Annotated in this window: 50 protein-coding genes (1 of these 50 only partly in view); 27 read left to right on the top strand and 23 right to left on the bottom strand. The window is 72.2% G+C overall.

Features of this window, described 5'->3' with window-relative positions; all coding sequences use genetic code 11:
* Positions 1-219 precede the first annotated feature (219 nt).
* The 4 genes from ACZ4V1_RS13420 to ACZ4V1_RS13435 form a co-directional block, all read right to left on the bottom strand.
* Positions 220-843, bottom strand: a complete 624-nt coding sequence (locus ACZ4V1_RS13420) for a Tat pathway signal sequence domain protein (RefSeq protein ID WP_468334825.1) — start codon at positions 841-843, stop codon at positions 220-222.
* Entirely contained in the window at positions 840-1,394 is a 555-nt protein-coding gene (locus ACZ4V1_RS13425) for a hypothetical protein (RefSeq protein WP_468333976.1), read from the bottom strand. The genes ACZ4V1_RS13420 and ACZ4V1_RS13425 overlap by 4 nt, the downstream gene beginning before the upstream one ends.
* Before the next feature lie 237 nt (positions 1,395-1,631).
* Positions 1,632-2,120: a PaaI family thioesterase gene (locus tag ACZ4V1_RS13430; protein WP_468333979.1), complete on the bottom strand. Its 489-nt coding sequence runs from the start codon at positions 2,118-2,120 to the stop codon at positions 1,632-1,634.
* A 79-nt stretch (positions 2,121-2,199) separates the two neighbouring features.
* Positions 2,200-4,479: an FdhF/YdeP family oxidoreductase gene (locus ACZ4V1_RS13435; protein ID WP_468333982.1), complete on the bottom strand. Its 2,280-nt coding sequence runs from the start codon at positions 4,477-4,479 to the stop codon at positions 2,200-2,202.
* 283 nt (positions 4,480-4,762) lie between these two features.
* Between ACZ4V1_RS13435 and polA the strand changes: the two genes are divergently transcribed.
* Together polA and ACZ4V1_RS13445 are read left to right on the top strand one after the other, a co-directional pair.
* Positions 4,763-7,489 (top strand): DNA polymerase I, encoded by a 2,727-nt coding sequence (polA, locus tag ACZ4V1_RS13440; protein ID WP_468333985.1) that lies wholly within the window; start codon positions 4,763-4,765, stop codon positions 7,487-7,489.
* Between the two features lie 584 nt (positions 7,490-8,073).
* Complete coding sequence (locus tag ACZ4V1_RS13445) at positions 8,074-8,418, top strand: hypothetical protein (RefSeq protein ID WP_468333988.1); 345 nt, start codon at positions 8,074-8,076, stop codon at positions 8,416-8,418.
* Here the strand turns inward: ACZ4V1_RS13445 and ACZ4V1_RS13450 are convergent.
* On the bottom strand, positions 8,342-9,193 hold the full coding sequence (locus ACZ4V1_RS13450; RefSeq protein WP_468333991.1) for a DUF4184 family protein: 852 nt from the start codon (positions 9,191-9,193) through the stop codon (positions 8,342-8,344). The two genes, ACZ4V1_RS13445 and ACZ4V1_RS13450, sit on opposite strands and share 77 nt — an antisense overlap.
* A 257-nt stretch (positions 9,194-9,450) precedes the next feature.
* On the opposite strand from ACZ4V1_RS13450, the gene ACZ4V1_RS13455 reads away from it, so the two are divergent.
* Positions 9,451-11,283 (top strand): lytic transglycosylase domain-containing protein, encoded by a 1,833-nt coding sequence (locus ACZ4V1_RS13455; protein ID WP_468333994.1) that lies wholly within the window; start codon positions 9,451-9,453, stop codon positions 11,281-11,283.
* Positions 11,284-11,425: 142 nt separating this feature from the next.
* Here the strand turns inward: ACZ4V1_RS13455 and hrpB are convergent, their stop codons facing one another.
* A complete protein-coding gene (gene hrpB / locus ACZ4V1_RS13460; protein WP_468333997.1) occupies positions 11,426-13,987 on the bottom strand; it encodes an ATP-dependent helicase HrpB in 2,562 nt (853 codons plus the stop codon).
* 103 nt (positions 13,988-14,090) lie between these two features.
* The gene (locus tag ACZ4V1_RS13465) at positions 14,091-14,972 is read right to left on the bottom strand and encodes a class I SAM-dependent methyltransferase (protein ID WP_468334000.1); all 882 of its coding nucleotides are present in this window, start codon (positions 14,970-14,972) and stop codon (positions 14,091-14,093) included.
* Between the two features lie 315 nt (positions 14,973-15,287).
* Between ACZ4V1_RS13465 and rpsA the strand changes: the two genes are divergently transcribed.
* The 4 genes from rpsA to ACZ4V1_RS13485 all read left to right on the top strand — a co-directional run bounded on the left by rpsA (position 15,288) and on the right by ACZ4V1_RS13485 (position 19,160).
* Positions 15,288-16,811, top strand: coding sequence for a 30S ribosomal protein S1 (rpsA, locus tag ACZ4V1_RS13470; protein ID WP_468334002.1), 1,524 nt, complete (start codon positions 15,288-15,290; stop codon positions 16,809-16,811).
* Positions 16,812-16,985: 174 nt separating this feature from the next.
* On the top strand, positions 16,986-17,924 hold the full coding sequence (locus tag ACZ4V1_RS13475; RefSeq protein WP_468334005.1) for a PAC2 family protein: 939 nt from the start codon (positions 16,986-16,988) through the stop codon (positions 17,922-17,924).
* Between the two features lie 136 nt (positions 17,925-18,060).
* Complete coding sequence (gene coaE, locus ACZ4V1_RS13480) at positions 18,061-18,666, top strand: dephospho-CoA kinase (RefSeq protein ID WP_468334008.1); 606 nt, start codon at positions 18,061-18,063, stop codon at positions 18,664-18,666.
* A 113-nt stretch (positions 18,667-18,779) separates the two neighbouring features.
* Positions 18,780-19,160 (top strand): tetratricopeptide repeat protein, encoded by a 381-nt coding sequence (locus tag ACZ4V1_RS13485; RefSeq protein ID WP_468334011.1) that lies wholly within the window; start codon positions 18,780-18,782, stop codon positions 19,158-19,160.
* A gap of 92 nt (positions 19,161-19,252) precedes the next feature.
* Here the strand turns inward: ACZ4V1_RS13485 and ACZ4V1_RS13490 are convergent, their stop codons facing one another.
* On the bottom strand, positions 19,253-19,510 hold the full coding sequence (locus tag ACZ4V1_RS13490) for a DUF6343 family protein (RefSeq protein WP_468334014.1): 258 nt from the start codon (positions 19,508-19,510) through the stop codon (positions 19,253-19,255).
* 56 nt (positions 19,511-19,566) lie between these two features.
* Between ACZ4V1_RS13490 and ACZ4V1_RS13495 the strand changes: the two genes are divergently transcribed.
* The 3 genes from ACZ4V1_RS13495 (at position 19,567) to ACZ4V1_RS13505 (ending at position 21,904) form a co-directional block, all read left to right on the top strand.
* Positions 19,567-20,499, top strand: coding sequence for an acyltransferase domain-containing protein (locus tag ACZ4V1_RS13495; protein WP_468334017.1), 933 nt, complete (start codon positions 19,567-19,569; stop codon positions 20,497-20,499).
* A 163-nt stretch (positions 20,500-20,662) separates the two neighbouring features.
* Entirely contained in the window at positions 20,663-21,364 is a 702-nt protein-coding gene (locus ACZ4V1_RS13500) for a class I SAM-dependent methyltransferase (RefSeq protein ID WP_468334020.1), read from the top strand.
* 66 nt (positions 21,365-21,430) lie between these two features.
* Positions 21,431-21,904 (top strand): DoxX family protein, encoded by a 474-nt coding sequence (locus ACZ4V1_RS13505; protein WP_468334023.1) that lies wholly within the window; start codon positions 21,431-21,433, stop codon positions 21,902-21,904.
* Between the two features lie 21 nt (positions 21,905-21,925).
* Here the strand turns inward: ACZ4V1_RS13505 and ACZ4V1_RS13510 are convergent, their stop codons facing one another.
* Positions 21,926-22,582, bottom strand: coding sequence for an RNA-binding S4 domain-containing protein (locus ACZ4V1_RS13510; protein WP_468334026.1), 657 nt, complete (start codon positions 22,580-22,582; stop codon positions 21,926-21,928).
* A gap of 187 nt (positions 22,583-22,769) precedes the next feature.
* On the opposite strand from ACZ4V1_RS13510, the gene ACZ4V1_RS13515 reads away from it, so the two are divergent.
* Together ACZ4V1_RS13515 and pip are read left to right on the top strand one after the other, a co-directional pair.
* Positions 22,770-23,483, top strand: coding sequence for a uracil-DNA glycosylase (locus ACZ4V1_RS13515; protein ID WP_468334029.1), 714 nt, complete (start codon positions 22,770-22,772; stop codon positions 23,481-23,483).
* A 65-nt stretch (positions 23,484-23,548) separates the two neighbouring features.
* Entirely contained in the window at positions 23,549-24,514 is a 966-nt protein-coding gene (pip, locus tag ACZ4V1_RS13520; RefSeq protein ID WP_468334031.1) for a prolyl aminopeptidase, read from the top strand.
* 60 nt (positions 24,515-24,574) lie between these two features.
* On the opposite strand, the gene ACZ4V1_RS13525 is transcribed toward pip, so the two are convergent.
* Positions 24,575-24,988, bottom strand: a complete 414-nt coding sequence (locus ACZ4V1_RS13525) for a RidA family protein (RefSeq protein ID WP_468334034.1) — start codon at positions 24,986-24,988, stop codon at positions 24,575-24,577.
* 149 nt (positions 24,989-25,137) lie between these two features.
* Between ACZ4V1_RS13525 and ACZ4V1_RS13530 the strand changes: the two genes are divergently transcribed.
* The 5 genes from ACZ4V1_RS13530 (at position 25,138) to ACZ4V1_RS13550 (ending at position 30,778) form a co-directional block, all read left to right on the top strand.
* The gene (locus tag ACZ4V1_RS13530) at positions 25,138-25,956 is read left to right on the top strand and encodes a nucleotidyltransferase domain-containing protein (protein ID WP_468334037.1); all 819 of its coding nucleotides are present in this window, start codon (positions 25,138-25,140) and stop codon (positions 25,954-25,956) included.
* A gap of 239 nt (positions 25,957-26,195) precedes the next feature.
* Positions 26,196-28,091: an FUSC family protein gene (locus ACZ4V1_RS13535; RefSeq protein WP_468334039.1), complete on the top strand. Its 1,896-nt coding sequence runs from the start codon at positions 26,196-26,198 to the stop codon at positions 28,089-28,091.
* Positions 28,088-29,536, top strand: a complete 1,449-nt coding sequence (locus tag ACZ4V1_RS13540) for an amidohydrolase (RefSeq protein ID WP_468334042.1) — start codon at positions 28,088-28,090, stop codon at positions 29,534-29,536. The genes ACZ4V1_RS13535 and ACZ4V1_RS13540 overlap by 4 nt, the downstream gene beginning before the upstream one ends.
* Positions 29,537-29,747: 211 nt before the next feature.
* Positions 29,748-30,437, top strand: a complete 690-nt coding sequence (locus ACZ4V1_RS13545) for a DUF899 domain-containing protein (RefSeq protein ID WP_468334045.1) — start codon at positions 29,748-29,750, stop codon at positions 30,435-30,437.
* Between the two features lie 155 nt (positions 30,438-30,592).
* The gene (locus ACZ4V1_RS13550; RefSeq protein ID WP_468334048.1) at positions 30,593-30,778 is read left to right on the top strand and encodes a hypothetical protein; all 186 of its coding nucleotides are present in this window, start codon (positions 30,593-30,595) and stop codon (positions 30,776-30,778) included.
* Positions 30,779-30,799: 21 nt separating this feature from the next.
* On the opposite strand, the gene ACZ4V1_RS13555 is transcribed toward ACZ4V1_RS13550, so the two are convergent.
* The 3 genes from ACZ4V1_RS13555 to ACZ4V1_RS13565 form a co-directional block, all read right to left on the bottom strand.
* Positions 30,800-32,761, bottom strand: a complete 1,962-nt coding sequence (locus ACZ4V1_RS13555; RefSeq protein WP_468334051.1) for an ABC transporter ATP-binding protein — start codon at positions 32,759-32,761, stop codon at positions 30,800-30,802.
* 161 nt (positions 32,762-32,922) lie between these two features.
* The gene (locus ACZ4V1_RS13560; protein ID WP_468334054.1) at positions 32,923-33,369 is read right to left on the bottom strand and encodes a hypothetical protein; all 447 of its coding nucleotides are present in this window, start codon (positions 33,367-33,369) and stop codon (positions 32,923-32,925) included.
* Positions 33,366-34,007, bottom strand: coding sequence for an ATP-binding protein (locus tag ACZ4V1_RS13565; RefSeq protein WP_468334057.1), 642 nt, complete (start codon positions 34,005-34,007; stop codon positions 33,366-33,368). Before ACZ4V1_RS13565 ends, ACZ4V1_RS13560 begins: the two co-directional genes overlap by 4 nt.
* A 223-nt stretch (positions 34,008-34,230) precedes the next feature.
* Between ACZ4V1_RS13565 and ACZ4V1_RS13570 the strand changes: the two genes are divergently transcribed.
* Both ACZ4V1_RS13570 and ACZ4V1_RS13575 read left to right on the top strand, forming a co-directional pair.
* A complete protein-coding gene (locus tag ACZ4V1_RS13570) occupies positions 34,231-35,091 on the top strand; it encodes a helix-turn-helix domain-containing protein (RefSeq protein WP_468334060.1) in 861 nt (286 codons plus the stop codon).
* Complete coding sequence (locus tag ACZ4V1_RS13575; protein ID WP_468334063.1) at positions 35,092-35,382, top strand: DUF397 domain-containing protein; 291 nt, start codon at positions 35,092-35,094, stop codon at positions 35,380-35,382.
* A 147-nt stretch (positions 35,383-35,529) separates the two neighbouring features.
* Here the strand turns inward: ACZ4V1_RS13575 and ACZ4V1_RS13580 are convergent, their stop codons facing one another.
* Together ACZ4V1_RS13580 and ACZ4V1_RS13585 are read right to left on the bottom strand one after the other, a co-directional pair.
* Positions 35,530-37,020 (bottom strand): glutamate synthase subunit beta, encoded by a 1,491-nt coding sequence (locus ACZ4V1_RS13580; RefSeq protein ID WP_468334066.1) that lies wholly within the window; start codon positions 37,018-37,020, stop codon positions 35,530-35,532.
* Positions 37,021-37,187: 167 nt separating this feature from the next.
* Complete coding sequence (locus tag ACZ4V1_RS13585; protein ID WP_468334067.1) at positions 37,188-37,667, bottom strand: anthrone oxygenase family protein; 480 nt, start codon at positions 37,665-37,667, stop codon at positions 37,188-37,190.
* A 163-nt stretch (positions 37,668-37,830) separates the two neighbouring features.
* On the opposite strand from ACZ4V1_RS13585, the gene ACZ4V1_RS13590 reads away from it, so the two are divergent.
* Positions 37,831-38,463 (top strand): nucleoside/nucleotide kinase family protein, encoded by a 633-nt coding sequence (locus tag ACZ4V1_RS13590; protein ID WP_468334070.1) that lies wholly within the window; start codon positions 37,831-37,833, stop codon positions 38,461-38,463.
* Between the two features lie 24 nt (positions 38,464-38,487).
* Here ACZ4V1_RS13590 and ACZ4V1_RS13595 read toward each other — a convergent pair whose 3' ends face one another.
* Complete coding sequence (locus tag ACZ4V1_RS13595; RefSeq protein ID WP_468334073.1) at positions 38,488-39,615, bottom strand: magnesium and cobalt transport protein CorA; 1,128 nt, start codon at positions 39,613-39,615, stop codon at positions 38,488-38,490.
* 244 nt (positions 39,616-39,859) lie between these two features.
* Here ACZ4V1_RS13595 and ACZ4V1_RS13600 point away from each other — a divergent pair, with 244 nt between their 5' ends.
* Complete coding sequence (locus ACZ4V1_RS13600) at positions 39,860-40,654, top strand: methyltransferase (RefSeq protein WP_468334076.1); 795 nt, start codon at positions 39,860-39,862, stop codon at positions 40,652-40,654.
* 545 nt (positions 40,655-41,199) lie between these two features.
* Here the strand turns inward: ACZ4V1_RS13600 and ACZ4V1_RS13605 are convergent.
* Positions 41,200-42,117 carry a carbohydrate kinase family protein gene (locus tag ACZ4V1_RS13605; RefSeq protein ID WP_468334079.1) on the bottom strand — a complete coding sequence of 306 codons (918 nt, stop codon included), beginning with the start codon at positions 42,115-42,117 and terminating at the stop codon, positions 41,200-41,202.
* A complete protein-coding gene (locus tag ACZ4V1_RS13610; protein WP_468334082.1) occupies positions 42,114-43,022 on the bottom strand; it encodes a pseudouridine-5'-phosphate glycosidase in 909 nt (302 codons plus the stop codon). Before ACZ4V1_RS13610 ends, ACZ4V1_RS13605 begins: the two co-directional genes overlap by 4 nt.
* Before the next feature lie 120 nt (positions 43,023-43,142).
* On the opposite strand from ACZ4V1_RS13610, the gene ACZ4V1_RS13615 reads away from it, so the two are divergent.
* Entirely contained in the window at positions 43,143-43,571 is a 429-nt protein-coding gene (locus ACZ4V1_RS13615; RefSeq protein ID WP_468334085.1) for a VOC family protein, read from the top strand.
* A 26-nt stretch (positions 43,572-43,597) separates the two neighbouring features.
* Here ACZ4V1_RS13615 and ACZ4V1_RS13620 read toward each other — a convergent pair whose 3' ends face one another.
* Together ACZ4V1_RS13620 and ACZ4V1_RS13625 are read right to left on the bottom strand one after the other, a co-directional pair.
* Positions 43,598-44,152, bottom strand: coding sequence for a methylated-DNA--[protein]-cysteine S-methyltransferase (locus ACZ4V1_RS13620; RefSeq protein WP_468334088.1), 555 nt, complete (start codon positions 44,150-44,152; stop codon positions 43,598-43,600).
* An 86-nt stretch (positions 44,153-44,238) separates the two neighbouring features.
* A complete protein-coding gene (locus ACZ4V1_RS13625) occupies positions 44,239-45,129 on the bottom strand; it encodes a glycerophosphodiester phosphodiesterase (protein ID WP_468334091.1) in 891 nt (296 codons plus the stop codon).
* A 289-nt stretch (positions 45,130-45,418) separates the two neighbouring features.
* Here ACZ4V1_RS13625 and ACZ4V1_RS13630 point away from each other — a divergent pair, with 289 nt between their 5' ends.
* The 5 genes from ACZ4V1_RS13630 to ACZ4V1_RS13650 all read left to right on the top strand — a co-directional run bounded on the left by ACZ4V1_RS13630 (position 45,419) and on the right by ACZ4V1_RS13650 (position 52,583).
* Positions 45,419-46,297: an MHYT domain-containing protein gene (locus tag ACZ4V1_RS13630; protein WP_468334094.1), complete on the top strand. Its 879-nt coding sequence runs from the start codon at positions 45,419-45,421 to the stop codon at positions 46,295-46,297.
* A 40-nt stretch (positions 46,298-46,337) separates the two neighbouring features.
* Positions 46,338-48,476, top strand: coding sequence for an excinuclease ABC subunit UvrB (gene uvrB, locus ACZ4V1_RS13635; protein ID WP_468334097.1), 2,139 nt, complete (start codon positions 46,338-46,340; stop codon positions 48,474-48,476).
* A gap of 141 nt (positions 48,477-48,617) precedes the next feature.
* Entirely contained in the window at positions 48,618-49,196 is a 579-nt protein-coding gene (locus ACZ4V1_RS13640) for a TerD family protein (RefSeq protein ID WP_121746441.1), read from the top strand.
* 91 nt (positions 49,197-49,287) lie between these two features.
* Positions 49,288-51,330 carry a TerD family protein gene (locus ACZ4V1_RS13645; protein ID WP_468334101.1) on the top strand — a complete coding sequence of 681 codons (2,043 nt, stop codon included), beginning with the start codon at positions 49,288-49,290 and terminating at the stop codon, positions 51,328-51,330.
* 251 nt (positions 51,331-51,581) lie between these two features.
* Positions 51,582-52,583: a TerC family protein gene (locus ACZ4V1_RS13650; RefSeq protein ID WP_468334104.1), complete on the top strand. Its 1,002-nt coding sequence runs from the start codon at positions 51,582-51,584 to the stop codon at positions 52,581-52,583.
* A 329-nt stretch (positions 52,584-52,912) separates the two neighbouring features.
* On the opposite strand, the gene ACZ4V1_RS13655 is transcribed toward ACZ4V1_RS13650, so the two are convergent.
* From ACZ4V1_RS13655 to frc, 3 genes are all read right to left on the bottom strand, one after another.
* A complete protein-coding gene (locus ACZ4V1_RS13655) occupies positions 52,913-54,301 on the bottom strand; it encodes an OFA family MFS transporter (protein WP_468334107.1) in 1,389 nt (462 codons plus the stop codon).
* 123 nt (positions 54,302-54,424) lie between these two features.
* Positions 54,425-56,569 (bottom strand): acetate--CoA ligase family protein, encoded by a 2,145-nt coding sequence (locus tag ACZ4V1_RS13660; protein WP_468334110.1) that lies wholly within the window; start codon positions 56,567-56,569, stop codon positions 54,425-54,427.
* A gap of 4 nt (positions 56,570-56,573) precedes the next feature.
* Positions 56,574-57,459: the 3' portion of a formyl-CoA transferase gene (gene frc / locus ACZ4V1_RS13665; protein ID WP_468334113.1), read on the bottom strand. The gene runs 356 nt beyond the window's last position; the window shows 886 of its 1,242 coding nt (coding positions 357-1,242); its start codon lies off the right edge, out of view — the gene reads right to left on this strand; the stop codon is at positions 56,574-56,576.

Consider the following 57,459-nt stretch of genomic DNA (forward strand, 5'->3'; position numbering starts at 1 on the left):
ACAATCGGACGGCGCGGTGACTGGCCGTGACTCTAAGCGTGTGTGGGGAACGTGGAGGAGGGTCTGACTCAGGCTGTGACGCTCTTGTTATGACACGGGGTAATGCAGAGCGGTACTGGCTGGGAAGAAGGGCGGAATTCAGGCCGATTCGCCCTGTCCGCATGCTGAGAACCCGCAGGACCGGCCGTTCGTGTTCAGGTGTCTGGGCCGTTTTGGTGATTACCTGGATTCCTTGCCGCAGGCGACCTCGAGGGCCTGTGAGAGGTCCTGTGCATAGCGCGTCCCCAGGATGAAACTGTGGGCTTGCATTGCGCGAGTATTACGCAGTGTTACGTGCAGGAAAGGGAGGGAGAGGTTCCGCGGCGCTTTTTCGCATTCCGTCACCCGCAGCGTGACGATGATCTTGCGGGCGGAATGCGCCTTTGTCTGGAAAGGCGCCGCGGGTGACGAAGTCATCGAGATGCCGTCGTAGGGCTGGTCGAGCCGGGTCACGGTGACGGGCGGTCCGGACCGTACGCTCAGTCGCACCGCGAAGCTCAGGTCGCCGGCCTCGTCGCCGCCCGGGCCGGGTACCGCGTACAGGTAGCCGAGGTCGACCGCCTGGGAAGGGTGCGGCGCCAGGGGAGGGGGCGGCGGCTGCGGACGGCCGGCGTACAGATAGCCGCCGCCCGCCAGGACGGCGACGGTCGCGCCGGTCGCGAGGACGGTCCGGCGGTGGCGCGCGCAACGCCGCACGAGGCGCCCGCGCGGCCGGACGGCGGGCCGGGGGGCGGGCCGGGGGGCGTCCGGCACGTCCCTGGCGCGGGTGCCCTCGCCCGGCTCGACGGGCCCGGTGCCGCTCACTGCCACGGGCCGGCGCTCGGACCGCCGTCGCGGTACCCCTCGGCGCACGCCTCACGCGCCTGGCGGGCGATCGACTCCTCGGCGGCCTCGGTGCCTTGGCCGCGTTTGGCGACCCGCGCCGTGTCCAGGACCTCCCGCAGGATGTCGTACTGCCGGTTGGACAGCCCCATCGACTGATAGTCGCCGTAGGGGGTGGCGCCGTCCAGCATCTCGCGCGCCCAGTACTCGACGGCGCCCGCACACGACTCCGCGCCGGACGGGCCCGGTCGGGTCGCCGCTGAAGCGGTCGCCGCGGTCGTGCCGGCAGACCCGGCGTCGCCGGTGGCGGAGTTGCCGCAGCCGGTCGCCAGGGCGGCGGCTGACAGGGGCAGGATCAGCGCCCGTGTGAGCGCGGCGCGGCCGGCGGTGGGTTGTCGGCGCGCTCTCCGCTCGGGACCGTGCTGTGCGGGCGCGGCCCGTGAGGGCGTGGTCAGTACGGGTGCGATCGCTCCGGGCGCGAACCGGAATCGCCGAGCTGCCGCCCCCGGCCAGGGGTCCTCTCCCCGTCCCATGTCCCGAAGCTAGAGCGCCGGGTGGCAGGGGGCAATGCCCGTGAACCGGGGGCGGCGCCGTGGCCCCGTGGGCGGGGCGGCGCCGTGGCCGCCCGTGCGTGGCGCCGTGGGCCGTTCGTGCGTGCCGCCGTGGGCCGTTCGTGCGTGCCGCCGTGGGCCGTTCGTGCGTGCCGCCGTGGGCCGGCCGGGGCGGGCGTGGGCAGGCCGGGGCGGGCACCGCGCCCGACGGTGCGTCGCTCAGCCCGTCGCGTCCGCCCGCACCCCGTCGCCGGGGTTCACGTCCCGCAGCAGGCAGGTCAGCCGGGCGGTGCACACGCGGCGGTCCTGCTCGTCGCTGATCACGATCTCGTACGTCGCGGTCGACCGGCCCCGGTGCACCGGCGTGGCCACGCCGGTGACGAGACCGGAGCGGGCCCCGCGGTGGTGGGTGCAGTTCAGGTCGACGCCGACGGCGATCTTGGAGCTGCCGCCGTGCAGCATCGAGCCGACCGACCCCAGCGTCTCGGCCAGCACCGCCGAGGCCCCGCCGTGCAGCAGCCCGTACGGCTGGGTGTTCCCCTCCACCGGCATGGTGCCGACGACCCGGTCGGCGGACGCCTCGAGGATCTGGACGCCCATGCGCGTCCCGAGGTGCCCCGCGGAGAACAGCGCGGGCAGGTCGACGCCGAGAGCCGCGTACTCGTCGAGGACTTCCTGCGGAAACTGCACCTGCTGCTGCTCGCCCATGGGCCGGCTCCGTTCGTCGCTCCGTCTGCCTGACTCGCCGGCCGGCCCGGTGCGGCCGGCGGCTCGACTGAGCAAACGCTCAGTCGGTCGCCGATTGTTCCAGACGGACCACAACGGACTTGCTGGCCGGGGTGTTGCTGGTGTCCGCGGTGGCGTCCAGCGGCACCAGGACGTTGGTCTCCGGGTAGTACGCCGCCGCGCAGCCCCGGGCCGTCGGATAGTGCACGACGCGGAAGCCCGGCGCCCGCCGCTCCACCCCGTCCTTCCACTCGCTGACCAGGTCGACGTACGAACCGTCGCGGACGTCCAGCTTCCGGGCGTCCTCCGGGTTGACCAGGACGACCCGGCGGCCGTTCCTGATGCCCCGGTAGCGGTCGTCCAGACCGTAGATCGTGGTGTTGTACTGGTCGTGCGAGCGCAGCGTCTGGAGCAGCAGCCGGCCCTCGGGCAGCTCGGGGTACTCGACCGGCGCGGCGGTGAAGTTGGCCTTGCCGGTGGCCGTCGGGAAGCGGCGCTCGTCGCGCGGGGCGTGGGGAAGGGCGAAGCCCCCGGGGTGCGCCACGCGCGCGTTGAAGTCCTCGAAGCCCGGGATCACGCGCCCGATGCGGTCCCGGATCGTGGCGTAGTCCTTCTCGAACTCCTCCCACGGCGTGGCGCTGCTCTCGCCCAGCACGCGGCGTGCCAGCCGGCACACGATCGCCGGCTCGGACAGCAGCCGCGCGCTCGCGGGCTCCAGCCGGCCGCGGGAGGCGTGCACCATGCCCATGGAGTCCTCCACGGTCACGAACTGCTCGCCACCGCCCTGGAGGTCGCGTTCGGTGCGGCCCAGCGTCGGCAGGATGAGCGCCCGCGCGCCCGTGACCGCGTGCGAGCGGTTCAGTTTCGTCGACACGTGCACGGTGAGGCGGGCGCGGCGCATGGCCGCCTCGGTGACCTCCGTGTCGGGGGAGGCGGAGACGAAGTTGCCGCCCATGGCGAAGAAGACCTTCGCCTCGCCGTCGCGCAGCGCGCGGATGGCCCGTACGACGTCGTAGCCGTGCTCGCGCGGCGGGGCGAAGCCGAACTCCTTCTCCAGCGCGTCCAGGAAGGCGGGCGCGGGGCGCTCGAAGATGCCCATCGTGCGGTCGCCCTGCACGTTGGAGTGGCCGCGCACCGGGCAGACGCCCGCGCCCGGACGGCCGATGTTGCCGCGCAGCAGGAGGAAGTTCACGACCTCGCGGATGGTCGGCACGGAGTGCTTGTGCTGGGTCAGGCCCATCGCCCAGCACACGATGGTGCGTTTCGAGTCGAGCACCATGCGCAGCGCCTCCTCGATCTCCGCGCGGGTGAGACCGGTCGCCGCGAGCGTCTCGTCCCAGTCGGCGGCGCGGGCGGCCTCGGCGAACTCCTCGTAGCCGTGCGTGTGTTCCTCGACGAAGGCCTCGTCGACCGCGCCCTCGGTGTCGAGGACCAGCTTGTTGAGGAGGCGGAACAGGGCCTGGTCGCCGCCCAGGCGGATCTGCAGGAACAGGTCGGTGAGCGCGGCGCCCGCGGTGAGCCCCTTGGGGGTCTGCGGGTTCTTGAAGCGCTCCAGACCGGCCTCGGGCAGCGGATTGACGCTGATGATCTTGGCACCGTTGGCCTTGGCCCGCTCCAGGGCGGAGAGCATGCGCGGGTGGTTGGTGCCCGGGTTCTGGCCGGCCACGATGATCAGGTCGGACTTGTAGAGGTCCTCCAGGAGGACGCTGCCCTTGCCGACGCCGATGGTCTCGCCGAGGGCCGAGCCGGACGACTCGTGGCACATGTTGGAGCAGTCCGGCAGGTTGTTGGTGCCGAGCTCGCGCGCGAAGAGCTGGTAGAGGAACGCCGCCTCGTTGCTGGTGCGCCCCGAGGTGTAGAAGACCGCCTCGTCCGGCGAGTCCAGGGCGCCGATCTCCTCCGCCACGATGTCGAAGGCGCGCTCCCACGTCACCGGCTCGTAGTGCTCGCCGCCCTCCGGCAGGTACACCGGGTGCGTCAGCCGGCCCTGCTGGCCCAGCCAGTAGCCGCTGCGGGTCGCGAGGTCGGCCACGGGGTGCGCGGCGAAGAACTCCGGGGTGACCCGGCGCAGGGTGGCCTCCTCGGCCACGGCCTTCGCGCCGTTCTCGCAGAACTCCGCCTTGTGCCGGTGGTCCGGCTCCGGCCAGGCGCAGCCCGGGCAGTCGAAGCCGTCCTTCTGATTGACGCTCAGCAGCGTCAGCGCGGTCCGCTTCACCCCCATCTGCCGCTGCGCCATACGCAGGGTGTGGCCGATGGCCGGGACGCCCGCCGCCGCGTGCTGCGGTTCCGTGACCCGCGGCGCGTCCTGAACCGGGTCACCCTTGGGCGGCTTGGTGGCCATCGCGCGCTCCCTTCGCTTACACGTGTGAGGTACGTCTCCGATCCTCGCACGTCCCGGCGACAGGGACGGAGGCCGGTCGGACGGCGCCCGGAGGCAGTGGCCGCGGCGACGGAAGGGGGCCGGTCCCGTGCCGCCGGGCCGCAGCGGCGCCCTGAAGCGGCGCCCCGGGCGGCGCGCGGAACCGTGCGACCGGACACGGCGTACCCGCGGCGCGGGACGGCCGGGTCCGTGCCACCGGCGAGCGCGGGACCGAGTGTCAGTGGTCCGTGGCAGGATCGGGGACGTGGCAGAGACAGCAGCGAAGAAGACCGACAGCACCCCCGGCGGCGGCCGTCCGCGCCTGATGCTCATGGACGGGCACTCCCTGGCGTACCGCGCGTTCTTCGCGCTGCCCGCGGAGAACTTCACGACCGCGACGGGCCAGCCGACCAACGCGATCTACGGCTTCGCGTCGATGCTGGCCAACACGCTGCGTGACGAGTCGCCCACGCACTTCGCGGTGGCGTTCGACGTCTCCCGCAAGACCTGGCGGTCCGAGGAGTTCACCGAGTACAAGGCGAACCGCTCCAAGACCCCGGACGAGTTCAAGGGGCAGGTCGAGCTGATCGGCGAGCTGCTCGACGCCATGCACGTGCAGCGTTTCGCCGTCGAGGGCTTCGAGGCCGACGACGTCATCGCCACACTGGCCACGCAGGCCGAGGCCGCCGGCTTCGACGTGCTGATCGTCACCGGTGACCGGGACTCCTTCCAGCTGGTGAGTGAGCACACCACGGTCCTGTATCCGACCAAGGGCGTCTCCGAGCTGACCCGCTTCACACCGGAGAAGGTCTTCGAGAAGTACGGGCTGACCCCCGCCCAGTACCCCGACTTCGCGGCCCTGCGCGGCGACCCGTCCGACAACCTGCCGGGCATCCCGGGCGTCGGCGAGAAGACCGCCGCGAAGTGGATCAATCAGTTCGGGTCCTTCGCCGACCTGGTCGAGCGCGTCGACGAGGTCAAGGGCAAGGCCGGGCAGAATCTCCGCGACCATCTGGAGTCCGTCAAGCTCAACCGCCGGCTCACCGAGCTGGAGCGGCGGGTCGAGCTGCCGAAGACCGTCACCGACCTGGAGCGCACGGCGTACGACCGCAAGGGCGTCGCGGTGATCCTGGACACCCTGGAGATCCGCAACCCGTCGCTGCGTGAGCGGCTCTACGCCGTCGACCCGGGCGCCGAGGAGGCCGAGGCCGCGCCGGTGGCGGCGGACGGCGTCGAGCTGGACGGCACGGTGCTGGGCACCGGCGAGCTGGCCGGCTGGCTCGCCGAGCACGGCACGCAGCCGCTCGGCGTCGCCACGGTCGACACCTGGGGGCTGGGCACCGGCTCGGTCGCCGAGGTCGCGCTCGCCGCGTCCGACGGGAAGGCCGCCTGGTTCGACCCGACGGAAATCGACGAGGCCGGCGAGGCGGCGTTCACGGCCTGGCTGTCCGACGCGGACCGGCCGAAGGTCTTCCACAACGCCAAGGGCGCGATGCGCGTCTTCGCCGAGCACGGCTGGAGCGTCGCCGGCGTCGGCATGGACACCGCGCTCGCCGCCTACCTGGTCAAGCCGGGCCGCCGCTCCTTCGACCTGGACGCGCTGTCCCTGGAGTACCTGCACCGCGAGCTGGCCCCCGCCGCCGCGGCCGACGGGCAGCTGGCCTTCGGCGCGGACGAGGGCGCCGAGGCCGAGGCACTGATGGTGCAGGCCCGTGCCATCCTCGACCTGGGCGAGGCCTTCGAGGGCCGCCTGGCGGACGTCGGCGCCGCGGACCTCCTGCGTGACATGGAGCTGCCCACCTCCGCGCTGCTGGCCCGTATGGAGCGGCACGGCATCGCGGCCGACCGGGAGCACCTCCAGGCCATGGAGCAGATGTTCGCGGGTGCCGTGCAGCAGGCGGTGAAGGAGGCGCACGCCGCGGCCGGACGCGAGTTCAACCTCGGCTCGCCCAAGCAGCTCCAGGAAGTCCTCTTCGGCGAGCTGAATCTGCCGAAGACCAAGAAGACCAAGACCGGCTACACCACCGACGCCGACGCCCTGGCCTGGCTCGCGGCCCAGACCGAGAACGAGCTGCCGGTCATCATGCTCCGCCACCGTGAGCAGGCCAAGCTGCGCGTCACGGTGGAAGGCCTGATCAAGACGATCGCTGCGGACGGCCGCATCCACACCACGTTCAACCAGACGGTCGCCGCGACCGGCCGCCTCTCCTCCACGGACCCGAACCTGCAGAACATCCCGGTCCGCACCGACGAGGGCCGCGCGATCCGCCGCGGCTTCGTCGTCGGCGAGGGCTTCGAGTCGCTGATGACGGCCGACTACAGCCAGATCGAGCTGCGGGTGATGGCCCACCTGTCCGAGGACGAGGGTCTGACCGAGGCGTTCACCTCCGGCGAGGACCTGCACACCACCGCCGCCGCGCAGGTCTTCTCCGTCGAGCAGTCCGCGGTCGACGCCGAGATGCGCCGCAAGATCAAGGCCATGTCCTACGGCCTGGCGTACGGACTGTCGGCCTTCGGCCTCTCCCAGCAGCTGAACATCGAGGCGGCCGAGGCCCGCGGCCTGATGGACGCCTACTTCGAGCGGTTCGGCGGCGTACGGGACTATCTGCGCCGGGTCGTCGACGAGGCGCGGGCGACGGGCTACACGGCCACCCTCTTCGGCCGCCGCCGCTATCTGCCCGACCTCAACAGCGACAACCGCCAGCGCCGCGAGGCGGCCGAGCGCATGGCCCTGAACGCGCCGATCCAGGGCACGGCGGCCGACATCGTCAAGATCGCCATGCTCAACGTGGACAAGGCGCTGCGCGAGGCCGGCCTCACGTCCCGCATGCTGCTCCAGGTCCACGACGAGATCGTCCTGGAGATCGCCCCCGGCGAGCGCGCGGTGGCGGAGGAACTCGTCCGCCGCGAAATGGCGAACGCGGTGCGGCTCAGCGTCCCGCTGGGCGTCTCAGTGGGCTCGGGCCCGGACTGGGAGTCGGCGGCGCACTAGCCTCCGCCGGTCGCCGGTCGCCGGTCGCCGGTCGCCGGTCGCCGGTCGCCGGTCGCGGGTCGCCGGTCGCGGGTCGCGGGTCGCCGGTCGCGGTCCACGGTGGCCGTTCGCGGTCACCGGTGGCCGGTCGCTGTCGGCGGTCAGGGGGGTGGGTAGGGGAGCGGCACGAGTGTCGGCGCCGCGCCGCTCTCACCGCCCCGCCCCGCCCCGCCCGCCCCGCCCGGCCCGGCGTGCCGGGCTCGCCGGGCCTGGGGTGCGGCCGATGGGCGAGCTTCGCCGGGCCGGGGCTCCGTACCGCCCAGTCTCCGCCTCGCGCTTCTCTTCCACCCTGGGGAACCGGCTCAGGCGACGCCCCACCCGGCCGGCGTCCCCCCCCGATCTCCGCCCTCCACTCCCGCCCGCCCCGCTTCCGCCCGCCTCACCTCCGCCCGCCTCACCTCCACCCACCCCTCAGGGCCCGTCACTCAGGTGGCCCTCGCGAAAACGCCCCCGCTCCCGTCTCCCGTGAGGATGCGGGCATGGGTATACGCATGCTCCACCACCGGACGACACCGGCACGGGCAAGCACAGACGGACCCGCCCGCGTGCCACTCCCACCGGTCCCGGTCGTCGCGCCGCACGCAAGCACCGGCCGCATCCCCACCACCCTCGCGACGGCGCTGCGGCGCACCACGGCCGACCTCCGCCGCAGACTCGTCCACCGGGATCCGGCCGCCGCGCCCCCGCGCGAGACGCCCGCCTGGCGCCTGTGGGCCGACCTGACCCGCGGATACCTGGCGCTGGCCCTCACCCTCCTGCCGCGAACACGCCCCGCACACACCTTCACCGTGTTCGTCGCGCGCGCCGACACCCTCAGCGCGCGACCCGAGGGCTCGGCTCCGTACCGACGCCCGGGCTTGTGGGGACCGGAGCCGGGCGCCACGCCCTGACCCCCACGGCGTACAGCAGCAGCCCCGGGGCGAGCCCCGCGCCCGCCCCGAAGCACACTGTCGGGATCAGCTCCCAGGGCTTCGCGACGTCTCCCCAGTACTCCCACCACCGGGTCGCCCGCTGCACCGCCCCGGCCACCGCACAGCCGCCCAGCACCGCCCCGGCCCACCACCGGTCCCGTACCGAGAGGACCGGAACGCCGAGCGGTTCGGCCCGGGGCGCCCGGCGCAGGGCACGCGCCAGGAACACGGCGATCACGACCGCCGCCACCGCGGAACCGCCGTACTGGAGGTACCAGTAGAGCGGCGAGCCCGCGATCTCCCGGCCCAGCGCCGGGAACACCCGCGTTCCCCAGCGGTCGAGATGGGTGAACGCGTCCCACACCACGTGCGTCAGCGCACCCAGCACCGCCGACACGTACCACCGCGCCACGAGGGACGGCCTTACGCGCGCGCGTGGCGTCCCACAGCGCAGCAGGCCGGCGACGCGGCCCTGTCCGGCCCGCGGCAGCAGCGCCACCAGCGGCTCGCGGACCAGCAGCCACAGCCCCACCAGCAACCAGGCGATGACCACATCGACGCTGAAGACGCCCGGGAAGGAGTGCGTGACGTCCCCGAACTCCATCGCCCCGGACAGGAAGCTCGCCGCGTAGTAGGTCAGGTCGGGCGAGAAGGAACCCGCCACCAGCACGGCGGGCACCAGCGGCCCCCGGCCGGTACCGTCGCCCCGCAGCGCCGGCAGTACGACGGCGGCATGACTGAGGGTGAACGGCAAGAGGACTCCTCATATGGCCAACCGGTGAATATGGGGCACGAACGGGTGCCCGCGCGAAGCAAGTTGTCGTAGGGTCGCTGCGGCACCGTACTGGTCGAACAGACGAACACCGCGCGGGGAAGGTTGCGGTGCAACCGTCGACGCGGACAGGACGTCACAACAGGGCGGGCACGGGCACCACGGGCGAGCACGACAACCGAAGACCGGCGAAGACAGACGGACACGGACGCGCGAGCGTCCACGGGAGGGGTCACTCAATGGCGGCGCATTTCGACAGGAGGCTCCGCAAGGCGGCGGTCACCACCACCGTGGCGGCGGTCGCGGTCGCGGCCCTGTCCGCGTCCCAGGCCCCCGACGTGACGGCCGACGCCAACGGCAGACAGACCACCGCCGACAACGTGCCGACGTCCGACACACCCCCCGAGCAGAGCGCCACCGGCAACTCGCCCTACTACACGGACCTGCCGCCGCTCAAGAGCCCGAGCCCCGCACCCACCCTCGGCACCCCCGTCTCCCGGGGGCCGTCCGAGGCGGGCATTCCCGCCACCGTCCTCGACGCCTACAAGAAGGCGGAGTCGGCGCTGCGCCGGTCCAAGCCCGGCTGCAACCTGCCCTGGCAACTCCTCGCGGCCATCGGCAAGGTGGAGTCGGGTCAGGCCCGCGGCGGTCGCGTCACCGCCGACGGCACGACCACCAGCCCCATCATCGGCCCCCAGCTCGACGGCAACGGTTTCGCGCTCATCAAGGACACCGACAACGGCGTCTACGACGGCAACAGCAGTTACGACAACGCCGTCGGCCCGATGCAGTTCATTCCCTCCACCTGGGCCTGGGCGGGCCGCGACGGCAACGCCGACGGCAAGGAAGACCCCAACAACATCTACGACGCCGCGCTCGCCGCCGGCCACTACCTGTGCCGCTTCGACTGGGACCTGTCCACGCAGGCCGACCTCAACCGCGCGATCCTCAGCTACAACAACTCGCAGGACTACCTGCACACGGTCCTGTCCTGGCTGGAGCACTACCGCAAGGGCACCCACGAGATCCCGGACGGCACCGGCACGCTGCCCGTCGACCGCAGCGACGACGGCATCGACGTGAGCGGTCCCAGCCCCTCGCCCGACGGAACGGGCGCGACCACCGGTCCCCGGGCCCCCGGCACCCAGACTCCCAGCCCGAGCCCCGAAAAGCCGGAGAAGCCGGAGAAGCCCACCCCGCCCGACGAGTCCGAGCCCCCCGCCTCCGGATCCCCGGGCCCCGGCACCTCCGACCCGTCCGACCCGTCCGATCCGGAGACTCCGCCCGAAACCGAGACCCCCACGGACACGGTCCATCACCTGGAGAACGCCGGCACCACGGGGCTCACCGCGACCGCGGGCGACACGTTCGCCAAGAAGATCAGCGCCCGCGCCGAGACCAAGGCCGGAAAGGCCGTCGGCAAGGTGCGGATCCGCTTCACCGTCCTGGGCGACACGGACGCCGCCTTCACCGGCGGCGACAAGTACGCCGCGGTCACCACCAACTCCTCCGGAGTGGCCGTCGCGCCCGCGTTGGTGGCGGGTGAGAAGACCGGCGGGTTCACCGTCCGCGCCACCGTCGTCGGCCGCGCCGTCGCCGGCCTCGACTACAAGGCCACCGTCACCGAGCGCGTCGCCGACACCCTCGCCCGCACCGACGCCACCGTGTTGACCTGCACGCCGGGCGGCGAGTTCGCGGACCAGGTCGAAGTGAAGGCCACTCACAAGGGCGCGGCCGCCGACAAGGTCGCCGTCACCGCCACGCTCGCCAAGTCGGCGCTCGACCCGGCCGTGAACGACAAGGGTCCCTTCTTCAAGGACGCCGGCGGCAAGGCCGTCCGCACCCTGGCGGGCCTGAAGACCGACGCCAAGGGCCTGCTCAAGCTGCCGAAGCTGTACGCCGACGACACCACCGGCACGTTCGTGCTCCGCCTGACCACCGCCGGCGGCGCCACGCTCAACGTCCAGCTGAAGGTGGCCGAGCCGGAGCCGTCGCCGAGCCCGTCCGGCGACGCCTCGCCCGAAGCATCGCCCAGCCCCTCCGCCGAGCCGTCGACCGAGCCGGACGCGTAGGCACGGTCCCGGCCCGAACCGCCGCGGGCGCCTCCCGGCTTCGTCGGGGGCGCCCGTGTCACTCCGTCGACTCCGTTCTCACTCGCCCACTCGCCCACCCGCCCACCCGCCCACTCGCCCACCCGCCCACTCGCCTACTTGCTCACTTCGGGAGGCGGGACTTCGTGTGGCGCGTCGGCTCCGCCGTCGCCGGGTCCTGAGGCCACGGGTGCTTCGGATACCGGCCACGCAACTCCGCCCGTACGCCCTTGTAACCGTCCTTCCAGAAGGAGGCCAGGTCGGCGGTGACCGCGGCCGGGCGGCCCGCGGGCGACAGGAGGTGGACGAGGAGCGGCACTCCGGCGACCTCGGGTGAGCGCTGGAGCCCGAACATCTCCTGCAACTTGACGGCGAGCACCGGCCGGGCTGGGTCGGTGTAGTCGATCCGGATCCTGGAACCACTGGGGACGGCCATCCGCTCCGGGGCGAGTTCGTCCAGCCGCGCCGCCTCCCCGGACGCCCAGGGCAACAGCCGCGTCAGCGCCTGTCCGGCGTCGAGCCGCGCCAGGTCGGCCCGCCGACGGGCCCGGCTCAGCTCGGGCTCCAGCCACTCGTCCACGCGCGAGTGCAGCGCGTCGTCGGAGACGTCCGGCCAGGGCTCGCCGAGCTGCCGCCGCAGAAAGGCCAGCCGCTTGCGCAGCACCTCCGCGTCGGCCGTCCAGCGCAGCAACCCGAGCCCCTCCTGCCGCAGCCCCTCCAGCAGTGCGTCCCGTACGAGACCGGAGTCGGCGTCGGCGAGCGGCCGGACGGTCAGCTCCACGGCACCGAGCCGTTCGACACGCCGGGCCACGACATCGCCGCCGCCCCAGTGCACCTCGTCCCGTTCCGCCAGGAGCGCGCCCGCCGCGAGCCGTGCCGTCTCCTCGTCGACGACCGCGCCGAGCTGCACGCGCGCGTGCCCCTTTCCCACGGGCCGGTCGGCCACGGCCACGGCGATCCAGGGTGCGCCGCGCAGCGCCGACGCCTCCGGCAGCTCGGCCCGGGTGCCGGAGACCATCAGATACGAACCGCCGTCCTTCCTGGCCACCCGCTCGGGAAACGCCAGCGCGGCCACCAGCCCCGCGAGGTTGTCGTCGGTGCCGCCGCGCACCGGCCGGCCGCTGCTCTCCACAGCGGCCCGCAGCCGCCGCACCTCCGTCCGCCACCGCACCCCGTACGCGTCACCGCCACGTCGAGCGGCCCGCAGCGCGGCCACCAGATCGTCCCCGTACTCCCGCGGCGGCGCCTCACTGAGCAGCGCGACCACCTCCGCGACCGCGCTCGAAGCCCCCGCACGAGAGCTCCCCGCCCCGGCCGGGCCCGTCCCGGCATGGCCCGGTCCCGCCGCCCCCGCCGCCCCCGCGTCGAGCAGCGCCCGCCCCAGCCGCGGATGCAGGCCCAGGCGGGCCAGCCGTGCGCCCCGCGCGGTGGCCCGGCCCGTGGAGTCCACCGCACCGACCGCCGTCAGCACCGCCCGGGCCGCCGCCATCGCCCCGCCGGGTGGCGGATCGAGCAGCGCCAGCCCGGACGCGTCCGGATCGCCCCAGCAGGCCGCCTGCAACGCGAACGCCGTCAGATCGGCCACCTTGATCTCCGGTGCCGGGAACCGCGGCAGACGGGCGTCCTCCGCCTCCGCCCAGCAGCGGTAGACCGCCCCCGGCGCCTCGCGCCCGGCCCGGCCCGCCCGCTGCCGCGCCGCCGCCCGCGAGGCCCGTACCGTCGTCAGGGCGCTCAGCCCGCGCGCGTGGTCCGTCCGCGGCTCCCGCGCCAGTCCCGCGTCCACGACCACCCGTACACCGGGAACCGTCAGGGACGACTCGGCCACCGAGGTCGCCAGTACCACCCGGCGCCGCGACCCGGGGGACAGGACCGCGTCCTGCACGGCCGCCGGCGCCCGCCCGTGCACCTGGAGCACGTCGATGTCACCGAGACCTCCCAGGTGCCCGGCGACGCGGGAGATCTCCCCGACGCCCGGCAGGAAACACAGCACATCGCCGTCCCGCTCGGCCAGGGCCCGCCGCACCACCGACGCCACGTGCGCGAGCAGTGCCGGGTCCACCCGCATCCCGTGCGGTGGCCGGACCGGACGCACCGGCGGCGCCCACACCACCTCCACGGGGTACGACACTCCCTGCGCCTCCACGACCGGCGCCCCGCCCAGCAGCCGGGCCCAGCCCTCCGCGTCCGTCGTCGCCGACGCGGCCACCAGACGCAGCTCCGGCCGCAGAGCCGTCCGTACGTCCCACAGGAATGCCGCCGTGGTGTCCGCGTCCAGATGCCGCTCGTGGCACTCGTCGAGCACCACCGTGTCGACGCCCGTCAGTTCCTGGTCCCGCTGGAGCCGCTGCAGCAGCACACCGGTCGTGACGACCTCCACGCGCGCGTGCCGTCCGACGACCCGCTCACCGCGCACGGTGTACCCGACGCTCGCGCCGGGCTTCTCGCCCAGCAGCCACGCCATCCGGCGGGCCGCCGCCCGCGCCGCGATCCGCCGCGGCTCGGCTACGACCACCCGCCGCCCGGGCCCCTCGCCCAGCAGCCCGGCCAGCGCGAGCGGCACCAGCGTCGTCTTGCCGGTGCCGGGCGGCGCGACCAGCACCGCCGTGCCGTGCCCCTCCAGGGCGGCATGCAGGGCGGGCAGGGCACCGCGTACGGGCAGGGCGTCCAGGGCGTCGTAACGGATCACGCCCCCAGTGTCGTACGTCCGCGAAACCACCCTCCACGCGCGCGTGCACACGCGAAGGAAAGCGCGCGTGCCCACGCGAAGGGAAGCGGGCCGGAGTACAAGCTCAGTCGCGCTCGCACACGAAGATCGCCGTACCCGGGATCAGATGCCCGCGCAGCGGCGACCAGCCGCCCCACTCGGACGTGTTCCAGTCCGGCCACTCCGGCTCCACGAGGTCCACCAGCCGGAACCCCGACGTCGCCACGTCCCGGACACGGTCGCCGAGCGTCCGGTGGTGCTCGACGTACACCGCGCGGCCCTCGTCGTCCTGCTCGACGTACGGCGTGCGGTCGAAGTAGGAGGCGGACACCGACAGCCCCTCGGGGCCCGGCTCGTCCGGGAACGCCCAGCGCAGCGGGTGCGTGACGGAGAAGACGAAGCGGCCCCCGGGCCGCAGCACCCGGCGCACCTCCCGCAGCACCAGCCGCGGGTCGGCGACGAAGGGCAGCGCCCCGTACGCCGAGCACCCCAGGTCGAAGGAGCCGTCCGCGAAGGGCAGCACGGCCGCGTCGGCGCAGACCAGGGGAAACGAGCCGCCGATGCGCAGGGCGTGCTGGAGCTGGCGGTGGGAGAGGTCCAGGGCCACCGGACGGGCACCCTGGGCGGTCAGCCAGCGGGAGCACTGCGCGGCGCCGGCGCCGATTTCCAGGACGTCCTTGCCCTTCAGCTCCTCCACCGGGCCGAGCAGTTCGGCCTCCACCTCGTCGAGGCCCTCCGGACACCACACGAAGCGGTCGTCGCCGAGGAAGGTGCCGTGCTCGACCTGGTACTCGTCCGCGTTCCGGTCCCACCAGCCACGGTTGGCGCGGGAGCTCTCCGTGACACCGGCGGCACGCCGGGTGGCCTCGGGCTCCGCCCCTGTGGCTTCGGACGCTTCGGGCTCTTGGATGACCGGCTCCCTCGTACTAGTCTGCGGCTCTTCCGCGCAGCCGGTCCCGCGTGTCACACAGGGGACCTCTGTGGGTCCGCGTGGCCTCGGAGACGGCTTTTGTGCCGGGTATGCGGCGATCTGTCCCGGGTGTGCGGCTTCGCGCATTGACCCTGCCCGGCTGCCCCCGTATGCTACAAGTTGCGCTGCGGGCCTGCGCACCTCAGACGTAGCAGGTCGCGCTCGCATCTGTTGTATGTCCCCTCGGTTCTCGAGGTGTCACCCCTGGTTTCGGTGACACTTCCTTGGCTGTCCGGCTTCTGCAGAGCGAAACGGGCTCCCGGCGTAAGCAGTACCTACGACTTCAATGTCCGTACCGGAGCCCTTTCCCACATGACGAGCAGCACCGAGACCACCGCCACCACCCCGCAGGTTGCGGTCAACGACATCGGTAACGAGGAAGCTTTCCTCGCCGCGATCGACGAGACGATCAAGTACTTCAACGACGGCGACATCGTCGACGGCGTCATCGTGAAGGTCGACCGGGACGAGGTCCTGCTCGACATCGGTTACAAGACCGAAGGTGTCATCCCGAGCCGCGAGCTCTCGATCAAGCACGACGTCGACCCCAACGAGGTCGTCGCCGTCGGTGACGAGATCGAAGCCCTTGTTCTCCAGAAGGAGGACAAGGAAGGCCGCCTGATCCTCTCGAAGAAGCGTGCCCAGTACGAGCGGGCCTGGGGCACCATCGAGAAGATCAAGGAAGAGGACGGCATCGTCACCGGTACCGTCATCGAGGTCGTCAAGGGTGGTCTCATCCTCGACATCGGCCTCCGCGGCTTCCTCCCGGCCTCCCTGGTCGAGATGCGCCGTGTCCGCGACCTCCAGCCCTACGTGGGCAAGGAGCTCGAGGCGAAGATCATCGAGCTGGACAAGAACCGCAACAACGTGGTCCTGTCCCGCCGTGCCTGGCTCGAGCAGACCCAGTCCGAGGTCCGCCAGACGTTCCTCACGACCCTCCAGAAGGGTCAGGTCCGTTCCGGCGTCGTCTCCTCGATCGTCAACTTCGGTGCCTTCGTGGACCTGGGTGGCGTCGACGGTCTGGTCCACGTTTCCGAGCTCTCCTGGAAGCACATCGACCACCCGTCCGAGGTTGTCGAGGTCGGCCAGGAGGTCACCGTCGAGGTTCTCGACGTGGACATGGACCGCGAGCGCGTCTCCCTGTCGCTGAAGGCGACCCAGGAAGACCCGTGGCAGCAGTTCGCCCGCACCCACCAGATCGGCCAGGTCGTGCCCGGCAAGGTCACGAAGCTGGTGCCGTTCGGTGCGTTCGTCCGCGTGGACGAGGGCATCGAGGGTCTGGTCCACATCTCCGAGCTGGCCGAGCGCCACGTGGAGATCCCGGAGCAGGTCGTCCAGGTCAACGACGAGATCTTCGTCAAGGTCATCGACATCGACCTCGAGCGTCGCCGCATCAGCCTCTCGCTGAAGCAGGCCAACGAGGCCTTCGGTGCCGACCCGTCGGTGGTCGAGTTCGACCCGACCCTGTACGGCATGGCCGCGTCCTACGACGACCAGGGCAACTACATCTACCCCGAGGGCTTCGACCCCGAGACCAACGACTGGCTCGAGGGCTACGAGACCCAGCGCGAGGCGTGGGAGACCCAGTACGCCGAGGCGCAGCAGCGCTTCGAGCAGCACCAGGCGCAGGTCATCAAGTCCCGCGAGGCGGACGAGAAGGCCGCGGCCGAGGGTGTCGACACCGCGGGTGCGGCTCCGGCCGCGTCCACCGGCGGCGGCGGCGGTGGCGGCGGTGGCGGCTCGTACTCCTCCGAGGGCGGCGACAACTCCGGCGCCCTGGCGTCGGACGAGGCGCTGGCCGCGCTGCGCGAGAAGCTGGCCGGCGGCCAGAGCTGAACGCAGGCTGAGCAGGAGCTCCTCACCGAGCGGTAGCTCGTGAACCGAGGGCCCGTACCCCTTCCCGGGGTGCGGGCCCTCGGCGCGTCCGCCGCCGGCCGGGCACGCGGACGGGGAATGCCCGGGCCGGCCTCCGTGTTGTGCATGACGAACACCAGGAGGGGAGCGGTCACTGTGCTTGATCCGCAGGGTTTGTACGCATGGGAGCCGAAGGGCTTGGCCGTCGTCGACATGGCACTCGCCCAGGAGTCGGCGGGGCTGATCATGCTGTACCACTTCGACGGTTACATCGACGCAGGCGAGACCGGCGACCAGATCGTCGACCGGGTGCTCGACTCCCTGCCTCACCAGGTCGTCGCCCGCTTCGACCACGACCGGCTCGTGGACTACCGGGCGCGTCGGCCGCTGCTGACCTTCAAGCGGGACACCTGGACGGACTACGAGGAACCCACCATCGAGGTGCGGATCGTCCAGGACGCCACCGGGGCGCCCTTCCTCCTGCTGTCGGGCCCCGAGCCGGACGTCGAGTGGGAACGCTTCGCCGCGGCCGTGCAGCAGATCGTCGAGCGGCTCGGTGTCCGCCTCGCGGTCAACTTCCACGGCATCCCCATGGGCGTCCCGCACACCCGCCCCGTCGGCATCACCCCGCACGGCAACCGCGCCGACCTGGTGCCGGGCCACCGCAGCCCCTTCGAGGAGGCGCAGGTTCCCGGCAGCGCCGAGGCACTCGTCGAGTACCGGCTCATGCAGGCCGGCCACGAGGTACTGGGCGTGGCAGCCCACGTTCCGCACTACATCGCCCGCTCCCCGTACCCGGACGCGGCCCTGACCGCGCTGGAGGCGATCACCGCGGCGACCGGTCTGGTCCTGCCGGGCATCGCGCACTCCCTGCGCACGGACGCCCACCGCACCCAGACGGAGATCGACCGGCAAATCCAGGAGGGCGACGAGGAGCTCACCGCCCTCGTCCAGGGCCTGGAGCACCAGTACGACGCGGCCGCGGGCGCCGATACCCGCGGCAACATGCTCGCCGAGCCCGTCGAAATCCCGTCGGCGGACGAGATCGGCCGCGAGTTCGAGCGGTTCCTGGCGGAGCGGGAGGGCGACGGCTGATCCGGTAATCTGGCGGATGCCCGTGCGCCGCGTGTCCCAGCCGTGGCGGGGATGTTCCGGTGGGCCTGACCGGCGGTATCGGAGTCGGTAAGTTGCTCCCCGCACCTGCGGGGATTGGTGAGGTGGAGGCGCGGTCATGCTGTCCGTGGGCCTGACCGGCGGGATCGGCGCCGGCAAGAGCGAGGTGTCCCGGCTGCTCGTCGAGCACGGTGCCGTACTGATCGACGCGGACCGGATCGCGCGCGAGGTCGTCGCGCCGGGAACCCCGGGGCTCGCGGCGGTCGTGGAGGCGTTCGGCGAGGACGTACTCACCGAGGACGGCAGCCTGGACCGGCCGAAACTCGGTTCGATCGTGTTCGCCGACCCGGAGAGGCTGGCCGCGCTGAACTCGATCGTGCACCCCCTGGTCGGCGACCGGTCCCGCGCCCTCGAAGAGGACGCCGCCGAGGACGCCGTCGTCGTCCACGACGTCCCGCTGCTCACGGAGAACGGCCTGGCGCCGCTGTACGACGTCGTGGTCGTCGTGGACGCCGACCCCGCCACCCAGCTCGACCGGCTGGTACGGCTGCGCGGCATGACCGAGCAGGACGCACGCGCCCGCATGGCCGCCCAGGCGACGCGCGAGCAGCGCAGGGAGATCGCGGACGTGGTCATCGACAACGACGTACCGCTGGACGGGCTGCGGCGCCGGGTGGAAGAGGTGTGGACCGAGCTGAGCCGCAGGGCGCACGCGCCGCGCTGAGCGCCGACGCGCCGCACGCGCCGGCGCGTGCGGGGCTCCAGCGCCCCGGACGCCCCAGGAATAGCGGCCCCCGCACGGGCGTTGACCCCTTTCAGTGAGGGAAGGACTCTGCCGTGCCCGAGACAAACGGTCCGACCGGACGCACCCCGGAGACGGATGTCATCGACTTCCGTGCCGCCGAGCAACTGCTCGCGGCGCGGGACCCGCGGGGCGCGGTGAAACTGCTCGACGCGGTCATCGCCGCACACCCGGAGAGCACCGCCGCCCGGCTGCTGCGCGCGCGTGCCTTCTTCGCGGCGGCACAACTGAGACCGGCCGAGCTGGAGTTCACCATCGTCCTGGAGCGTGAGCCGGACAACGCGTTCGCGCACTTCGCCCTCGCCCGCACCTACGAGCGCCGGGGGTGGCCCGACCAGGCCCGGCGCCACTTCCGGCTGGCGGCGGCTCTGGACCCGAACCCGGAGTATCTGCAGCAGGCGCGGTTCGACTCCTGACGTGTCCCCGGCGGCCCCGACGGACTGGAGACGACGCCGACGGGGAGCCCCGCCGACCCCGCCGGGCTCCCGACGGACCGGCCGGGTGGCGGTCAGCTCCTCGGCGGCCGGTACGGCGGGACGTCCGGGCCGGGCTGATAGTGCGGACCCTGGCGAATGTGCCGGACGATCACGATCAGGTCGACCGTGACGACGAGCCACAGCAGTCCGCACGCGAGCGCCCACCCGGGGCGCCCGGCGAGCGCGAAGGCCGCGGTCCCGAAGACCGCCCACACCAGCCCCCACACGCTCAGCCAGAACCGCGCCCGCAGGGCACTGCGCGCGGTGGTCGGCTCACTGCCGGTACGCATCGGATCACCACTCCTGTGGAAAACGTACTCCGGGAGACGACGAGGGGGAAACGAACGTGCCACTGGACCGACCCGTCCTGCCGGACGCCGACCACCTGCCCGACGTACTGCTCGACCTGGCGGTGCCGCACGAGGACATCAACGCGCTGGTGGGACTGCGCGGCGGCGTGACGCGTGATGCCGGGACGGTGCGGCTGCTGGAGGAGTGCGTCCACGACCTGGTGCGGGACCTCGGGGAGCCGGCCGGGGACCGGGAGGGCGTGCGGCGGTTCGAGGAGCGGCTGACCGAAGCTCCGGAGGCGCTGGTCGGGTACTTCGCCGCGTACGTGTTCGTCGCGGCGCTGCCCCACACGCGCGCCTACCATTCGGAACGCGGCATCCCGGCCGAGATCAGCCGGCGCACCCTCGCCGACCTGGGGCGGAACATGGCAAGCCACCGCCGGCGGCACGGCACGGGCGGAGTAGCGGCCCCACGGTGGCTGGTGCACCACTTCCGGGGCGAGCTGTACCAACTGGGACGGCTGCAGTTCGAACGGGCCACGATCGGGCAGCGCGCCACGCCGGTGCTGCGGGCGGCCGGGATGGACGCGGTGCCGGGTGAGCCGTGCCTGAACCTGCACGTCCCGGACTACCGCGGGCCGCTGACACCGGCCGCCTGCGACCGCTCGCTCGGGCTCGCCCGGGACTTCTTCCGGCGGCACTTCCCCGAGGAGCCGTATCGCGCCGCGACGTGCCACTCCTGGCTCCTCGACCCGCAGCTGAAGCGGTTCCTGGCCGCCGACACCAACATCGTACGGTTCCAGGAGCGCTTCCGGGTGGCCCGCGAGGACACCGAGCCCGCCGACGAGGAACCTGTCCGCTTCGTCTTCGGAAACCCCTGCCTGCCGGTCGAGGAGCTGCCGCGGCGCACCTCTCTGGAGCGGGCCGTCGGGGACCATCTGCGGGCGGGTGGCCACTGGTACATCGGGCACGGCTGGCTTCCGCTCTGACGGCGGGCCAGGTTCTGCCGGCAGGCTCAGGTTCTGTCGGCAGGCTCACGTGCGGAACGTCCCGCCTCGGGCGGTCCGACGCGCGTTCACTCGGTCGGGTGAACCGGCCCTCGGGGGGAACGGGTGTGCGGGCGCGGCCCGTTGGATGGGCATGGAGATGAAAATGCGAGAGGGATACCAGGGGACGGGACCCGGAGCCATCACCCCGGACGGCTGCGCGGTCGAGCTCTATTCACGGCTGCCCGTCGGAGCCGAGCCGGACATCGTCGCCGCCGCCGTGCCCGAGGGGGCGCGCCTCCTGGAGCTGGGCAGTGGGGTGGGGCGCATGACCCATCCACTGCTGGAGCGCGGGTTCGCCGTGACCGCGGTGGACGAGTCCGCCGAGATGCTGGAGCACGTGCGCGGGGCACGGACGATATGCGGCCCGATCGAGGAGCTGGACCTGGGCGAGCACTTCGACGTGGTGATGCTGGCGTCGTTCCTCGTACACACCGGGGACGCCGAGGTGAGCCGCGGGTTGCTGCGCACCTGCGCCCGGCACGTCACGGAAGACGGCTGTGTGCTGATCCAGCGGGAGGGCGAGGACTACCACACGAACCTGCCGCGCGAGCGGGTGGACCCCAGCGGCTTCACCGTGCGCATCGTGTCCTCGGATCCGGTCGGGGACGGCGTCAACGCGGTACGGGCGGAGTACGAGTTCCCGGACGCGGTCTGGACGCAGACGTTCCGGGCGCGGCCGCTGACCAGGGAACAGTTCGAGGAGGCACTGGGGGAGGCGGGACTCGGGGTGGACCGGTATCTGACGGACGACGGGACGTGGGTGAGGGCGATTCCGGCGCCCCGGAGGCAGCGGCCCGGGCGATGAGTTCCGGGGCGGCGAGCGGTCTGAATACCTGACAGCATCACGGACCGCTCAGCTCAGGAGACCCCCATGCCCGAGACCGCCGCCTCCACCGCTTCCGTCGCGACCACGGCCGCCGCTTCCGTCGCTTCCACCGCCTCGGCCACATCGACCCGGAGGCGCGGCGCCCGGATCGCCCTACGGGCGGTGCAGGTGCTCCTCGCGCTGTTCTTCGCCGTCGCCAGCGCCGGGCCCAAGCTGATCGCGCACTCCTCGGCCGCGGACACCTTCGCCGACATGGGCTGGGGCAGCGCGGGCATGTACGCCATCGGTGTCCTCGAACTGGCCGGAGCAATCGCCCTGTTGGTCCCGGCCCTGCAGTCGGTTGCGGCGACGGCCCTTGGCGCGCTGATGGTGGGCGCCTTCGTCGTCCAGCTCACCTACTTCGACGGAGAGCGCGCCGCGACACCGCTCGTCCTGATGGTGCCGCTCCTGCTCATCGCCTGGGCCCGCCGCGAGCACAACGAGGCACTGCTCCGCCTGGCCCGCCGCGGGCGCGCCTGACCGCAGGGACGGCGCGGATGCTCAGGGCCTGTTCTCGGCGTCCCGCCGGGCCCGGCCCAGGCCCTCCAGCCCGCGCAGGCGTTCCAGCTCGCGGCGGTCGCGCTTGGTGGGACGGCCGGCGCCACGGTCGCGGATACCGGCCGGGGCGACGGCCTCGCGGGGCGGGGGCGGCGGGGAGTTGTCGACGTAGCACTGGACGGCGACCGGGGCTCCGACGCGCTTGCGGATCAGCCGCTTCACGACCACCACGCGCTCCCTGCCCTCGTGCCGCAGGCGTACCTCGTCTCCGACGCGCAGCGAGTACGCGGGCTTCACCCGATCACCGTTCACCCGTACATGGCCGCCTTTGCAGGCGGTCGCGCCGAGGGAGCGGGTCTTGATGAGGCGGACGGCCCAGATCCAGCTGTCCACGCGGACGCTCTCGCCACTCCCCGGCCCGGCCGCCTCGGCGGCCGCGATCGCGGCGGCGGTCTTGGGGTCCGGGGGCTGGGCGGCGGCAGGCGCGCCCTCGCCCGCGTCGGGCTGCCGACCGGTGGCGGTCTCGCCAGTCGTGTCATCGGCCCTGCCGCCGGCCCTGTCGCCGGTCTTCACGTCGGCCTTCGTGCCGGCCTTGGCCCCGGCGGCGTCCTGTGGGCCGGCCGCCCCGCCGTTCCTGCCCTCGTCATGCTCGGAAGCCATGGCTCGACCCTAACCGCTCAGCCGGGCGAGAGGGGCGCCTATTTACGAGGGCCCGGCACTGCCCGGGAAGCCAGGGCACGGGCCAGGGGCAGGCAGGTCAGGCACGAGGGCGGGGGCGCGGACGAGGACGGGGCGCGGTCTCGGGCGCGGGCCGGGCGCCAGGGCACCGTGGTCTTACGGTGGAGGTATGGACACCAGTGGCCTCTCCGTACTCGACCAGCGGATCGCGGGATGCCGGGCCTGTCCGAGGCTGGTCGACTGGCGCGAGGAGGTTGCCCGTACCAAGCGGGCGTCCTTCGCCGACTGGACGTACTGGGGCCGGCCGGTACCGGGCTTCGGTCCGCCGGACGCGCGTCTGCTGATCGTCGGGCTGGCCCCCGCGGCCCACGGCGGCAACCGCACCGGCCGGATGTTCACCGGCGACCGCTCCGGAGACGTGCTGTACCAGGCGTTGTACGACGTGGGTCTCGCCTCGCAGCCCACCGCGGTCTCCGCCGACGACGGCCTGGAACTGTACGGCGTGCGCATCACCTCGCCGGTGCACTGCGCGCCGCCCGCCAACAAGCCCACCCCCACCGAGCGCGACACCTGCCGCTCCTGGCTCGTCCAGGAACTCGGTCTGCTGCGGCCGACGCTGCGGGCCGTGGTGGTACTCGGCGCGTTCGGCTGGCAGGCGGCGTTGCCCGCGTTCGCCGAGGCGGGCTGGCCGGTGCCCCGGCCCCGCCCCGCCTTCACCCACGGCGGGCACGTCACGCTGGAGGCCCCGGACGGGCCCGCTCTGCAGCTCTTCGGCTGCTTCCACGTCAGCCAGCGCAACACCTTCACCGGCCGGCTCACCCCCGAGATGCTCCGGGACGTGCTGCGCACGGCGGCCGAGGCGGCGGGGCTGCCCAAGGCGTAGGGCCACGCGTGGGGCCCGGGGCAAAGGCGGTGATCGCCTCGGGACGACGGCGCTACGGTGCTCCGATGGGCCTGTATCCGGAAATCGAACCGTACGACCACGGCATGCTCGACGTCGGCGACGGCAACCGCGTCCACTGGGAAGTCTGCGGGAACCCGCACGGCAAGCCCGCGCTGGTGCTGCACGGAGGGCCGGGATCCCGCCCCAGCCCCAACCTCAGACGGCACTTCGACCCGGCCGCCTACCGGATCGTGCTCCTCGACCAGCGCGGTGCCGGACGGTCGGTCCCCGGGGCGAGCGACCACGCCACCGACATGAGCGTCAACACGACCGCCCACATGATGGCGGACCTGGAGCGGCTGCGCACCCACCTGGGCATCGAACGGTGGCTGGTGTGGGGGGTGTCGTGGGGGTCGATACTGGGTCTGCGGTACGCCCAGACACATCCGGGGGTGGTGACCGAGCTGGTGCTGACCGGGGTCGCGACCGGCTCCAACGCCGAAGTAGCCCTCCTCACCCGAGGCCTGGGGAACATCTTCCCCAAGGCCCACGAGCGGTTCCTCGCCGAACTGCCCGCAGACGGACGCGACGGCAACGTGGCCGCCGCGTACAACCGGTTGCTGGAGTCGCCCGACGCCGAAGTCCGGGCCCGGGCCGCGCGCGCCTGGACCGACTGGGAGACGGCGATCATCCCCGCGCCGCCACGCTCGGTCGCCCGGTTCGAGGACCCGGAGTTCCGCCTGGGCTTCGCGCGTACCGTCACCCACTACTGGGGCAACGACCACTTCCTCGGCGACGGCAACGACGAGGGCGTCGTCCTGCGGGACGCGCACCTGCTGAAAGGCATCCCGGGCACCCTTGTGCAGGGCAGCCTGGACTTCGGCAACCTCCTCGGCATCGTCTGGCGGCTCCACCACGCCTGGCCGGACAGCGAGCTGGTGGTCGTGGACGAGGCCGGACACGACGCCGGAGCGGCCGGGGACGAGGCGCTGCTGGCGGCGACCGACACGTACGCCCGCGCCGACGCCTGACCAGCCGTGTGGCGGCCGGAAGCGCCGGGCCGCCGCCCCGCCCTACGGCCGCCACACGGCTCACGGACCTACCTCCACCGGCACGACCGCCGTCGCCGTGATCTCCACCAACTGCCCCGGGTACCCGAGGCAGCTCACCCCGAGCAGCGTCGAAGAGTGCGGGCCGGCACTGAGCCCGGACGCCTCGACGACGTCCCAGACGGCCGACAGCGCGGCGGTCTCGCCGCTGACCACGTACACGTCGGTCGAGAGAACGTGCGCCAAGTCGCTCCCGACGGTGCGCAGCTGCTCGGTGAGGTTGGCGATCACCTGCTCGGCCTGCCGGACCGGATCGCCCTCGCCGACCAGCTTCCCCTCCGCGTCGAGCGGAACGGACCCGGCGAGGAAGGCGAGCTTCGTGCCGGCCTCGACGACGGAAGCGTGGGAGTAGGCGGGCGGCGGGAACAGGCCCGGCACGGTGACGCGCTGAATCACGTGGACTCCTGTGGCGGTGAACGGTCGACCGCCCGATCGTCCGTGCTCCGGACGGCCCCCGCATCCGAATTTCGCCTCGTGCCGCCGGCCGCCCGCGCGTACGCTTCCGGCGTCCGCCCGCCCGTTCCCACCGCCAGGAGCCAGCAGCAGTGCCCTCCCTCACGGACCAGACCTTCCTCGACACCACCGCCGACCGCCTCGCCGTCCTGCCCCATGTCCGGGCGGTCACGCTCGGCGGCTCCCGGGCCCAGGGCACCCACGGGCCCGACAGCGACTGGGACCTGGCGGTCTACTACCGCGGCGCCTTCGACCCGGACGGTCTCCGTGCCCTCGGCTGGCCGGGAGAGGTATCCGAGATCGGCGCGTGGGGCGGCGGCGTCTTCAACGGGGGCGCCTGGCTGACGATCGACGAACGCCGGGTCGACCTGCACTACCGCGACCTCGACGTGGTCGAGCACGAGACGGCGGAGGCGGAGGCGGGGCGCTTCGATGTCGAGCCGCTGATGTTCCACCTCGCGGGCATCCCGACGTACCTCGTGGTCGCGGAGCTAGCGATCAACGAGGTACTGCGCGGCGAACTGCCCCGTCCCGCCTACCCGGAGGCCCTCCGCGCCACCGCCCCCGAACGCTGGTACGGCGCGGCCACCGCCACCCTCGCCTACGCCAAGGCCGGCCACGCGCCCAAGGGCGCCCTCACGCAGGTCGCCGGCGCGATCGCCCTGGCAGCGACACAGACGGCGCACGCGGTCCTCGCGGCGCGGGGGGAGTGGGTCACCAACGAGAAGGGGCTGATCCGACGGGCCGGGCTGGGCGGGGCCGACGGTGTCGACGGGCTGCTGGCGGAGCTTGCTCCCCGGCCGGAGGCTCTGGCACGGTCGGTCATGGACGCCGAGGCTCTCCTGCGCGCGGCCGTGGAAGAGGCCGGGAGAGGCCAGGGTCCCCGAGGGGTGGGCACGGCACGCGCATGACCCGATTCCGTTCACAAAGCACGCGCCGTTCCGTGCCGGCCGTCACTTGCCCGAAACACGCCCGTCCCTTCTCCTCCAAGAACACCCCTTACCGTGGACGCCATACCGTTCCACCACCCGCCTGACCACAGGCCGCCCCACGCCGCCTGACCGCATACCGCCTGACACCACGCAGCCCGGCCACCGTCGCCCGAAGGCTCACCCCCGCCCTCGACCAGACGACAGGAGCCCCGCGCCCCGTGTCCCGCACCGTCCGTCGCGCGCGCCGTGCCCGCCTCACGCTTCCGCCCTGGTTCGCCCACGCCCTGAGAGCCCAGCGCGGGCCCGTGCCCTGGAGCGCGGTGACCCGCGGTGCGCTGGCAGGCGGGCCGCTGCTGCTCGCCGCCGTGCTCGCCGACCGTGCCTCCCTGGGGGTCGTCGCCGCCATCGCCGCGATGCTGGCCGGCATCAACGACCGGCCGGGCAGCCGTCGTACGTCCGTGCGGCGCATCGGCGTGCCCGCGCTCGCGGGGGCTGTCGGGCTGCTCGTCGGGACGTACGCCGGGCAGCACCTCGCAGCCGTACCGCTGACCCTGGTGATGACCGGGCTCGGACTGGTCACCGGAGGTGTCAGCGCCGTCGGGACCGTGGCGTCCGGGGCCGGGACGCAACTGCTGGTGACCAGTGCCGTCGGTGCCGGGATGCCGTTGCCGGACCCCGGATGGCAGAGCGTGCTGGCCTTCCTCGCGGGCGCCGGATGGCTGCTCGCGCTGCGACTGGCCCTGCCCACGCCAGGCTCACTCACCGGCGACTTCCGCCTCGACTCTCGCCTCGACTTCCGGTTCGACGGGGAGCGGGCGGCCGTCGCCGACGTCTACGACGCCGTCGCCGAGCTCCTGGACGCGGCCGGCACGGAGCACGCCGTCGCCCGCCGGGCTGCGCTCACCGCCGCCCTCGACCACGCGCAGGACGCGCTCGCCGGGCCCCGGCTGCGGCGTTACGCCTCGTCCGCGGCCGAGCGGCGGCTGCACGCCCAGTACGCCGCCGCGCTGCCCCTCGGCGAGGCCGCGACCGCGCTCGCCTGGGCGGAACGGGCCCTGCCGGCACGGGCCGGTGAAGGACCCCGCCGGCTCGCCGCGGCCGTCCGCGGCAACTCCCACGCCGGGCCACTGCCCGCCCCCAGCCGCACCGACCCCGCCCTGCGGGCCCTCGACGACGCCCTCCTGAACGCCGCGGAGGCCTTCGACCGGGGCCGGGGCCGGGACCTGCACACCCGCAGGCGGTCTGGCGTCTCCCTGGCACGCACCGTCCTCGGTGCCGGGGGACGGGAGTACGGGCTGCGTGCCGGTCTGTGCTTCGGGGCCGGGGTCGCCGCCGCCCAGGCACTGCACCACGGGCACTGGTACGGGTCCCACCAGCACTGGTACTGGCTGCCCGCCACCGTCGTCTTCCTCGTCAAGCCCGACCTCGGTCCGCTCGCCTCCCGGGTGCTGTGCCGGGCGGCCGGGACGGTCCTTGGGGCGCTGCTCTTCGCCGGGTTCGCCGCCGCGCTGCCCCGGCCGGAAGGGCTTGTCGTGCTCGTCGCCGTCTGCGGTGCCCTGGTGCCCGTCGCCGCGCGGCACTTCGCCGCCCAGACCACCGTCGTCACCGTCCTCGTCCTCGCGCTGGTCATGGTGGGCGGCGAGCCCCAGGCCTCCGTCAGCCGCATCGGGGAGACGCTGCTGGCCTGTGCGATCGTGCTGGTCGTCGGGCATCTGCCGATGCCGGGGCAGCGGGGCGGCGGGGTCCGCGCCCGGATCGAGGCCGCCGACGCCGCGGCCCACGCCTACCTCGTCCACGTACTGAGCGAGTCCGAGGACCGCGCCACCCGGTGGACGCTGCGCCGCGACGCCTACCGCACGCTCGCCGACGCCCGCGCCGCGACCGCCCGCGCCGCCGCGGAACTCCCGCCCCTCGCCCGGCACTCGGAGGGCGCGGACGAGGTCGCCGCCGTCCTCGAACGACTCGTCGACACCACCACCGCGTGCGCCGTGCACCTCGACGACACCGGCCGGCTCACGTCCCTGCACACCGAACGGCTCGCCGGTCTGCGGAGCGAACTCGAGGAGCGGCGCGGGCGCGTGGGCTTACGCCGACACCGTACGTTGGCGGGATGACGCCTTCTTCCCATGCGAGCCGCGAGGGCCACGAGAGCCGCGGCGAGGGTCACGAGAGCCGCGAGGGTCACGGTAGGCACGAGGGCCGGGAGGGTCATGAGAAGCCCGCGGATCTCGTCATCACCGGCTGCACCGTCCTCGTGCACGACGACCGGGAGCGGATCGGTTTCGAGGAGGACGCGGCCGTCGTCGTACGGAACGGAGTCGTCGATCGCGTGACGACCGCCGCCGCCGCGGACGGCCTCCCAGCCGCCGACCGCATCGACGCCCGCGGTCAGGTCGCCCTCCCCGGCCTGATCAACTGCCACACGCACGCGCCGATGGTCGCGCTGCGCGGCCTCGCCGAGGACCTGCCCACCGAGGAGTGGTTCAACGACGTCGTCTGGCCCGTCGAGTCCAACCTCACCGACCGCGATGTGGAACTGGGGGCCCGGCTCGCCTGCGCCGAGATGATCCGCGCGGGCGTGACGACGTTCGCGGACCACTACTTCGCCATGGACGCGGTCGCCGCCGTGGTCGCCGAGTGCGGGATGCGGGCGTTGCTGGGGCAGGCGTACTTCTCCTCCCAGGGGCCCGAAGGGCGGGAGGCGTCACTGGAGTTCGCGCTGCGGCACCGCGGCGCCGCCGGCGGACGCATCACCACCGCCCTCGCCCCGCACGCCCCCTACACGGTGACCGACGCGGACCTCGCCGCCACCGCGGGACTCGCCCGTGACCACGGCCTGCCCGTACACCTCCACGCGGCCGAGAACCGGGACCAGACCGACACCAGCGTCGCCCGGCACGGCGCCACCCCGGTCGAGGTCCTGGAACGTACCGGCATCCTCGACACCGACGTGCTCATCGCGCACGGCACCGGCATCGTCGAGACCGATCTGCCGCTCCTCGCGCGCGCGGGCGGCCGTACGGCCGTGGCGACCGCGCCCCGCGGCTACCTCAAGTTCGCCTGGCCCACCACCACGCCCGTGCGCGCCCTGCGCGGCATCGGCGTCCCGGTGGGGCTCGCCACCGACGGCGCCGCCTCCAACAACTCCCTGGACGTGTGGGAGTCGATGGCGCTCACGTCCCTGGTCCAGAAGTCCACCGAGGGTGACCCCCGCTGGCTGACGTCCCGCCAGGCCCTCCACCACGCCACGCTGCAGAGTGCCCGCGCGGTCGGGCTCGGCGGCACCGTCGGCCGCATCGCGCCGGGGCGGCGGGCGGACCTCGTCCTCGTCGATCTCACCGGGCCGCACACCCAGCCCGTGCACGACCTCGCCGCCACCCTGGTGCACAGCGCGCGGTCCGCGGACGTGCGCACGACGATCGTCGACGGGCGCGTCCTCATGCGGGACCGCGAGCTGCTGACCGTCGACGTGCCCGGCGTGGTGCGGGAGCTGGGGGAGCGGCTGCCCGCCCTGACCGACCGCGGTCACGGACGGCGGGTCCAGGAGTACGACACCTGAATACCGTACGAAGCCGAGCACCGTACGAAGCCGAGCACCGCAGGAACTGAGCACCGCAGGAAACTGAGCACCGCACGGGGCTGAACGCCCAGGTCAGCGGCTTCCCGGCGCCCTCCCGAAAAGAATCTTGCCGGGCCGCGATGAGTTCCGCTCCGCACGTCGGTCACCACCCCGGAGGACCGTCGTGTGTCGCACAGGAGGAGCTGGATCCATGTCGCTGCCCGAGATCGTCACCCGCGCGGACTGGCGCGCGGCGCGCGAGGCCTTGCTGGCCAAGGAGAAGGCGGCCACCCGCGCGCGTGACGCGCTCAACGCCGAGCGGCGCGGGCTGCCCATGGTGGAGGTCGACAAGGAGTACGTGTTCGAGGGCGGCGACGGCAAGGCCACGCTGCTCGACCTCTTCGAGGGACGCGACCAGCTCGTCGTCTACCACTTCATGTTCGCGCCCGAGTGGGACGCCGGCTGCCGGAGCTGCTCGGCGTTCCTGGACCAGATCGGGCACCTCGCGCACCTGAGGGCGCGCGGTACGTCGTTCGCGGCCGTGTCCCGGGCGCCTTACCCGAGGATCCTGCCGTTCAAGGCGCGGATGGGCTGGACGCTGCCCTGGTACTCGTCGTACGTCAGCGACTTCAACACCGACTTCGAGGTGACCCTCGAACACGAGGGCGAACTGGTCGAGCGGCCCGGGATCAGCTGCTTCCTGCGGGACCGCGACCGCGTCTTCCACACCTACTCGACGTACGAGCGCGGCCTCGACGGACTCGGCTCGACCACCAGCCTGCTCGACCTGACCGCCCTCGGCCGGCGGGAGCAGTGGGAGAAACCCGAGGGACGCGCCTCGGCTCTGGGTGCTCCTGCGGGAAGCGAGAGACTCCGATACCACGACGAGTACGAGAGCTGACACGCACCGTAGCGAAGAAGGCCGAACGGCTGAGACGCCGCTCACACTTTGCGGTGAACGAGTGTCAACTATGTCTCAGTACCATCACTCCACGAGGCGATCGCTCCATGGTTGGCGTTTAACTCTACGAGTACAGCGCTACATGGAGGTGCAGGGTGAACGGGCGAACGGTGCTCGAACGCTTTCCCGCCGGCGGACCGCGTGGTTCCTGGCCGGCGGAGGAGTTCGCGAACGCGCGGCGTCTGGAGGGCCTGCCCGCCGAGGTCGTCATGGACCTCGCCACGGACATGTTCCTGGTCATCGTCCGCGCTGGCGATCCCGTCGGCGACGCGGCCGCCTGACGCGCGGGCGCGGCCCTGACGTCAGCCCGCCTTCGGGGCGGGCACCGGCGCCCTGGTGAACTGTTCCGCCTGGAGGGAGTAGAGCTCCGCGTACACGCCACCGGTGGCCAGCAGCTCGTCCGGTGTCCCGGACTCCACGAGCCGGCCCTGGTCGAGGACGTGCACCAGGTCGGCGTGGCGTACGGAAGCCAGCCGGTGGGTGATCAGGACGACCGTCTGCCCGCTGCCGGCCAGGGCGCGGATCTTCTCGAAGACCTCCAGCTCGGCCCGGGCGTCCAGGGCCGCCGTCGGCTCGTCCACGATGAGGATGCGGCCCTGCCGGTACGCCGCGCGGGCGATCCCGACCCGCTGCCACTGGCCGCCGGACAGCTCGTGGCCGCCGCTGAAGTTGCGGGCCAGCAGGGTGTCCAGGCCGCGCGGCAGGTCCGCGACCACCTCCTCGGCCCCGGCCTCGGCGACCGCGGCGGCCACACGGTCGTCGCCGAGTGGCGTCGAGGAGCGCCCCACCGCGACGTTCACCCGCGCGGTGAACGGCCACCGCTTGAAGTCCTGCGCCACCATCGCGACGCGTTCGGCAAGCGCGTGCCGGTCCGCCGTCGCCGCGTCGACGCCGTCCCAGGTGATCCGGCCCCGGTCCGGGGTGTACAGCCCGGCGAGCAGTTTCACCAGCGTCGTCTTGCCCGAGCCGTTCTCGCCGACGAGCGCCACGATCCGGCCCAGCGGCAGGGAGAGCGTCACGTCGTCGAGCGCCGGGCGGGTGGCGTCACCCGGGTAGCGGAACGTGACGTTCTCGAAGCGGATCTCCTTCGGGTCCTCCGGCAGCGCGGCGCCGCCCAGCGGAATGGCCCGGTCGGCCGCCTCCACGTGCAGCCGTTCCAGGTCGCCGACGAACAGGGCCTCCTCGTGGAGCGCGTTGACCTCCACGACCAGGGTGCCGAGGCTCTGCGAGCCGGTGCGGATGGCGATCACGGCCGTACCCGCCACCGACAGGGACATCGCTCCGCCCAGCAGCAGCCCGCCGAGCGTCGCGTACGTCGCCGCCGTGGCCAGCCCGGTCCACGTCGCCGCGATCAGCCCCGTACGGGCCGCCAGCCGGGCCAGCCGGGCCTGCTCCGCCTCGGCGGTCTCCGACATCGCGCGGAAGTGCCGCAGCAGGAAGGGGCCCACGCCGTGCACCCGGATCTCCGGGGCCGCGGCCGGTTCGATGAGCAGACTGCCCAGCAGCCGCCCCGCGCGTTCGTGCTGCACCCAGGCGTGGAACGACTCGTACCGGCGGCGGGCGAGGGTCAGCGCGCTCCAGGCGCTCGGCAGGGTCATCGTCACCAGCAGCGGCAGCAGCGCCGGATGCAGCACGGTCAGGACGCCGGCCGCCGCGATCAGCGAGATCATCGCGTTCACCACGCGTGTGCCGTACATGATCATGCGCCGTGCGGAGGCCGCGCCGTACTGGGCGGTGTCCAGGAGCTTGTGGAAGGCGTGATCCTCGATCGCGGACAGCTCCACGGCCGCCGCCCGCTCCAGGTACCGCTCGGTGGCCACCCGCTCCACCTTGGGCTCCAGCCGTCCGGTGGCGTACGTGGAGGCCGCCCGCAGCAGCGCCGCGAGCAGCATCACCGCCGCTACGGTGACCAGCGCCGGGACCGTCCCGCGCAGACGTTCCCCGATGGGGCCGGCGGCCATCAGTCCGGCCAGCACGCTGTTGACCGCGAGCAGACTGACCGCCTGTGCCAGACCCCGGCCCACCTCGGCCGCCAGTACGGTCCGCGCGGCCTGCGGGTCGGCCTGCCGGGCGAGCCGGAAGCTGGACGACAGCAGGGACGGCAACCGTGTCAGCATCGCCCGGAAGCCCAGCTCCAGAAACGCGTCGGCGTGCTGGTTCCACCCCATGTCGTAGCGCAGCGGACCGCCGAAGAGCAGCCGCTCCGACTCCGACACCCCGGCTGCCTCCGTGCCGCCCTTCCTGCGCACCGTCTGCCTCCCCATCGTGGACGGACGGCCACTATCGCGGGGGCGGGACGCCTACGGGCAGGGCGTGGGCGGGGGAGGCCGGAGCGCGCGGGCGCGCGCCCGGCCGGAGGAAGCCGGAAGGGGGCGTGCGGGGCGGAGCCGGGGGAGCGAAGAGGGACGGGAGAGCGCGGCGGCGCCTACGCGCTCACCGGCCGCGACCACGTCGGTGTCGTGTCCGTCAGCCGGCACAGCGCCAGGTAGAGCGGGATGGGCGGGGTGTAGGGGACCGTGCCGTCCGGGCGGTGGATGAGGCCGGGAACGTCCGGGGCGTCGGGGACGACCGCACCGGTGGCGTACCGTGCGGGCGCGGGCCACTCGAGGGCGTAGTCGGAGTCGGACGGGACGATCCACCACCAGTGCGCCTCGTCGGCGTAGACGCACCCGACGCGCGGCAGCCGGGGCAGCACCAGGGGGCCGAAGCGGGCGGGCACCGCGACCGCGTCGCAGCCCAGCGGGGCCGTCATGCCGTCCGGCACGGGCAGTCGCCGGGGCGTCCCGGGAAGCGCCCCGGGGGTGGTCAGCCCGCGCTGCAGGCGGACCAGGGTGTCCAGACCGAGTGGTCGGATGCCGGACGCAGCCCTCATAGCCATTCGGTCCCCGTTCCGCGGCGCGTTTCTCGGCGGCAGGCCTCCGCCTCGCCCTCGTCCCCCGTGCCGTCGGCGGGGCCGGGCTTCGGGCGGGCGCCCCAGCCCAGGTCGTTGTAGGGCTCCGACGGATCGCGCGGTCCGTCGGCCTTGCGTGGCAGCTCTGCCCAGACCAGCAGTCCGGGGCCGTGCTCGTGGGCCCCCCAGGCGTCGCACAGGGCGTCGACGAGGAGCAGTCCCCTGCCGTGCTCGTCCTCGGGCTGCTGATCGGCCGGAGGGTGGGGCTGGCCGGGGGCGCACCCCTCGTCGCGCACGGCTATGCGCACCAGGTCGGTGCCGTCGTGCAGCTCGCACACTATGTGTCTGCTCGCGGTGTGCACGATCGCGTTGGTCACCAGCTCGGAGACGACCAGGGCCGCGGTGTCGCAGGTGTCCTCGCACACCGACCAGCCGTTCAGCCGGGCCCGCGTCAGGCGTCTGGCCTGTGCGGGAGAACCCGGGTGTGCGGCCAGCTCGAAACGGAACCGGCGCTCGGCAGCGGCGGACCCCGAAGGGCCGGCTCCCATGGCGGCACCGAGGCCCAGGGAGCCCGCGGTGGCGTCTGTTCCTAAGGGCGCGGACGGAATCACGCTTGCCACTATCGCCCCGCCGTGAACACTTGGCAAGTGTCACTCTGAAAAATGCAGAGTGCTGTGTGACGGTCTGGACGGCCGTGGCACACTGCTCGCAACAGCACGTCGAGCGGCGCCAATTCAGACCACCGAAGGCCTTCCGGAGCTTTCGAACAGGTCTTCGAATGGCGCCGCCGGGCTGTCCGCGCAAGGGCACAGGGACTCTTCGGGACTCTTCAGGAGGTGGGCGGTGAGCGAGCCGCGGTCCGCGCCGACGGTCGGCCAGGTCGTCCTCGGCCGGCGCCTGCTGGACCTGCGGGAACGCGCCGGTCTCAAGCGCGAGGAAGCCGCCCGCATCCTGCGCGTCGCCCCCGCCACGGTGCGTCGCATGGAGATGGCCGAGGTCGCCCTCAAGATCCCGTACCTCCAGCTCCTGCTGAAGGCCTACGGCATCGGAGACGAGGAGGCCGACGCCTTCGTCCGGCTGGCCGAGGACGCCAACAAACCCGGATGGTGGCAGCGCTTCCACGACATCCTGCCGGGCTGGTTCTCCATGTACGTCAGCCTGGAGGGCGCCGCCTCCCTGATCCGCTCCTACGAGCCGCACTTCGTCCCCGGAGTGCTGCAGACCGAGGAGTACGCGCGCGGGGTACTGCGCTCGGGAGCCATCGGACAGACCCGGCCCGACGACATCGAGCGCCACGTCGACCTGCGCATGCAACGCCAGGAACTGCTCACCCGTAAGGACGCGCCCAGGCTGTGGGTCGTCATGGACGAGACCGCCCTGCGCCGCCCCGTCGGGGGCCCGGAGGTGATGCGTGCCCAGATCGACAGGCTGCTCGAGGCCACGAAGCTGCCCAATGTGACGCTGCAGGTCGCCCCGTTCTCCAACGGGCCGCACCCGGGTACGTACGGGCCCTTCGTGCTGTTCCGATTCGCCATGCCGGAACTGCCGGACATGGTCTACAGCGAGTACCTGACCGGCGCCGTCTACCTCGACGCGCGTACCGAGGTGGCTACCCACCTCGAGGTCATGGACCGCATGGCGGCGCAGGCCGCCACGGCACATCGCACGAAGGAGATCCTCCGGGATCTCCGCAAGGAGCTGTGAATGAACCGCATCAAACCCCAGCGCTCGCCACGGAACCGCAGCGAGCGGATCCGCAATGAGCGGATCTACAACGGCATGCCCGCCCGGGAACTGGGCAGCGAGGGCTGGCACAAGCCGTGGAGCGGCGGCAACGGGGGCAACTGCCTGGAGGCGATGAAGCTCGCCGACGGCCGGATCGCGGTTCGGCAGTCCACCGACCCCGACGGCCCGGCGCTGATCTACACCTCCGCCGAGATGACCGCCTTCATCGAGGGTGCCAAGGCAGGAGAGGCGGACTTCCTGCTGTCCTGAGACGTGCGCTCTGTTGATGCTTGTTTTTAAGCTGTTTGGCACTGATTTGATCATCCATACCCTTCAGTCCTCGCCAGGGAGAACTCGACACCTCGGAGCTGGTCGTCATGGCGTGATCCGGTGACCGGCCGGGGGTCGTGGGGCCGCTCAGGCCGTCATCGGCCGGTCGTACGGGCCGACCGGTGCCGGCAGCCGTGTGCTGCCGCCGGACAGATGGCGGTCGACGGCCGCGGCCACCGCCCGCCCCTCCGCGATCGCCCACACGATGAGCGACTGCCCGCGCGCCGCGTCCCCGGCGGCGAACACCCCGCGGACGTTGGTCGCGAAGTCCTGGTCCCGGGCGATCGTGCCACGGGGCTCCAGCTCCAGCCCGAGCCCATCGACGAGCCCGTCGTCCCGGGCGGGTCCGGAGAAGCCCAGGGCGAGGAGGACGAGGTCAGCGGGGAGTGACCGCTCGGTGCCGGGCAGCGGACGGCGCCCCGCGTCCACCGCGACCAGGTGCACCGACCGCACATGCCCCTCCGCGTCACCGGTGAGTCGAAGCGTGGACGCCGCGAACAGCCGTGCGTCCGCGTCCGCCACCGGCGCGGACCGCAGTTCACGTGCCTCCTCGTGCGCGGCCGACAGCCGGTACAGCCGCGGATACGTCGGCCAGGGCTCGGCCTCCTCGTCGCGCTCCGTACCCGGCTGCGCGTAGATGTCCAGCTGGGTCACGGACGCGGCACCCTCCCGCACCGCGGTACCGAGGCAGTCCGCGCCCGTGTCACCACCGCCGACGATGACGACGTGCTTCCCGGCAGCGGACAGCGGGGAACACTCGATGTCTCCCTCGCACACCCGGTTGGCCAGCGGCAAGTACTCCATCGCCTGATGGACGCCGGCCAGTTCCCGGCCGGGCACCGTCAGATCGCGCCACGCGGTCGCGCCGGTGGCGATCACCACGGCGTCGTGGCGGGCCCGCAACTCGCCCGCGGACACCTCCCGCCCGACCGCCGTCGACGTACGGAACTTCGTCCCCTCGGCCCGCATCTGGTCGACGCGCCGCTCCAGGTGCCGCTTCTCCATCTTGAACTCGGGGATGCCGTACCGCATCAGCCCGCCGATCCGGTCGGCCCGCTCGTAGACCGCGACCGTGTGCCCGGCCCGGGTCAGCTGCTGCGCCGCCGCGAGCCCGGTGGGCCCCGAACCGACCACCGCCACCGTCCGCCCGGACAGCCGGTCCGGCGGGCGCGGCGGGATGAAGCCCTCCTCCCAGGCCGTGTCGGCGATCGCGCACTCGACGTTCTTGATGGTGACGGCCGGCTGGTTGATGGCGAGTACACAACCCGCCTCGCACGGCGCCGGGCACAACCGGCCGGTGAACTCCGGGAAGTTGTTCGTGGCGTGCAGCCGCTCACTCGCGGCCCTCCAGTCCGCCCGGGAGACCAGGTCGTTCCAGTCCGGGATCAGGTTGCCGAGCGGGCAGGCTTCGTGACAGAAGGGGACGCCGCAGTCCATGCAGCGGTCGGCCTGGGCGCCGACGATCGGCAACAGCGCCCCGGGGACGTAGACCTCGTGCCAGTCCCGGACCCGCTCCGCGGCCGGCCTGCGCGGCCACTCCCGGCGGGGTGTGGTCAGGAAACCCTTGGGATCGGCCATGGCCGTCTTCCTTGCGTGCGGGGGTGGCAGGCCGTGCGTCGTGGGGTGGTGCTCTTCCGGCCCACGATACGTCCCGTCCGCCCCGCACGCAGAGTGCCGGAAGGCCCCTCGCCCACGGTGTCCCGGCCCTGCCCTCGCCCACGGCGTCGGCCGTGGCGACCCGCCCCTCAGGCGAGGGCCAGCACGTACGACACCGCCGCCGCGGCCGAGGCAGCCGTACGCACGTGGTTCCACGCCGTCCACTCGCGCACGTACGAGGGCCACTGGCCGGCCGCCTCCGGGGTGCCCGGCTCCAGCCCGAGCAGCGCGGTGTTGCGCGGCACGTTGGCGGCCGCGGTCACCCCGAACGACCCGAACAGGAACAGCGCGCTGCCCAGCAGCAATTCCACCGCCGCCCCGGCCGGCCACAGCACGAACGTCACCACGGCGATCACCGCGGTCAGCACCGATGTCCCGAGGAAGACGAACATGAAGGCCGGCCGCACCGCTGCCGCGTTGATCGCGTTCATCGCGGCTACTCCCTGCGCGGGCGGCAGCGCCGCCAGCCCCCGCATGACGAAGGTCGAGAACGCGCAGAAGGCGCCGGCCGTCAGACCGGTCCCGAGCACGCCCAGCACCGTCAGCACGAAATACGGTCCGTCGATCATGTCGTGTCAGCTCCCGCCCGTCGCGTCGATGCCCGCTCGGCACCGTCGGCCATCGATCACCCCAAGTCAACCCCGGCGCGGGCACGGTGACCATGGCCGACCGGCGCGAGCGCATACGCGAGCGTCCAGGCGGGCGGGCCGCAGGCCGGCGCATCATGGGCGGGTGCGATTGGAAGCGATCACCTGGGACAGACTCGGCGACCTGCTCGCCGAGCGCCTGCTCGACCTCGAGCCCGCCGACGGCGGCGCCTGGCCGCGCGTCGCCTTCGACGGCGCCCCGGCAGCCCGCCCCGGCGACCTCGCCGAGCGGGTCTCCGACGCGCTGCGGGTGCGCGGCCGCCCCTCCCTCGTCGTCGGAACGGAGGGCTTCCTGCGGCCCGCGTCCCTCCGCCTGGAGTACGGCCGTCAGGACGTCGAGTCCTACTACAGCGGCTGGCACGACACCGGCGCCCTGTGGCGCGAGGTCTTCGATCCCCTCGGGCCCGGCGGCGACGGGCGCGTTCTGCCGGACCTGTGGGACCCGGTCACCGACCGCGCCACCCGCAGCCCCTACGTCCGCCTCCCGCCCGGCGGTGCCCTGCTGCTGCACGGCCCCTTCCTGCTGCGCCACTGGTTCCCCCTCGATCTGAGCGTCCATCTGGTCCTCAGCCCCGGCGCACTGCGCCGCCGCACCCCCGAGGCCGAGCACTGGACCCTGCCCGCCTTCGAGCGCTACGAGGAGGAGACCGCCCCCTCCGGCGCCGCCGACGTCCTGGTGCGCGCCGACGATCCACGGCATCCCGCGTGGAGTGGGTGACGCGCCCGGTGGGCGGCCGGTTCGTCAGAGCCAGCCGTTGCGCCGGAAGCCCCGGTGCAGCGACAGGCAGGCGACGGCTATGACGCCGATGACCAGACCGTAGCCGTACCGCCAGCGCAGCTCGGGCATGTGGTCGAAGTTCATGCCGTACACCCCGCAGACCATCGTGGGTACCGCGACGATCGCCGCCCAGGCGGTGATCTTCCGCATGTCCTCGTTCTGCGCGACCGTCACGCGGGCCAGGTGCGCCTGGAGGATGGAGTTGAGGAGTTCATCGAACGCCGCGATCTGCTCCGTCGCCCGCAGCAGATGGTCGGCGACATCGCGGAAATAGGCCTGTATCTCCGGTTCGACCACTCGAGCAGGCCGGGTGGCCAGTTCCTCCAGCGGCCGGCCGAGCGGCACCACGGCCCGCCTCAGTTCGAGGAGTTCGCGCTTGAGCTGATAGATCCGCCCCGGATCGACCCGCGCGCCGTGCTCCGCGAACACCTCCGTCTCGACGTGGTCGATGTCAGCCTGGACCGCCTCGATGACGCTCAGGAACTCGTCCACCACGTGGTCCGCTATCGCGTGCAGTACGGCGGACGGCCCCTTGGCGAGCTGCGCGGGATCGGACTCCAGCCCTTCCCGCAGCGGTCCCAGCGAGCCGTGCCGCCCGTGCCGCACGGTGATCACGAAGTCCTGGCCGACGAACGCCATGATCTCGCCGGTGCTCACCACCTCGCTGGTGGCGGTGAGCTCCTCGTGCTCCACGTAGCAGACCGTCTTGAACACGGCGAAGAGCGTCTCGCCGTACCGCTCCACCTTCGGGCGCTGGTGGGCCTCGATCGCGTCCTCGACCGCCAGCGGGTGCAGGTCGAAAAGGTCCGCGACGCCTGCGAACTCCCGATTCGTCGGCTCGTGCAGGCCGAGCCAGACGAAACCGGCCCCGCGCTCCCGCATCCGCTCCACCGCGTCGACCGGATCGCCGCCCTCGGGGGTGCGGACACCGTCCCGGTAGGTCACGCAGTTCACCACCGAGGAACCCAGCGGGGAGCGGGCGGGATGGCTGAGGTCCACACGCGGGCGCCGCCGGGCCAGCCGCGCCACCTTGCGGAGGCCGCCGCCCCTCCCCAGGCCCGTGACCTTCCGCAGATTCCCTGCCATCGTCATCCGTGTCTCCTCGCGTGGGTCCCCTCGCGCCGTGCTTCCCGCGCCCTGGCGAGCCAGTCTGCCAGGCCTGCGTGAGCCGCGGACTGGCCTGTGGAAACGGCGGGTTCCGCTTTGTTCCCGGCTGTGGACAGGAGGTTCGGACGTGGGCGTGGGCGCGGACGACATCGGCCAGGCGGCGCGGGGGCACCGTCGCGCCGGAGCGTCGACCGCTTCAGGCAAGCCGGACAACTGGGATGATCGCCCCATGACGCGAACCGACGGATACCTCCTCGACAACCGGCAGGCCGAGGCGGCGGAGCGCTTCGATGCCTTCGCCACCCTCTTCGATCCGACGACGTTCCGGCACCTCCAAGCGCTCGGCGCCGGGCCCGGCTGGCGCTGCTGGGAGGTCGGGGCCGGAGGCACCTCCGTGGTGTCCTGGCTGGCCAAGAGGGTGGGGCCGACCGGCAGGGTCCTCGCGACCGACATCGACACCTCCCGGCTTGCTCCGGCCGGCCGGCATCCGGTCGAGGTGCGCGTGCACGACGTGGGCGCCGAGGAGCCGCCGGGGGAGGGCTTCGACCTGGTGCACGCCCGGCTCGTGCTCGTCCATGTCCCGGACCGGGAAAGCGCGTTGCGGTCGATGGTCAAGGCCCTGCGCCCCGGTGGCCGTCTCCTGGTCGAGGACGCCGATCCCGCGCTGCAGCCTCTGCTCTGTCCCGACGAGCACGGGCCCGAGCAGCAACTCGCGAACCGGCTGCGGCACGGCTTCCGCCAGCTACTGGCCCGACGCGGCGCCGACCTCTCCTACGGCCGCCGGCTCCCGCGCCTGCTCCGGGAGGCCGGGCTGCGGCGGGTGGAGGCCGACGCCTACTTCCCGGTCACCTCACCCGCGTGCGCCGCCCTGGAGTCCGCGACGGTCCGTCAGGTCCGCGACCAGCTGGTCGCCGCCGGGGCGGCCACCCACGAGGACATCGACCGCCACCTCGCGAACGTCGCGTCCGGCAGTATGGACCTCGCGACGGCTCCCATGGTCTCGGCGTGGGGACGCAAGGCGTAGGGGAACGAGGTCCCCGTCTGCCCCGGCGTCACGCCCCCGGCCGGCATGTGGCGGGACGCTCCTCGCGTCGTCGTGCCACGGCGGGCGTGGTACGGCCCGGTCGACCGGTGCGGCGTCCGTGGGCGAGGGCCGCCGACGGACTGCCGCTTCGCCGCGCTCCGCGCCGCTGTCCTGTGCCTCGTGCGCGCCACTGCCCCGGGCCTCGTGCTCCGGTGCTCCGCACCCCAGTGGGCCTCGTACCTCGTACCTCGTATCTCGTGCCTTGTGCCTGCCGCTCCCGTGCTCTGCGCCCGGTGCCCGTGTGCGTCCCGCCCGGTGCCCGTCGCTGCCCGCTTGGTGGCCTGTGCTCCGTCCCCGTGCCGACGGCGCCGCCACCGGTCACGGCGGTTTCCTGACGCTTCGCCAAGCAGCGTCCCCTACCACTCCCATATCCGCCCACTCCCATACCTGCCGACCTGCGTACCTGCGTATTTGCCGACCTGCATACCTGCCTACCTGCCTGCGTACCTCGTACCTGCCGGCCCACATACCGACCGTCCGCCCCGTCAGGCCGTCCTGCGCGGAGGCCTCCCACCCACCTGCTCGACGGCCTGCGCCCCCGCCCGGCACCCCGCAGCCGCGGCCTCCCCGGGCGCCGCGCCCGCGAGCAGCGCGGCGAGGAACGCGCCGGTGAAGGCATCACCGGCGCCCGTACTGTCCCGGGGCCACGCCGGGGCGGCGGGGACACGCGCGCACACGGTGCCGGACCTGGCCACCATGGCCCCCTCCGCTCCCTGCTTGGCGATCACCAGTGGGACGTGCCGGCTCAGTTTCGCCGCCGCGTCGGCCGCGTCGGGCAGTCCGGTGAGCAGGCACGCCTCGTCCCGGCTGGGCAGCAGCACGTCCACTCCCTCGACCAGTTCCAGGAAACGGTCGACGCCCAGCTCGGTGAGGAACCCGGCCGACGCCGGATCCAGGCTGACCGGCACCCCGCGCGCGCGTGCCGCCGCCAGGGCGGCCGGCACCAGGGCACGGCTCGGCTCCGAGAACAGGAGGTAGCCCGACAGGTGCAGCCGGGCCACGCCGTCGAGCAGCGTGTCCGACCAGTCGCCGGGCGCCAGCCGCAGCGACGCCCCGCTGTCCGTCAGGAACGTCCGCTCGGCCGAGTCGCCCGTGTCGACCAGGCAGATCACCGTCCCCGTCGGTGCCGCCGCGTCGACGACCAGAAGGGGGCGCACGCCGTGGGCCACCAGTTCCCGCTCGTGCCAGACCGCCGCGTCGGTGCCGACCCGCCCCAGCAGCCGTACGTCCCGGCACCCTCCGTGCGCGGCCCAGCAGGCCACGTTGGCACCCGCCCCGCCCGGCAGCCGGCGGATCGAGGCAGCCGTGTCCGTGCCGGAGGCCAGCGGTCCCCGGTGCCGGGCGACGACGTCCGTGACGACGTCCCCGACGACCAGCAGCGCGCCGTCCGGCCCCGCGGTCATGCCCCGGCCCAGGCCGTCGCGACGCGTGCCGCCAGCCGCACATTGCCGCGTACCGCCGCCAGATTGGCGCTCAGCGAGGCGCCGTCGGTGTGCCGCACCAGGTAGTCGAGCAGGAACGGCGTGACCGCCTGGCCCGTGACCCCCTCCGCCTCGCACGCGTGCAGCGCGTCGGCGAGCACCCGCGCGTGCAGCGCGGGATCCAGTTGCTCCTCCTCGGGGACGGGGTTGGCGACCACGAGTGCCGACCGCGGCCCGTCGAGCGTGTCCTGTGCCCGCATGACGGCCGCCACCTGCTCCGGGGTGTCCAGAGACCAGTCCACCGGATGCCCCGAGTCGGACAGGTAGAAGCCGGGGAAGCGGCCCGTGCCGTACCCGGCCACCGCGACACCCAGCGTCTCCAGCCGCTGGAGGGTCGCCGGCACGTCCAGGATGGACTTCACGCCCGCGCAGACCACCGTGATGCGGGTACGTGCCAGCAGGCCGAGGTCGGCCGACTCGTCCTGCGTCACCGTCCACTCCCGGTGCACGCCGCCGAGCCCGCCGGTGGCGAACACCCGGACGCCCGCCAGGGCCGCCAGCAGGGCGGTCGCCGACACGGTGGTCGCCCCGCTCGCCCCGGTGGCCACCGCGAGCGGCAGGTCGCGGTGACCCAGCTTGCGGATACCGTCCTCGTTCGCGACCCGCTCCAGCTGCTCCTTGTCCAGGCCGACATGAGGCCGCCCGTCCAGCACGGCGACGGTCGCCGGTATGGCGCCCTCCTGCCGTACGGCCTCCTCCAGTTCCCGGGCCACCAGCAGGTTGCGGGGGCGCGGCAGCCCGTGCGCGATGATCGTGGACTCCAGCGCCACCACGGGGTGACGCGCGTCGATCGCCGCCCGTACCTCTTCCGACACCATCAGCATCACGTGCCTGCCTCCTGTCCGTCGGTCCTCCCTCATCTCTGGCGGGCGGGGGACCGGGCCAAACCCTCAGGCGTCCCGGCCGGAGTCTTGCGGCCCGCTGGGGACACGACGAACCTGGGAACCATGACGGACAACACGACACGACTCGACCATGTCGTTCTCTGGGTGCGCGACCCGGTCGCCGCCGCCGATTTCTACGAGAAGACACTGGGGACGGAGCCCCTGCGAGTCACCGAGTACATCGCCGGGACCGTGAGCTTTCCCTCCGTGCGCCTCAACGAAGAGACCATCCTCGACCTGGCGCCGCACTCCCTGGCGGAACGCATGCGGGTGGTCCCCGGCGCTGACGGCAGCGCGGGCCATCCCGTCAACCACGTCTGCCTGTCACTGTCACCGCACGACTTCGAGGCACTGCGCACCCGCCTGGAAGAGCGGGCCGTCCCGGTCTCGGAACTCTCGTACGACTCCTATGGCGCCCGGGGTCTGGCCCGGCGCAGCTTCTACTTCGGCGACCCGGACGGCAACATCTTCGAGGCACGGCACTACGAGTAGCTCGCGCCGGGCACCCGGGCGGCCTCTCAGAACAGCGGCTCGGGCAGCACGCCCTCCAGCGCGAGCAACTGCCGCTTGGTGTCCACGCCGCCCCCGAACCCGCCGATGCCGCCGTCGCTCTCGACGACCCGGTGGCACGGCACGACGACCGGCAGCGGATTGGCCCCCATCGCCATGCCCACCGCCTGGGCGGCGCCCGGCTGGCCGACCCGGCCGGCGAGGTCGCCATAGCCGACGACCGAGCCGTAGGGGACGCCGGACGCCAGCTCGCGCAGCACTTCCCGGTTGAAGCCCGAGATCAATGACCAGTCCAGCGGCAGGTCGAAGCCACGGCGCCGACCCGAGAAGTACGCTTCCACCTGCCGTATCGCCTCGGCCAGCAGCGGAGAGCCGGGCGCCTCGACGGGCTCCGTGCCGAGCCGGGCCGCGAGCCTTTCGAGTGCCCGGTCGCGCGCGGCGCCGGTGGCGTGGAACACGACGTTGACCAGTCCGTCGCGGGTGGCGGCCAGCAGGAGCGGACCGATGCCGGTGCCTACGACGGTCCACACGACCTGCTGTTCGTACTGCCCATGGCTGTCCATGCGCCCACGGTACGGCCGCCCACTGACAACGCCCGGGACAGCGGCGGGCGGGACCGCTCCCGGCCCCTGGCCCGGGCGTGACGCGGTCAGCGGCCGGCCGAGTCCTCGTCCTCGCCGACGGCGTCCCGCACCACGTCGGGCTTGTTGGTGATGATGCCGTCGACGTCGTACCCGGCTACCCGCCGGGCGGTGTCCGCGTCGTCGACCGTCCAGGTGAGGACCTCCATCGGCCTGCCGTGCGGCCCGGTGAACGCGTGCACCGAGGAGACGTAGCTCATGGACAGGGAGCCGTACGAGGGGTTGATCTGGTCGGTGAACTCCGCGAACGCGGGCAGGTCCGACACCGGGGGTGTGCCGAGGAACCCGGTCTTGACGGCCGGCTTGAGCTCGTGGACGGTCCGGACGCTGTCCGCGCTGAAACTCTGTACGACCAGCCGGCCGGCCACGTGCCGCCGGTCGAGCCAGCCCTCATTGGCGAGAACCTTGAGGGTCTGCTGCTCGATGCCCGGGTACAGCTGCGGGTTCTTCAGCTCCAGCAGCAGCTTCTGGTGGTTGTGCTCCACACGGTCCACGTACTGCTTCAGCGTCGGCACGCGTGCGCCCGCGTACTCGGACCCGAACCAGCTCCCCGCGTCCAGCCGCGCGATCTCCGCCGCGGTGAAGTCCTTCACCTTCCACGGCGAGCGGTCGGGGAAGACCTCCTCCACGTCGGTCGTGCGCCGCAGGCTGTCGTCGTGGAGGACGACGAGCTCGCCGTCCCTGGTGCGCTGGACGTCGTTCTCCACCCAGCGGAAGCCCAGCTCGGCCGCCTTGTCGACGGCGGCCAGCGTGTTCTCCGGCGCGTACCCGGAGGCGCCCCTGTGGGCGACGACCGAGGGCCCGTCGTCGCCCCGGGCGGTCCCGGCGTGCGAGAGCGGAGTGAGCAGGGCGACTCCCAGAAGCGCGGTGGTCGTGACGGCAACTGCGCGCGCGTGCATGCGTACTCCTCGCGTCGAGCGATCACGGACAGCACCACTGTGACATCAGAGAGTCAACAGAAGAGGGGTGCAGAATGGCCACAGGCTGAATGGAGTTGCTCAACTCCGCTCACCGGGGCCCCACAAGTGGGGCAAGGCCGTGATTCTTTGCCGGAGAATCGTTCGACCATTCCGGTGGGAGTCATACTCTCTGCCTCGACCCTGATCGTTCGCGCGGTCCCGGGAGAGGGTGCACATCAGGCAAATTCCGGCATGACCGGGGCGTAAGAAGGCGGAAGGGCAGCCGCACATGCAAGGCACGGTCGACGGATTCAGCTACGGACTCGTCACACCGCTGGTGGCCTACCTCATGGCCTGTCTCGGCGGTGCCCTCGGGTTGCGCTGCACCACCAGGTCCATGCGGGTCACCCGTTCCTGGCGGCCCGGGTGGCTCGCCCTCGGGTCGGCGGCGATCGGCTCCGGCATCTGGACCATGCACTTCATCGCCATGATGGGGTTCACGATCGAACACACGCCGATCCGCTACGACTGGCTGATGACCTTCGCCAGCCTGGCCGTCGCGATCGTCATGGTGGGCGTCGGGATCTTCATCGTCGGTTATCGGGGCGCGCGAGGAACGGCCCTGTTCACCGGTGGCACCATCACCGGCCTGGGCATCGCGTCGATGCACTACCTGGGTATGGTCGGCATGCGCCTGGACGGGCAGCTGACGTACAACACGGTCACCGTGGCCGTGTCCGTCGTCATAGCCATGGCCGCCGCCACCGCCGCCCTGTGGGCGGCCGGCCAGGTCCGGGGTTTCCTGTGGAGCGTGGGAGCCAGTCTGATCATGGGGCTGGCCGTCACGGGCATGCACTACACGGGCATGGCCGCCCTCGAGGTCCATCTCCACGGCACGGCCGATCCCTCCACCGGAGGCTCGGCCGCGGAACTGCTCGCTCCCATGCTGATCGGGCCCCTGGCCTTCCTTCTCCTCGCCGGCGTCGTCGTGCTGTTCGACCCGCTGATGGTCATGGGGAGGCCCGCCGAAGTCCCCGCCGAGCGGAAGCCGGGCATCCCGGCCCATCCGGAGGGCCTGCGCACGGTCCGCCACCCACCGCACCACCCGGCCCACCACATGCGCCGCCCGCTCGTCCACCGGCGTCCCCGAACCCCGCAGAACCGCTGATCCGGACCCGTTGTCAGTGCGGGGTCGTACGGTGGAACCCATGCGGCCCGTTTCCCAGATCGAACGCACGGTGGCGCCCTTCGAGGTCGTCAGCCCCTACCAGCCGAACGGTGACCAGCCGGCGGCCATCGCCGAGCTCGCCCGGCGTGTCGAAGCAGGCGAGAAGGACGTCGTCCTGCTCGGCGCGACCGGCACCGGCAAGTCCGCCACCACCGCGTGGATGATCGAGAAGCTCCAGCGCCCCACCCTCGTGATGGCGCCGAACAAGACGCTGGCCGCACAGCTGGCGAACGAGTTCCGCGAACTGCTGCCGAACAACGCCGTCGAGTACTTCGTCTCGTACTACGACTACTACCAGCCCGAGGCCTACGTCCCGCAGTCGGACACCTACATCGAGAAGGACTCCTCGATCAACGAGGAGGTGGAGCGTCTGCGCCACTCCGCGACCAACTCACTGCTCACCCGCCGCGACGTCGTCGTGGTCGCCTCCGTCTCCTGCATCTACGGCCTCGGCACCCCGCAGGAGTACGTGGACCGCATGGTCCCGCTCAGGGTGGGCGACGAGCACGACCGGGACGAGCTGCTGCGCCGCTTCGTGGACATCCAGTACACGCGCAACGACATGGCCTTCGCCCGAGGCACCTTCCGGGTCCGCGGCGACACCATCGAGATCTTCCCGGTCTACGAGGAGCTCGCGGTCCGCATCGAGATGTTCGGTGACGAGATCGAGGCCCTGTCCACGCTCCACCCGGTCACCGGCGAGATCATCAGCGACGACCAGCAGCTGTACGTCTTCCCGGCCTCCCACTACGTCGCGGGCCCCGAGCGCCTGGAGCGGGCCGTGGGCGACATCGAGAAGGAACTGGCCGAGCGCCTGACCGAGCTCGAGAAGCAGGGCAAGCTCCTGGAGGCCCAGCGACTGCGGATGCGCACGACGTACGACCTCGAGATGCTCCGCCAGATCGGCTCCTGCTCCGGCGTGGAGAACTACTCCATGCACTTCGACGGCCGCCTGCCCGGCTCCCCGCCGAACACCCTGCTGGACTACTTCCCGGACGACTTCCTGCTCGTCATCGACGAGTCGCACGTCACCGTGCCGCAGATCGGCGCCATGTACGAGGGCGACGCCTCCCGCAAGCGGACCCTGGTCGACCACGGCTTCCGACTGCCCTCCGCCCTCGACAACCGCCCGCTGAAGTGGGAGGAGTTCCAGGGACGCATCGGGCAGACCGTGTACCTGTCGGCGACCCCGGGCACCTACGAGCTCTCCCGTTCGGACGGCGCCGTCGAGCAGATCATCCGCCCCACCGGCCTCGTCGACCCGGAGGTCGTCGTCAAGCCGACCGAGGGCCAGATCGACGACCTGGTGCACGAGATCCGCAAGCGGACCGAGAAGGACGAGCGCGTCCTGGTCACCACGCTCACCAAGAAGATGGCCGAGGACCTCACCGACTACTTCCTGGAACTCGGCATCCAGGTGCGCTACCTGCACAGCGACGTCGACACGCTGCGCCGCGTCGAACTGCTGCGTGAGCTGCGCGCGGGCGAATACGACGTCCTGGTCGGCATCAACCTGCTGAGGGAGGGCCTCGACCTGCCGGAGGTCTCCCTGGTGGCGATCCTCGACGCCGACAAGGAGGGCTTCCTGCGCTCCGGCACCTCCCTGATCCAGACCATCGGCCGCGCGGCGCGCAATGTCTCCGGCCAGGTCCACATGTACGCCGACAAGATCACGCCGGCGATGGAGAAGGCGATCGACGAGACGAACCGCCGCCGCGAGAAGCAGGTCGCGTACAACAAGGCGAACGGCATCGACCCGCAGCCGCTCCGCAAGAAGATCAACGACATCGTCGCGCAGATCGCCCGCGAGGACATCGACACCGAGCAACTGCTCGGCTCGGGCTACCGCCAGTCGAAGGACGGCAAGGGCGCCAAGGCCCCCGTGCCCGCCCTCGGCGGCCAGGCGCCCGCCGGTGCCAAGGCGGCCAAGGGCAGGACCAAGGAGACCGTGCCGACCGACCGCCCCGCCGCGGAACTCGCCGAACAGATCGAGGACCTCACCACCCGTATGCGGGCCGCCGCCGCGGACCTGCAGTTCGAGATCGCCGCCCGGCTGCGGGACGAGGTTTCCGAGATGAAGAAGGAACTGCGCCAGATGAAGGAGGCCGGCCTGGCCTGACGGCCCGCCCGGGCACGCGCTGTGTTGCAAGACCGACACAAAGTGCGGACCTGGGTGGGGCGCCGTCAGTGTCCCTGCGTAGGGTTCTGGTCAACCGCGGGCACCGCGGCAACAGGGGACAGTCCGAGAGGGGATCAGCGCGTGACCGTCAACATGACCAAGGGTCAGGCCATCAGTCTGCAAAAGAGCGACGGCGGCAGCCTGACGTCGGTGCGCATGGGTCTCGGCTGGCAGGCGGCTCCCCGGCGCGGCCTGTTCGGCTCGCGCACCCGGGAGATCGACCTGGACGCCTCCGCGGTCCTGTTCGCGGACAAGCAGCCGGTCGACGTCGTCTTCTTCCGTCACCTGGTGAGCGACGACGGCTCGGTGCGCCACACCGGGGACAACCTCGTCGGCGGCGTCGGCCAGGGCGGGGACGACGAGGCGATCCTCGTCGACCTGCAGCGCGTCCCGGTCCACATCGACCAGATCGTCTTCACCGTGAACTCCTTCACGGGCCAGACCTTCCAGGAAGTGCAGAACGCGTTCTGCCGCCTGGTCGACGAGACCAACGGCCAGGAGCTCGCCCGGTACACGCTGGCCGGCGGCGGTGCCTACACGGCTCAGATCATGGCGAAGGTGCACCGTGCGGGGCAGGGCTGGGCGATGACCGCCATCGGTTCCCCGGCCAACGGCCGCACCTTCCAGGACCTGATGCCGGCGATCCTGCCGGTCCTGTAACAGGCCGACACCAACCGCCCCGGCTCCGCGGGCGGGACGCGCCGGCGCCGCACATCACGAGTGACGCACGAGTGACACAGGGGGAAAGGCGATGACGGCCGAGCTGACGCGGGGACAGAACCACCCGCTTCCCCGGGCCCGTCTCGAGATCCGGGTCTCGGCCGGCACACCGATCGTGGCCGGAGCCACGCTCGGCGACGAGAACGGCAGGGTCCACGGTGTCGAATGGGTGGCCCACCCGGGCACCCCCGCCCTGCCGGGCCTGGAGGTCTCCCGGCAGGCCGCCGCCGACCATCGTCTCGCGGTGGACCTGGACGCCGTGCCGGACGCGGTGCACCGCGTCAGTGTGCTGCTCGCCCTGCCTGCCGGCGGGACGGGACCGGGCCGCTTCGGGGCCGTCGCCGCCCCCTTCGTCGCGGTCACGGGCCTCGACGGGGACGAGGTCGCCAGCTACACCATCACCGGTCTGGAGGCCGAGTCCGCCGTCGTCGCGCTGGAGCTCTACCGGCGGCAGGGTGCCTGGAAGGTGCGCGCCGTCGGCCAGGGCTACGCGGGCGGTATCGCCGAACTACTCACCGACCAGGACCTGCCCCAGGCCCAGCAGCTCGCCCGAAGCATCCAGGAGGCGGTGGCCGGCGGCCTGGCCCGCTCGGTACCGGCACCCCCGGCACGGACGGCCGACGGCAACCGCTCCCGGCAGGCCGCCACCCCGGCGCACGGTCCCGACCACGGCGCCGCCGAGCCCCAGGGCAACACCGGCCCCGTACCCCCGGCGTCCCCGTACGACCACCAGGGCCCGCCCGGCCCGCAAACGCCCGGTGTCCCGGAACAGCACGGCACACAGCAGCCGTATCCGGCCGGTCCGGGGGACTCCGCCACCACAGCCCCGCCGTCCGCGTCCGGCGACGGCGGCCCGATCGACTACAGCCACCCGCGCCGGCGGAACGCCGCTCCGCCTCCGCCCCCACCGACCGCGCCCCCGGCCGAGCCGGGCCGCCCCGCACCGCCCGTCGCGGGCGACGCCACCGGCTGGTCCATGGAGGAGCGGCTCTACAACCAGGTGTGGGGCATGTTCGAGGACCTGGCCCGCACCACGGCCGCGTACCGCAGCGCCGTCGACTTCGCCGATTCCCGCATGGAGAAGGAACTGGACCAGGTCCTGTCCGATCCGCGCAGCCGGATCGGCGGTCAGGGCGACGCCGCCCGGGAGGCGGCGCGCACCCGGCACGCCCAGCTCGTGTCCCAGGCCCGGGAAGCCCTGGACCGGGACGTCGCTCAGCTGGCCGCCGAGGCGGATGTGGTCGAGCCCGCCCTGCCCGCGGCCTTCGCGCGCTGGGACAACCCCGTCTGGCACGGCTACCGCGTACCCATGGAGATTCCCATGGCCCTGCGGCTGGGCGATCTCCATCTCCCCGAGGCGGAACGCATAAGCATCCCGCTGCTGGTCAGGCTGCCCCTGGAGCGCGGGCTGTGGATCGACAGCGGGCGCTCCGCCTCGCTCGACGGTTCGTTCGCCGATTCCCACGACATGCGGCGCCTGGGCCTGGAGACGGCGGTCGCGCACGCTGCCAGGCTGCTCGCCGTCTATCCGGCGGGCGAGTTCACCGTGCACGTCATCGACCCGGCCGGAGCAGGGGCGCAGGCCCTGGCGCCACTGGTGCAGACGGGAGTGCTCGCGGCCCCACCCGCGCTGGGCGCCGCCGGTACGGCGGACGTGCTCGCACGCCTGACCCAGCGCGTCGACCTGGTGCAGATGGCATTGCGCGGAGGTGCCCCCGACGCGCTTCCCCCCGGCCTCGACACGTCCCAGCAGCTCCTGATCGTCAACGACTTCCCGCACGGCTTCGACGACCGGGCGGTGAACCAGCTCCGCTATCTCGCCGACGAGGGGCCGGCCGTGGGCGTCCACCTGATGATGGTCGCCGACCGCGAGGATTCCGCCGGGTACGGGCCGCTGCTCGACCCGCTGTGGCGCTCGCTGCTCCGGCTGACGCCGGTGGCCGACGACCACCTCGCCGACCCTTGGGTGGGGCATGCCTGGACGTACGAGCCCGCGCTCGTGCCGCCAGGCAGTCAGGTGCTCCGGCAGGTACTCACCCAGGTCGCCGCAGCCCGCCGTTCGTGGGACCGGTGACGGCCTCCGAACTGGCCTTTTGAGCTTAATTTGCAAATCTCTTTACCTTCTCTTGGGGAATGGGGTACTGTCGTTCGCACGGAGGGGAGTACTCCCTGTCTGTGCGGCGTACCCGTCAATACGGATCAGGCCAGATCCCGGGGCGTCGGCCCGTGGGCTCCGAACGCGTCACGCGTCCCGGACCCGGGTGGAAGAGACCTCCGGCAGCGACGACGCTGACATTTGCCGTGTGACGTACTGCCGGAGGCGTAGTGGAAGTTTCTGTGACCCTGTGGGTCCTGACCGTCGTGGGTCTTGCCGCCCTGATCGGGGCCGATTTCTTCATCGGCCGCAAGCCGCACGACGTATCGATCAAGGAAGCCGGGATCTGGACGGCCGTCTGGATCGCCCTGGCGGGCCTCTTCGGAATCGGCCTGTTCGTCTTCGGCGGCGGCCAGCCCGCCGGCGAGTTCTTCGCGGGCTTCATCACCGAGAAGTCCCTGAGCGTGGACAATCTCTTCGTCTTCATCCTGATCATGGCGAAGTTCGCGGTGCCCTCGCAGTACCAGCAGCGAGTGCTCCTCATCGGTGTCCTCATAGCCCTGGCACTCAGGACCGTCTTCATCGCGGCGGGTGCCGCGATCATCGCCAACTTCTCCTGGGTCTTCTACATCTTCGGCGCCTTCCTCATCTACACCGCCTGGAAGCTCATCCAGGAGGCCCGGGCCAACGAGGAGGACGAGGAGTTCGAGGAGAACAAGCTGCTCAAGGCGGCCGAGCGCCGCTTCGGCGTCGCCGACCGCTACCACGGCACCAAGCTGTGGATCGAGGAAAACGGCAAGCGCATCATGACCCCGATGCTGGTCGTGATGCTCGCGATCGGCACCACCGACGTGCTCTTCGCGCTCGACTCCATCCCGGCGATCTTCGGCCTGACCCAGGACCCGTACATCGTGTTCACGGCCAACGCGTTCGCCCTGATGGGTCTGCGACAGCTGTACTTCCTCCTCGGTGGTCTGCTGAGGAAGCTGGTGCACCTCTCGTACGGCCTGTCGGTGATCCTGGGCTTCATCGGCGTCAAGCTGGTGCTGCACGCCCTGCACGAGACCGGGGTCCACGTCCCCGAGATCAGCATCCCGGTCTCCCTCGGCGTGATCTGCTCCGTCCTGATCGTCACGACGATCACCAGCCTGCGGGCCTCCAAGAAGCAGGCCGAGGCGGAAGCGGCGGCAGCCGGGAGCGACGAGGCTCCGAAGGACAGCGTCGAGGCCTGATCGCCTCACCCACGCCCCAGGTCGGGGCGTCGGAGACCAGCCCGGGGAGGGGGGGGGGGGGGGGGGGGGGGAGGAACACCCCCCCCCCCCCCCCCCCTGAACCCCCCCCCCCCCCCCCCCCCCCCCCCCCCCCCCCGCTCCCCCCCCCCCACCCCCCCCCCACCCCCCCCCCCGTGGCGGGGGGACTGCATCTCCCCACACCACCCCACCCCCCCCCCCCCCCCACCCTCTCCCCCCCCCCCCCCCCCCCCCCCCCCCCCCCCCCCTCCCTCCCGTGCCGCCACCGGGAACCACCGACCGGGCACCTGTGGCTGAATGGCGCGGTCATGTCATGCCGTTTCCTCGCCGAGCGGTTGCGGGTTGGGCGTGATGCGCTTGGCACGAGGCCGCCCCGGCGGATGCAGGAACAGCGCCACGAAGCCCGCGAGGATCGATATCGACCCGGCCAGGACGAACGCCCCCGAGTAGTCCCAGGCGCCCACCACGACCGCGCCCATGCCCGAGCCCAGCAGACCGGAGACCAGCTTCGAGGAGTACACCAGCCCGTAGTTGGTGGCGTTGTTGTTCTCCCCGAAGTAGTCGGCGGTCATCGCGGCGAACATCGGGAAGATCGCGCCGCCGCCGAAACCGGAGATGGAGGAGAAGATCAGGAACAGCGGCAGGTTGCCCATGTTGCCGGAGAGCAGGATGCCGTACTGCGACAGTCCGAGGACCATGCATACGAAGATCAAGCACTGCTTGCGGCCGTAGCGGTCGGACAGCCAGCCGATGACACCGCGGCCCGTGCCGTTGACGATGGCCTTCAGGGACATCGCGGTCGCGACGATGCCGCCCGCGAAGCCCGCCTCGTCGCCGAACGGAACCTGGAAGGCGATACCGAAGATGTTCACGCCCGAGGTGCACAGCAGACAGAACCACATCAGGGCCACACGTCCGGTCCGCCACGCCTCCATGGGGGTGTACTGGTGCACGGCGGGCGGGTTCTTCTCCAGCGCGCGCCGGGTGCGCGCGTCGGTGGGCTTCTTGAGCGGGTCGACGTCCGCGGGCCACCAGTTCTTCGGCGGGTCCTTGAAGAAGAACCCGGCCACCGCGACGACCCCCGCCAGGAAGACACCCACCGAGACCAGCACCCAGCGGAAGTTGGTGCCGTCCATGTAACCGGTGAAGATGAACACGAACGGCACGGACCCGTAGGCGAAACCGCCGTTGACGAAGCCCGTCTTGCCGCCCTTGCGCTCCGGGTACCACTTGGCGACCATGTTCACGCTGGTCGCGTACACCATGCCGGCGCCCATGCCGCTGAACATGCCGAACCCGATGTAGGCGACGATCACATGCGGCGCGAACGCGAGCGAGAGATATCCCAGCAGCGTGCCGGCGGCGCCGCACATCATCGCCCAGCGGGCCGGCAGCCTGCCGCTCTCCCGCAGCTTGCCCGCCGGGAAGGCCACCGCGGCCTGGAAGAAGACCCAGACGCCGAGCATCCAGAAGATGTGCGCGCTGCTCCAGCTGTGGGCCGTGTGCAGGGTGTCCTCGGCGGACGCGAACGCGTACTCCGCCGAGCTGATGCCCATCATGCCGATCCACGGAAGGATGACCATCCACTTGCGCTTGCGGCCCATGATGTCGATGTCGGTCTCGCCGAGGCGGTAGACGCGTCCGTTCGCGTCGGTGACCTCTCGGTACGGAGCCGAGGTTGGCAGGTCGGTCGTTGTCATGTCGTCTTGCACCCCTTGCGTTCGAAAGATCTGGCCAGCGCCCCCTGTCCATTTCCTTCCGTGTGCGCGCGGGTCCTGGGGCCGGCCGACGCGCACCGCCGGCCGGCCCCGTGCTCCCTCAGCTCATGAACCGCCTCCCAGCAGCCCCGCCGCCCGCGCCCAGCGGTACTTCGCGCCGAGTACGTCCACCGGCTTCTCGGTCGTGTACGGGTACGCCACGACCCCGCGCTCGAAGAGGTACTGGCACGCCTCCTCCACCTCCACGTCGCCCGCGAGGGAGGCCACCACGGGTTTCTCGACGCCGCGTTCGCGGAACTCGGCCACCACGCGCGCGGTGAGTTCGGCGAACACCATGGGAGGCGTGACGATGGTGTGCCAGTAGCCGAGGACCAGCGCGTGGATGCGCGGATCCTCCATCCCGAGCCGGATCGTCGCCTCGTACGTCGACGGCGGCTCGCCCCCGGTGATGTCGACCGGGTTGCCCGCCGCCCCGAACGGCGGGATGAAGGCCCGGAACGCCGTGTCCAGGTCCGGCGGTATCTCCATCAGCGACAGCCCGTTGTCCGTCACCGCGTCCGAGAGCAGCACCCCGCTGCCGCCCGCCCCGGTGATGATGACCACGTTGTCGCCCGCCGGGGCGGGCAGCACCGGCAACGCGCGCGCGTACTCCAACATCTCGCCCAGACCGGGCGCCCGGATCACGCCGGCCTGCCGCAGGATGTCGTCGTAAACGGCGTCGTCCCCGGCGAGCGCCCCGGTGTGCGACCCGGCGGCCTTCGCCCCCGCCGCGGTCCGCCCCGCCTTGAGCACCACGACCGGCTTCCTCGGTACGGTCGCCCGAGCGGCCTCGACGAACGCGCGGCCGTCCTTGAGGTCCTCCAGGTGCATCGCGATGCACTCGGTGTGCGGGTCCTCGCCGAACCAGGTCAGCAGGTCGTCCTCGTCCAGGTCCGACTTGTTGCCGAGCCCGACGATCGCCGACACACCCGTCTTCGTGGTCCGCGCGAAGCCCAGGATCGCCATCCCGATGCCGCCCGACTGCGAGGTCAGCGCGACCCCGCCCTTGACGTCGTACGGCGTGCAGAACGTGGCGCACAGGTCATGCCACGTCGAGTAGTAACCGTAGATGTTGGGGCCCAGCAGCCGGACGCCGTACCGTTCGGCGACCGCCACGATCTCGTCCTGGAGCGCGTGCTCACCGGTCTCCGCGAAACCGGAGGGGATCAGCACGGCGTTGGGGATCCTCTTGCGTCCCACCTCCTCCAGGGCCGCCGCCACGAACCGCGCGGGGATCGCGAAGACCGCCACATCCACCTCACCGGGAACGTCGGTGACACTCTTGTACGCCTTGCGGCCCAAGATGTCATCGGCCTTGGGGTTCACCGGGTGGATCTCGCCCGCGAAGCCGCCGTCGACCAGGTTGCGCATCACCGAGTTGCCGATCTTGCCGACCTCGCTGGAGGCGCCGATCACGGCGACCGACGACGGCTGCATCAGGCGGCGCATCGAGGTGAGGATCTCCTCGCGCGTGTACCGGCGGCGCTCCCTGGGTGTTTCGGTGGCGAGGAGCACCCGGATGTCGGCGGCGACCGCGCCCTCGGGTGTGGCGATCACCGGGTTGAGGTCCACCTCGGCGATCTCCGGGAAGTCCGCGACGAGTTCGGAGACCCGGTGGATCTGCTCAGCCACCGCCCGCCGGTCCACGCCGGGCTGCCCGCGCACCCCGCGCAGCACCTCCGCCGCCCGGATCGAGTCCAGCATGGACAGCGCCTCGTCGGCGTCCACGGGGGCGAGCCGGAACGTGACGTCCTTGAGGACTTCGACCAGTATTCCGCCGAGCCCGAACGCCACCACCTTCCCGAACGTCGGATCGGTCACCGCGCCGACGATGACCTCCTGCCCCTTGGGCAGCAGCTCCTGTATCTGCACGCCCTCGACACGCGCCGACGCGTCGTACGCGCGCGCGTTGTCGACGATCCGGCAGAACGCCGCCCGTACGTCCGCCGCCCCCTCCACGCCGACGACCACACCGCCGGCGTCGGTCTTGTGCAGGATGTCCGGCGAGACGATCTTCATCACGACCGGCCCGCCGAACCGTGCCGCGCATGCCACCGCCTCGTCCACGTCCCGCGCCAGCTCCTCGCCCGGTACGGCGATCCCGTAGGCGTCGGCGAGCGCCTTGCCCTCGGGAGCGGTCAGTGCGGTGCGCCCCTTCGCCCGTACGGAGTCCAAGAGCCCCCGCACCCGCGCCACCCGGTCCTCGGCCACCACCTCAGATCACCCCGTTCGACTTGAGCAGGCGCAGTTCCTCGTCGCCGAGGCCCAGCTCGCCTACGTACACCTCTTCGTTGTGCTCGCCGAGCAGCGGCGAACTGCTGACCTCCACAGGGGAGTCGGAGAGTTTGAGCGGGCTGCCGACGGTCACGAACTCGCCGCGCTCGGGGTGGGGGACGGTCACGACCATCTCGTTGGCGACCAGGGACCGGTCCTCGATGATCTCCTTGGTGGACAGGATCGGCCCGCACGGGATGTTGTGGGCGTTGAGCCGTTCGAGCACTTCCCACTTGGGGAGGGTGGACGACCACTCCTCGATGAGCTGGAACAACTTGTTCAGCTTCGGCAGCCGGGCCTGCGGTGTCGCCCACTCGGGGTCATCGGCCAGTTCGGGCCGGCCGATGAGCTCGCTCAGCGGCTGCCAGCCCACCGGCTGGACGATGACGTACACGTAGTCGTTCGGCCCGCCCGGTGCGCACTTGACCGCCCAACCGGGCTGCCCGCCGCCGGACGCGTTTCCCGACCTGGGAACCTCGTCGCCGAAGTCCTCGTTGGGATATTCGGCGAGTGGACCACGGGCCAGGCGCTGCTGGTCGCGCAGCTTCACCCGGCAGAGGTTGAGCACCGCGTGCTGCATGGCCACGTTCACCCGCTGACCGCGTCCGGTGTGTTCCCGCTGGTAGAGCGCCGCGAGGATGCCCGCCACGACGTGGACGCCCGTGCCCGAGTCCCCGATCTGGGCCCCCGTCGCCAGCGGTGGTCCGTCCTCGAAACCGGTGGTGGACATCGATCCGCCCATCGCCTGCGCGACGACCTCGTACGCCTTGAAGGCGGTGTACGGGCCCTCGCCGAAGCCCTTGACGGAGGCATAGACGATCCGCGGA

It is taken from the genome of Streptomyces sp. NPDC028991, from assembly GCF_055564775.1.

What these genes read in the sequence shown, in the direction of transcription:
- rpsA (WP_468334002.1), top strand. Translation starts at nt 15,288, where the DNA reads ATGACGAGCAGCACCGAGACCACCGCCACCACCCCGCAGGTTGCGGTC.
- ACZ4V1_RS13500 (WP_468334020.1), top strand. Translation starts at nt 20,663, where the DNA reads ATGCGAGAGGGATACCAGGGGACGGGACCCGGAGCCATCACCCCGGAC.
- ACZ4V1_RS13595 (WP_468334073.1), bottom strand. Translation starts at nt 39,615, where the DNA reads ATGACGATGGCAGGGAATCTGCGGAAGGTCACGGGCCTGGGGAGGGGC.
- uvrB (WP_468334097.1), top strand. Translation starts at nt 46,338, where the DNA reads ATGCGGCCCGTTTCCCAGATCGAACGCACGGTGGCGCCCTTCGAGGTC.
- coaE (WP_468334008.1), top strand. Translation starts at nt 18,061, where the DNA reads ATGCTGTCCGTGGGCCTGACCGGCGGGATCGGCGCCGGCAAGAGCGAG.
- ACZ4V1_RS13605 (WP_468334079.1), bottom strand. Translation starts at nt 42,117, where the DNA reads ATGACCGCGGGGCCGGACGGCGCGCTGCTGGTCGTCGGGGACGTCGTC.
- ACZ4V1_RS13515 (WP_468334029.1), top strand. Translation starts at nt 22,770, where the DNA reads ATGGACACCAGTGGCCTCTCCGTACTCGACCAGCGGATCGCGGGATGC.
- ACZ4V1_RS13490 (WP_468334014.1), bottom strand. Translation starts at nt 19,510, where the DNA reads ATGCGTACCGGCAGTGAGCCGACCACCGCGCGCAGTGCCCTGCGGGCG.
- ACZ4V1_RS13655 (WP_468334107.1), bottom strand. Translation starts at nt 54,301, where the DNA reads ATGACAACGACCGACCTGCCAACCTCGGCTCCGTACCGAGAGGTCACC.
- ACZ4V1_RS13620 (WP_468334088.1), bottom strand. Translation starts at nt 44,152, where the DNA reads ATGGACAGCCATGGGCAGTACGAACAGCAGGTCGTGTGGACCGTCGTA.
- ACZ4V1_RS13575 (WP_468334063.1), top strand. Translation starts at nt 35,092, where the DNA reads ATGAACCGCATCAAACCCCAGCGCTCGCCACGGAACCGCAGCGAGCGG.
- ACZ4V1_RS13425 (WP_468333976.1), bottom strand. Translation starts at nt 1,394, where the DNA reads ATGGGACGGGGAGAGGACCCCTGGCCGGGGGCGGCAGCTCGGCGATTC.
- ACZ4V1_RS13510 (WP_468334026.1), bottom strand. Translation starts at nt 22,582, where the DNA reads ATGGCTTCCGAGCATGACGAGGGCAGGAACGGCGGGGCGGCCGGCCCA.
- ACZ4V1_RS13545 (WP_468334045.1), top strand. Translation starts at nt 29,748, where the DNA reads ATGTCGCTGCCCGAGATCGTCACCCGCGCGGACTGGCGCGCGGCGCGC.
- ACZ4V1_RS13540 (WP_468334042.1), top strand. Translation starts at nt 28,088, where the DNA reads ATGACGCCTTCTTCCCATGCGAGCCGCGAGGGCCACGAGAGCCGCGGC.
- ACZ4V1_RS13455 (WP_468333994.1), top strand. Translation starts at nt 9,451, where the DNA reads ATGGCGGCGCATTTCGACAGGAGGCTCCGCAAGGCGGCGGTCACCACC.
- ACZ4V1_RS13625 (WP_468334091.1), bottom strand. Translation starts at nt 45,129, where the DNA reads ATGCACGCGCGCGCAGTTGCCGTCACGACCACCGCGCTTCTGGGAGTC.
- ACZ4V1_RS13555 (WP_468334051.1), bottom strand. Translation starts at nt 32,761, where the DNA reads ATGGGGAGGCAGACGGTGCGCAGGAAGGGCGGCACGGAGGCAGCCGGG.
- ACZ4V1_RS13630 (WP_468334094.1), top strand. Translation starts at nt 45,419, where the DNA reads ATGCAAGGCACGGTCGACGGATTCAGCTACGGACTCGTCACACCGCTG.
- ACZ4V1_RS13560 (WP_468334054.1), bottom strand. Translation starts at nt 33,369, where the DNA reads ATGAGGGCTGCGTCCGGCATCCGACCACTCGGTCTGGACACCCTGGTC.
- pip (WP_468334031.1), top strand. Translation starts at nt 23,549, where the DNA reads ATGGGCCTGTATCCGGAAATCGAACCGTACGACCACGGCATGCTCGAC.
- ACZ4V1_RS13615 (WP_468334085.1), top strand. Translation starts at nt 43,143, where the DNA reads ATGACGGACAACACGACACGACTCGACCATGTCGTTCTCTGGGTGCGC.
- ACZ4V1_RS13585 (WP_468334067.1), bottom strand. Translation starts at nt 37,667, where the DNA reads ATGATCGACGGACCGTATTTCGTGCTGACGGTGCTGGGCGTGCTCGGG.
- ACZ4V1_RS13600 (WP_468334076.1), top strand. Translation starts at nt 39,860, where the DNA reads ATGACGCGAACCGACGGATACCTCCTCGACAACCGGCAGGCCGAGGCG.
- ACZ4V1_RS13435 (WP_468333982.1), bottom strand. Translation starts at nt 4,479, where the DNA reads ATGGCCACCAAGCCGCCCAAGGGTGACCCGGTTCAGGACGCGCCGCGG.
- ACZ4V1_RS13505 (WP_468334023.1), top strand. Translation starts at nt 21,431, where the DNA reads ATGCCCGAGACCGCCGCCTCCACCGCTTCCGTCGCGACCACGGCCGCC.
- ACZ4V1_RS13580 (WP_468334066.1), bottom strand. Translation starts at nt 37,020, where the DNA reads ATGGCCGATCCCAAGGGTTTCCTGACCACACCCCGCCGGGAGTGGCCG.
- ACZ4V1_RS13645 (WP_468334101.1), top strand. Translation starts at nt 49,288, where the DNA reads ATGACGGCCGAGCTGACGCGGGGACAGAACCACCCGCTTCCCCGGGCC.
- ACZ4V1_RS13430 (WP_468333979.1), bottom strand. Translation starts at nt 2,120, where the DNA reads ATGGGCGAGCAGCAGCAGGTGCAGTTTCCGCAGGAAGTCCTCGACGAG.